Annotated in this window: 45 protein-coding genes; 12 read left to right on the top strand and 33 right to left on the bottom strand. The window is 72.2% G+C overall.

Going from position 1 to position 47755, the window contains the following annotated elements:
- Positions 1–28: 28 nt before the first annotated feature.
- Positions 29–1114: a phosphate ABC transporter substrate-binding protein PstS gene (locus MLY01S_RS05570; RefSeq protein ID WP_067190098.1), complete on the bottom strand. Its 1086-nt coding sequence runs from the start codon at positions 1112–1114 to the stop codon at positions 29–31.
- 309 nt (positions 1115–1423) lie between these two features.
- Here MLY01S_RS05570 and MLY01S_RS05565 point away from each other — a divergent pair, with 309 nt between their 5' ends.
- Positions 1424–2593, top strand: a complete 1170-nt coding sequence (locus MLY01S_RS05565; protein WP_067190097.1) for an FUSC family protein — start codon at positions 1424–1426, stop codon at positions 2591–2593.
- Between the two features lie 32 nt (positions 2594–2625).
- Entirely contained in the window at positions 2626–4023 is a 1398-nt protein-coding gene (gene radA / locus MLY01S_RS05560; protein ID WP_067190095.1) for a DNA repair protein RadA, read from the top strand.
- A gap of 99 nt (positions 4024–4122) precedes the next feature.
- Here the strand turns inward: radA and MLY01S_RS05555 are convergent, their stop codons facing one another.
- Complete coding sequence (locus MLY01S_RS05555; protein WP_067190093.1) at positions 4123–4947, bottom strand: hypothetical protein; 825 nt, start codon at positions 4945–4947, stop codon at positions 4123–4125.
- A gap of 43 nt (positions 4948–4990) precedes the next feature.
- On the opposite strand from MLY01S_RS05555, the gene MLY01S_RS05550 reads away from it, so the two are divergent.
- Positions 4991–5914 carry an iron-sulfur binding domain-containing protein gene (locus tag MLY01S_RS05550; protein ID WP_088478858.1) on the top strand — a complete coding sequence of 308 codons (924 nt, stop codon included), beginning with the start codon at positions 4991–4993 and terminating at the stop codon, positions 5912–5914.
- Between the two features lie 19 nt (positions 5915–5933).
- On the opposite strand, the gene MLY01S_RS05545 is transcribed toward MLY01S_RS05550, so the two are convergent.
- The 7 genes from MLY01S_RS05545 to lysS form a co-directional block, all read right to left on the bottom strand.
- Positions 5934–6446, bottom strand: coding sequence for an amino-acid N-acetyltransferase (locus tag MLY01S_RS05545; RefSeq protein ID WP_067190089.1), 513 nt, complete (start codon positions 6444–6446; stop codon positions 5934–5936).
- Between the two features lie 246 nt (positions 6447–6692).
- Positions 6693–6881 (bottom strand): Rv0909 family putative TA system antitoxin, encoded by a 189-nt coding sequence (locus tag MLY01S_RS05540; RefSeq protein ID WP_067190087.1) that lies wholly within the window; start codon positions 6879–6881, stop codon positions 6693–6695.
- A gap of 278 nt (positions 6882–7159) precedes the next feature.
- On the bottom strand, positions 7160–7360 hold the full coding sequence (locus MLY01S_RS05535) for a CsbD family protein (protein WP_067190085.1): 201 nt from the start codon (positions 7358–7360) through the stop codon (positions 7160–7162).
- A gap of 186 nt (positions 7361–7546) precedes the next feature.
- Entirely contained in the window at positions 7547–10075 is a 2529-nt protein-coding gene (locus tag MLY01S_RS05530; RefSeq protein WP_067190083.1) for an ATP-dependent Clp protease ATP-binding subunit, read from the bottom strand.
- Positions 10076–10246: 171 nt separating this feature from the next.
- Complete coding sequence (locus tag MLY01S_RS05525; protein WP_371327620.1) at positions 10247–10561, bottom strand: histone-like nucleoid-structuring protein Lsr2; 315 nt, start codon at positions 10559–10561, stop codon at positions 10247–10249.
- A gap of 334 nt (positions 10562–10895) precedes the next feature.
- A complete protein-coding gene (locus tag MLY01S_RS12945; RefSeq protein ID WP_245232097.1) occupies positions 10896–11231 on the bottom strand; it encodes a hypothetical protein in 336 nt (111 codons plus the stop codon).
- A 6-nt stretch (positions 11232–11237) separates the two neighbouring features.
- The gene (lysS, locus tag MLY01S_RS05515) at positions 11238–12758 is read right to left on the bottom strand and encodes a lysine--tRNA ligase (RefSeq protein ID WP_067190082.1); all 1521 of its coding nucleotides are present in this window, start codon (positions 12756–12758) and stop codon (positions 11238–11240) included.
- Between the two features lie 97 nt (positions 12759–12855).
- Between lysS and MLY01S_RS05510 the strand changes: the two genes are divergently transcribed.
- Complete coding sequence (locus MLY01S_RS05510) at positions 12856–13887, top strand: thioesterase domain-containing protein (protein WP_135103277.1); 1032 nt, start codon at positions 12856–12858, stop codon at positions 13885–13887.
- Here the strand turns inward: MLY01S_RS05510 and MLY01S_RS05505 are convergent.
- Positions 13853–14821: an alpha/beta fold hydrolase gene (locus MLY01S_RS05505; RefSeq protein WP_067190078.1), complete on the bottom strand. Its 969-nt coding sequence runs from the start codon at positions 14819–14821 to the stop codon at positions 13853–13855. The genes MLY01S_RS05510 and MLY01S_RS05505 overlap by 35 nt on opposite strands.
- Positions 14821–15807 (bottom strand): 2-hydroxyacid dehydrogenase, encoded by a 987-nt coding sequence (locus MLY01S_RS05500; protein ID WP_067190076.1) that lies wholly within the window; start codon positions 15805–15807, stop codon positions 14821–14823. The genes MLY01S_RS05505 and MLY01S_RS05500 overlap by 1 nt, the downstream gene beginning before the upstream one ends.
- Before the next feature lie 238 nt (positions 15808–16045).
- Between MLY01S_RS05500 and MLY01S_RS05495 the strand changes: the two genes are divergently transcribed.
- Positions 16046–17857 (top strand): DHA2 family efflux MFS transporter permease subunit, encoded by a 1812-nt coding sequence (locus MLY01S_RS05495; RefSeq protein WP_082739752.1) that lies wholly within the window; start codon positions 16046–16048, stop codon positions 17855–17857.
- Positions 17854–18348, top strand: a complete 495-nt coding sequence (locus MLY01S_RS05490) for a MarR family winged helix-turn-helix transcriptional regulator (protein ID WP_067190074.1) — start codon at positions 17854–17856, stop codon at positions 18346–18348. Before MLY01S_RS05495 ends, MLY01S_RS05490 begins: the two co-directional genes overlap by 4 nt.
- Before the next feature lie 163 nt (positions 18349–18511).
- On the opposite strand, the gene MLY01S_RS05485 is transcribed toward MLY01S_RS05490, so the two are convergent.
- The 4 genes from MLY01S_RS05485 to panC all read right to left on the bottom strand — a co-directional run bounded on the left by MLY01S_RS05485 (position 18512) and on the right by panC (position 23677).
- A complete protein-coding gene (locus tag MLY01S_RS05485) occupies positions 18512–20629 on the bottom strand; it encodes a M13 family metallopeptidase (RefSeq protein WP_067190072.1) in 2118 nt (705 codons plus the stop codon).
- Positions 20630–20853: 224 nt separating this feature from the next.
- Positions 20854–21327 carry an SRPBCC family protein gene (locus MLY01S_RS05480; RefSeq protein WP_067190070.1) on the bottom strand — a complete coding sequence of 158 codons (474 nt, stop codon included), beginning with the start codon at positions 21325–21327 and terminating at the stop codon, positions 20854–20856.
- Between the two features lie 442 nt (positions 21328–21769).
- Positions 21770–22537: a DNA-3-methyladenine glycosylase gene (locus MLY01S_RS05475; RefSeq protein WP_082739749.1), complete on the bottom strand. Its 768-nt coding sequence runs from the start codon at positions 22535–22537 to the stop codon at positions 21770–21772.
- A 108-nt stretch (positions 22538–22645) separates the two neighbouring features.
- Positions 22646–23677: a pantoate--beta-alanine ligase gene (gene panC / locus MLY01S_RS05470; RefSeq protein ID WP_067190069.1), complete on the bottom strand. Its 1032-nt coding sequence runs from the start codon at positions 23675–23677 to the stop codon at positions 22646–22648.
- 264 nt (positions 23678–23941) lie between these two features.
- On the opposite strand from panC, the gene MLY01S_RS05465 reads away from it, so the two are divergent.
- Together MLY01S_RS05465 and MLY01S_RS05460 are read left to right on the top strand one after the other, a co-directional pair.
- Positions 23942–24550, top strand: a complete 609-nt coding sequence (locus MLY01S_RS05465) for a LemA family protein (protein ID WP_067190067.1) — start codon at positions 23942–23944, stop codon at positions 24548–24550.
- The gene (locus MLY01S_RS05460) at positions 24547–25746 is read left to right on the top strand and encodes a DUF3137 domain-containing protein (protein WP_067190065.1); all 1200 of its coding nucleotides are present in this window, start codon (positions 24547–24549) and stop codon (positions 25744–25746) included. The genes MLY01S_RS05465 and MLY01S_RS05460 overlap by 4 nt, the downstream gene beginning before the upstream one ends.
- Positions 25747–25914: 168 nt before the next feature.
- Here the strand turns inward: MLY01S_RS05460 and MLY01S_RS05455 are convergent, their stop codons facing one another.
- Positions 25915–28035 (bottom strand): S9 family peptidase, encoded by a 2121-nt coding sequence (locus MLY01S_RS05455; protein ID WP_067190063.1) that lies wholly within the window; start codon positions 28033–28035, stop codon positions 25915–25917.
- An 80-nt stretch (positions 28036–28115) separates the two neighbouring features.
- Entirely contained in the window at positions 28116–28562 is a 447-nt protein-coding gene (locus MLY01S_RS05450; RefSeq protein WP_209279935.1) for a type II toxin-antitoxin system PemK/MazF family toxin, read from the bottom strand.
- A 14-nt stretch (positions 28563–28576) separates the two neighbouring features.
- Here MLY01S_RS05450 and MLY01S_RS05445 point away from each other — a divergent pair, with 14 nt between their 5' ends.
- Positions 28577–29056: a low molecular weight protein-tyrosine-phosphatase gene (locus MLY01S_RS05445; protein ID WP_067190061.1), complete on the top strand. Its 480-nt coding sequence runs from the start codon at positions 28577–28579 to the stop codon at positions 29054–29056.
- 25 nt (positions 29057–29081) lie between these two features.
- On the opposite strand, the gene MLY01S_RS05440 is transcribed toward MLY01S_RS05445, so the two are convergent.
- Entirely contained in the window at positions 29082–29771 is a 690-nt protein-coding gene (locus tag MLY01S_RS05440; RefSeq protein WP_135103276.1) for a hypothetical protein, read from the bottom strand.
- 157 nt (positions 29772–29928) lie between these two features.
- Positions 29929–30378 (bottom strand): DUF3806 domain-containing protein, encoded by a 450-nt coding sequence (locus MLY01S_RS05435; protein ID WP_067190108.1) that lies wholly within the window; start codon positions 30376–30378, stop codon positions 29929–29931.
- 130 nt (positions 30379–30508) lie between these two features.
- Between MLY01S_RS05435 and MLY01S_RS05430 the strand changes: the two genes are divergently transcribed.
- The gene (locus tag MLY01S_RS05430; RefSeq protein WP_167635496.1) at positions 30509–31009 is read left to right on the top strand and encodes a DUF3592 domain-containing protein; all 501 of its coding nucleotides are present in this window, start codon (positions 30509–30511) and stop codon (positions 31007–31009) included.
- A 2-nt stretch (positions 31010–31011) separates the two neighbouring features.
- Positions 31012–31896, top strand: coding sequence for a fructosamine kinase family protein (locus MLY01S_RS05425; protein WP_067190055.1), 885 nt, complete (start codon positions 31012–31014; stop codon positions 31894–31896).
- 157 nt (positions 31897–32053) lie between these two features.
- Here the strand turns inward: MLY01S_RS05425 and MLY01S_RS05420 are convergent, their stop codons facing one another.
- From MLY01S_RS05420 to ftsH, 10 genes are all read right to left on the bottom strand, one after another.
- Complete coding sequence (locus tag MLY01S_RS05420) at positions 32054–33052, bottom strand: Rossmann-like and DUF2520 domain-containing protein (RefSeq protein ID WP_082739747.1); 999 nt, start codon at positions 33050–33052, stop codon at positions 32054–32056.
- Complete coding sequence (locus MLY01S_RS05415) at positions 33049–34950, bottom strand: PH domain-containing protein (protein ID WP_135103274.1); 1902 nt, start codon at positions 34948–34950, stop codon at positions 33049–33051. Before MLY01S_RS05415 ends, MLY01S_RS05420 begins: the two co-directional genes overlap by 4 nt.
- 14 nt (positions 34951–34964) lie before the next feature.
- Positions 34965–35426, bottom strand: coding sequence for a PH domain-containing protein (locus MLY01S_RS05410; protein ID WP_245232096.1), 462 nt, complete (start codon positions 35424–35426; stop codon positions 34965–34967).
- A gap of 19 nt (positions 35427–35445) precedes the next feature.
- A complete protein-coding gene (locus MLY01S_RS05405) occupies positions 35446–35988 on the bottom strand; it encodes a DUF3180 domain-containing protein (protein ID WP_067190106.1) in 543 nt (180 codons plus the stop codon).
- Positions 35985–36737, bottom strand: coding sequence for a 2-amino-4-hydroxy-6-hydroxymethyldihydropteridine diphosphokinase (gene folK, locus MLY01S_RS05400; RefSeq protein ID WP_082739746.1), 753 nt, complete (start codon positions 36735–36737; stop codon positions 35985–35987). Before folK ends, MLY01S_RS05405 begins: the two co-directional genes overlap by 4 nt.
- Complete coding sequence (folB, locus tag MLY01S_RS05395) at positions 36737–37219, bottom strand: dihydroneopterin aldolase (protein WP_082739745.1); 483 nt, start codon at positions 37217–37219, stop codon at positions 36737–36739. Before folB ends, folK begins: the two co-directional genes overlap by 1 nt.
- Positions 37219–38103 carry a dihydropteroate synthase gene (gene folP, locus MLY01S_RS05390; protein ID WP_067190049.1) on the bottom strand — a complete coding sequence of 295 codons (885 nt, stop codon included), beginning with the start codon at positions 38101–38103 and terminating at the stop codon, positions 37219–37221. Before folP ends, folB begins: the two co-directional genes overlap by 1 nt.
- Positions 38104–38190: 87 nt before the next feature.
- Positions 38191–39150, bottom strand: coding sequence for a PhzF family phenazine biosynthesis protein (locus MLY01S_RS05385; protein ID WP_067190047.1), 960 nt, complete (start codon positions 39148–39150; stop codon positions 38191–38193).
- On the bottom strand, positions 39150–39752 hold the full coding sequence (gene folE, locus MLY01S_RS05380; protein WP_067190102.1) for a GTP cyclohydrolase I FolE: 603 nt from the start codon (positions 39750–39752) through the stop codon (positions 39150–39152). Before folE ends, MLY01S_RS05385 begins: the two co-directional genes overlap by 1 nt.
- A gap of 433 nt (positions 39753–40185) precedes the next feature.
- Positions 40186–42261: an ATP-dependent zinc metalloprotease FtsH gene (gene ftsH, locus MLY01S_RS05375; protein ID WP_067190100.1), complete on the bottom strand. Its 2076-nt coding sequence runs from the start codon at positions 42259–42261 to the stop codon at positions 40186–40188.
- A 546-nt stretch (positions 42262–42807) separates the two neighbouring features.
- On the opposite strand from ftsH, the gene MLY01S_RS05370 reads away from it, so the two are divergent.
- On the top strand, positions 42808–43872 hold the full coding sequence (locus MLY01S_RS05370; RefSeq protein WP_067190045.1) for a type IV toxin-antitoxin system AbiEi family antitoxin domain-containing protein: 1065 nt from the start codon (positions 42808–42810) through the stop codon (positions 43870–43872).
- A 383-nt stretch (positions 43873–44255) separates the two neighbouring features.
- On the opposite strand, the gene hpt is transcribed toward MLY01S_RS05370, so the two are convergent.
- From hpt to MLY01S_RS05350, 4 genes are all read right to left on the bottom strand, one after another.
- Positions 44256–44807, bottom strand: coding sequence for a hypoxanthine phosphoribosyltransferase (hpt, locus tag MLY01S_RS05365; RefSeq protein ID WP_067190043.1), 552 nt, complete (start codon positions 44805–44807; stop codon positions 44256–44258).
- Positions 44808–44898: 91 nt separating this feature from the next.
- Positions 44899–46176: a tRNA lysidine(34) synthetase TilS gene (gene tilS / locus MLY01S_RS05360; RefSeq protein WP_245232095.1), complete on the bottom strand. Its 1278-nt coding sequence runs from the start codon at positions 46174–46176 to the stop codon at positions 44899–44901.
- Positions 46173–47462 (bottom strand): Rv3626c family coenzyme F420 biosynthesis-associated protein, encoded by a 1290-nt coding sequence (locus tag MLY01S_RS05355; RefSeq protein WP_067190041.1) that lies wholly within the window; start codon positions 47460–47462, stop codon positions 46173–46175. Before MLY01S_RS05355 ends, tilS begins: the two co-directional genes overlap by 4 nt.
- A 66-nt stretch (positions 47463–47528) precedes the next feature.
- Positions 47529–47755, bottom strand: a 227-nt coding sequence (locus MLY01S_RS05350) for a D-alanyl-D-alanine carboxypeptidase (RefSeq protein WP_174520638.1), incomplete at its 5' end; no start/stop codon positions are given.

Raw genomic sequence — 47755 nt, 5'->3', positions numbered from 1 at the left:
CAGCGCGGAGTGGATCAGGCCAGGCGGGTCAGCCCTGGGCGGCGATCGCGTCGATGCGCTCCTGGGCGGCCTTGCGGGTCTCCTCGGAGATCGGGGCGTTGCCCGCGGACTCCTCGGAGGCCTTCTGGCCGTCCTCGGAGATCACGTAGGAGGCGAAGGCCTTGACCTGGTCGGCGGTCTCCTGGTCCTGGTACTCGTTGCAGTAGATGTGGTAGGAGACGAGGACGATCGGGTAGACGCCCTCCTCACCGGTGGCGCGGTCGAGCTCGATGGAGCCGTCCTCGTTGGCCTCGGACTTGTCCACGGTGGCGGCGGCGGCCTCGGAGGAGTACTCGACGTACTCCTCGCCGACCTTCACCTTCACGGTCTCCATGTCGCCGGTGGCCGAGGCGTCGGCGTAGGTGATCGCACCGTCGGTGCTGGAGGCCAGGCCCACGACGCCCTTGGTGCCCTGAGCGGACTCGGCCTGGATCTCGGACGGCCAGGTCTCGATCTCGTCGTACTTCCAGGCGTCGCCGGCGGCCTCGGTGAGGTAGGCGGTGAAGTTCTCGGTGGTGCCCGAGTCGTCCGAGCGGTGGACGACGGTGATGTCCTTCTCCGGCAGCTCGACACCCTCGTTCTGGTCGGCGATGGCCGGGTCGTTCCACTTGGTGATCTCACCGGCGAAGATCTTGGCGATGGTCTCGGCGTCCATCTGGACACCCTCGACGCCCTCGAGGTTGTAGGCCACGGCGATCGGGGAGATGTAGGCCGGCACATGGAAGGCGCCCTTCTCGCCGCAGACCTCGGTGGCGTCCTCGTCCTCGCCCATGGCGGCGTCAGAGCCGGCGAAGGAGTACTGGCCGGACAGGAAGCCCTCACGACCGTTGCCGGAGCCCACCGGGTCGTACTTCACGGACAGCTCGGGGGCGACGTCGGAGACGCCGGCGGTCCAGGCGCCCATGGCGGCCTCCTGCGACGAGGCGCCGCCGCCGGTCAGGGTGCCCGAGACCTGCGAGGTCTCATCGTTGTTGCCGTTGTCGGAGTCGCCGTTGTCAGCGGAGGAGCAGGCGGTCAGGGCCAGGGCGGCAACGGACAGGAGGGCCGCGGCGCGGCCTGCACGAAGAGCCTTCATCGGGAAGTGCCCCTTTCGAGAGGTCGGATGACAGTGGTGGCGGGAGCCGGTGTCAGCAACGTGGATCGCCTGGGGCGTCCACCCCCGGCTTACGCCGTACGACGAAGCTACGGGCGGTCTGTGAACCGTCGGTCCATCCCGGTTGAATGGACGGTGAACGAGGGCAGACGCTTCGTCACCTTCCTGTGACCTCGTGCACACCGGAGGCTCGGCGGCGTCGACGTCGCGCCCAGGCGATCTGTCAGGGACGGGACTGTCGTCACGCCGCCCTCCCTCTCCTCGGCAGACGGCACGGATAGGCTGGCGGGCATGGAACACCGCCACTCCACCGCCACCGGCACCCTGCCGCAGGTGGAGGAGCTCGGCCTCGGCGAGCGGCTGCGGCGCTTCGTCCGACGCCGCGCCCGCGCCGGCTGGATGCGCACCCGCTCCTCGGCCGGCCATGCGGCCCTGACCACGATCGCCGCCGTGGCGGCCTACTGGTTCGCCGAGGCCGTGCTCGGCCACGAGGGGCCGCTGTTCGCCGCGACCGCCACACTGGTGGGCCTCGGCTGGGGCCGCGAGCCCAAGCTGCGCCGCGTGCTCGAGGTCTCCGTCGGCTGCACGCTCGGCATCCTGATCGGTGACGCCCTCATGCTCGGGCTCGGCCGCGGGATGTGGCAGGCCGCGATCGTGCTGTTCGTGTCCATCATGGCGGCCCGGTTCCTGGACTCCGGGCCGATCTTCACCACGCAGATGTCCCTCCAGGCCGTCCTGGTCGTGCTGCTCCCGGCACCCGCGGACGGCCCATTCTCCCGCAGCCTGGACGCAGTCGTGGGCGCCTGCTGCGCCCTGATCGTCACGTTCCTCAGGCCGCACCGCACGCAGAGGTCCACCGCGAAGCGACTGCAGGCCCTGTACGACCCCATGGTCTCGATCCTGCGGGACCTGTCCACGGCACTGCGCACGCAGGAGTCCAGCACGGCATGGATGGCGCTGATCACCGGGCGCGGCACACAGTCCGTGCTGGACGAGCTGCGCCGCGAAGTGCAGATGGCGCGCGAGGTCACCACCTACTCCCCGCTCGAACGGCGGCAGAAGGGCTTCGTGACGGTCGTCGCCTACGCGGTGGACCGCTCCGACCTGGCGATCCGCTCCCTGCGCATCGTGGCCCGGCGCGTGGTCAGCCTGATCGACTCCGGCTCACTCACGGACGAGGCGGCCGAGGCGCTGAGCAGCTGGTTCGACGAGGCCGCGGACGCCGTCCAGATCCTGAACCGGTGCTTCGACGAGCCCACGCCCGCCGGCCGCCGCCAGGGCCGGCTCGACGCCCGCGAGGCGCTCGGCGCCGCGGCCTCCCGGCTGCACCCGACGCACCTCGGCGGCGGCTCGCTGCACGGCGAGGCCCTCGTGATGCTGCTGCGGCCCATGATGGTCGACCTCCTCGAGGCCACCGGCGCGGACCACGAGGAGGCCGTGGGCTACCTGCCGGGCGTCTGATCGCGTCCGGGTCCGCCCCTAGAGTGGCGTCCATGGCGAGCTCGAAGTCCTCCTCCCGCAGGCCCCCCGGATACCAGTGCACCGAATGCGGCTGGACCACGGTGAAATGGGTCGGCCGCTGCGGCCGGTGTCAGGCCTGGGGAACCGTGGAGGAGGCCGGGATGACGGCCACCGCGGGCACAACGAAGGCCTCCACGGTGGCCGAGGCGGCCCCGCGCATCGCGGACGTGGACGCCACCCTCGCCTCCTTCCGCAGCACCGGCGTGCGCGAGCTGGACCGCGTGCTCGGCGGCGGGCTCGTCCCGGGAGCCGTGATCCTGCTGGCCGGGGAGCCGGGCATCGGCAAGTCGACCCTGCTCCTGGACGTGGCCGCCCAGACCGCCCGCGGCACGGACGGCACACCGCGTCCGGTCCTGTACCTGACGGGTGAGGAGTCCGCCGCGCAGGTCCGCTCGCGCGGCGACCGCATCGGCGCGTTGGCGGACACCCTCCACCTGGCCGCGGAGACGGACCTGGGCCGGGCCCTCGGACAGATCGAACGGATCCAGCCGTCCCTGGTGATCGTGGACTCCGTCCAGACCCTGCAGTCGGCGGAGGTGGACGGCATCGCCGGCGGCGTGACCCAGGTGCGCGAAGTCGCCGCCTCACTGATCCGCACGGCGAAGGACAAGGGCATCACCACGGTGCTGGTGGGCCATGTGACGAAGGAGGGCACCATTGCCGGCCCGCGCCTGCTCGAGCACCTCGTGGACGTGGTCTGCCAGTTCGAGGGCGACCGCCACTCCCGGCTGCGCCTGGTGCGCGCCGTGAAGAACCGCTTCGGCCCCACGGACGAGGTCGGCTGCTTCGACCTGCGCGAGGACGGCATCGAATCCCTGGACGACCCCTCCGGCCTGTTCCTCTCCGGCACCGCGGAGCCCGTGGAGGGCACCTGCGTGACCGTGACACTGGAGGGGCGCCGCCCGCTCGTGGCGGAGGTGCAGTCCCTGCTCACCCCGTCCGCCGGCGGCAGTCCGCGGCGGACCGTCTCCGGTGTGGACTCGGCGCGCGTGAACATGCTCCTGGCCGTGCTGCAGCGCCGCGCCCGCTTCGCCCTGGCCCAGGACGACTGCTACGTCGCCACCGTCGGCGGCGTGCGCCTGTCCGAGCCGGCCTCGGACCTGGCGGTCGCGGTGGCGGTGGCCTCGGCGAAGCTCAGTGCCCCTGTGCCGACCGGCATGATCGCCGTCGGCGAGCTCGGCCTGGCCGGCGAGGTCCGCCCGGTGCCCGGCATCGGCCGACGCGTGCGAGAGGCCGCGCGTCTGGGGTTCACCCGCGCGATCGTCCCCCGCTCCCCCGAGCCGCTCGGCGAGGTCCCGAAGGGCTTCACCGTCGCGCAGGTGGGGTCGCTGTCCGAGGCGCTGAACACCATCCCCACATGGACCCGCTGAGGCGACCCGACGGACGGGCGAGGCCGCCGGCGGACGGTGGGCGGCCGTCGTCGTGGAGGGGACGGGGGAAGACGAGGCCGGACAGGCCGCCGTCGCTGCTCAGCCCTGGCCGTCGGGCTTGTCGTCGGTGAGGCGGAAGGCGACCGGCTGGGAGGAGTGGTCGCCCAGCGTCACGGTGAGGCGGTAGGAGCCGGGATCCACGAGCTCACCGCGCTCGGTGCAGTCCTTCTCGGAGTTGCGGCGGTTCCATTCGAACAGTGCGGTCTGCTCGTCGTGCGGGACGAGCACCATGTCCTGGTCCTGCGGGTCGGCCTGGCAGATCTCGGTGGAGAACACGTCGTCCCCCTCGGCCGTGGTGACCTCGAAGACCTGCTCGGTGGTGCCCACGTTGAGGGTGCACGGCTCCTGGGACAGGTTCATCACCTTCAGTGCCAGCTCGGGACGCTCGCCGCGGTCGTAGACGGTCTTGTCCGTGCCCGCCGTGACCTGGATGGCAGATCCCCGGCACGGCGGCTCGAGCGCCTCCGGAGCGGTGGAGGACGGCGAGGGGCTCGGCTCCTCCGAGGGCTTGTCACCGGCGTCGTCGGAGGGCTTGCCGGACGGGCTCTCGGTCGGTTCGGCGGAGCCGCTGCCGCCGGCATCGTCCGAGGCGGATCCGGACGGGGAGGGGCCGGAGGACGGCTCCTCGGAGGGGCCGGGACTCGCCGAGGGTGTCGGGGTCGCGCTGACGGCGGCCGGCCCCGGGTCGGACTCCCCGGTGATGTCCTGCACCAGGCGCGAGATCAGGCCGCCCAGGGCGATGCCCGCCAGCACCAGGAGCACCACCACGGCAAGGGCCACGACGCCGAACACGATCCGGCGGCGCCGGAACATGGCGGCACGCTGCCGGGCGCGCTCGGACTCGGTGGGGGGAAGGCCGTCCATGCCCACCAGGGTAGGGCTGGAGCCCGCCGCTACAGTGGACGCCATGCCCGAGGTCGCCGAACTCACGCCTGCCGCCCAGGATCGCCTCCACACGGCGGTCCTGGACTGGTTCGACGTCCACGCGCGGGACCTGCCCTGGCGCAGCGCCGACTGCTCGCCGTGGGGCGTGATGGTCTCCGAGATCATGCTCCAGCAGACCCCGGTGGTCCGGGTGCTGCCGCGCTGGCGGGACTGGATGCAGCGCTGGCCGTGTCCCGCCGACCTCGCGGAGGCCTCCACGGCCGAGGTGCTCACTGCCTGGGACCGGCTCGGCTACCCTCGCCGGGCGTTGCGCCTGCAGCAGGCGGCCGCGGCGATGGTGGACCGGCACGGCGGTAAGGTGCCGGCGGACCCTGCCGCCCTGCGCGCCCTGCCGGGGGTCGGCGAGTACACCGCGGCGGCCGTGGCGAGCTTCGCCTTCGGCATCCCCGAGACCGTCGTGGACACCAACGTGCGCCGGGTTCTCACCCGCGCGGTCCGCGGGCAGGGGTTGCCGCCGAAGACCCTGACCCGCGCGGAGATGCGCGACGCACACGCGCTGATGCCGGCGGACCGCACGCGGGCCAACCGCTGGAACGCCGCCGTGATGGAGCTCGGGGCGCTGGTCTGCACGGCCCGATCGCCGCGCTGCGACGACTGCCCTCTGCTCGAGCAGTGCGCCTGGGTGTCCGCCGGACGGCCGGAGCCGGAGCACACCCCGCGCGGGCAGGACTGGGCGGGAACGGACCGCCAGCTGCGCGGCGCCGTCATGGCCGCGGTCCGGGAGGCCGGCCGCGTGGAGGTCGGCGCCGTGCGCCAGGCCGTGGCCGGAACGCGGCGCCTGGGCACACACGTGCCGGACGAGGCGCAGTGGACCCGTTGCCTGGCCGGCCTTCTCGACGACGGCCTCCTCCTCGAACGCGACGGCGCCTACTCGTTCCCCGACTGACGGCCGCCCCTGCGGGGCGTCAGAGGGTGCGGATCATGCGGGTGTTGCCGAGGGTGTTCGGCTTGACCCGGGCGAGGTCCAGGAACTCGGCGACGCCCTCATCCTGGGAGCGCAGCAGCTCGGCGTACACCTCAGGGTCCACGGCGGACTGGTCCTCCATGACGTCGAAGCCGTGGGCGGAGAAGAAGTCCACCTCGAAGGTCAGGCAGAACACCTGGGAGACGCCGACGGCGCGGGCACGCTCCAGCAGCTCCTCCAACAGGGCGTGGCCCACTCCCCCGCCGCGGGCACGGTCCGCGACGGCCAGGGTGCGGACCTCCGCGAGGTGCTCCCACATGACGTGCAGGGCGCCGAAGCCGACGAGCTCTCCGGCCTCGTCCTCCGCCACCACGAACTCCTGGATGGCCTCGTAGTAGGCCACCGTCTCCTTCTGCAGCAGGACGCGGTTGTCCGCGTGGGGGCGGACGATGTCCTGGATGGCCGGGACGTCGGTGGTGCGGGCGGGACGCAGGGCGACCGGGAGCTTCGGCATCCGCCCAGTGTAGGACCGGCACCGTGCCCGGCGTCCACGGCGTGTGCCGCACCGAACCAGTGTGTGCTGCACCGAGCCAGAAGAAATGGTCACTTCACCGGGTCTTGAACCGGCCGAATCCTCTGGTTCGGCGCGAGGGGCCGGGCATGCCGGACATGACGAAGGCCCCCGCGACACCATCCCTCGAGGGGAGGCTGCGGGGGCCTTCGGACGACCGGTTCAGGGCCGGTCAGGACCCGGGCAGAGTCACTTCTGCTCGTTGTCCTTGTTCTCGCCGCCGTTCAGGAACTTGTCCTGAGCGCCGTCGATGCCCTTGTTCACGGTGTCCTTGTGCTCGCCGAGCTTGTCGCCGTGCTGCTCCTGAGCCTGGTCGACAGCGTCGTTGATCTTGTCAGAGTGCTCGTTGGCAAGGTTGCCGAGATCGCCGATGCCCATGGTTTGGACCTCCTTGGAGTGGGGGACATTTCCTCCGCTCCGGATCCCGTGGACCGAAGTCCTCGATCTCCGTGGCGACCGGTCGGCCGCCTGAGCGGTTGCCCCCACCGTAAGCAGATCCACAGACGCGGCGCCACCCTCGGGGCCGCCTATTGCCTGGGAACATCCTGGGCATTCTGGTACCCGATGTACCGCCTTTTCCTCACGGCGGAGCAGGGACGATGCTCCCGGCGCCGCCCCTGCCTCGCGTCTGCCCAGGTCGGCCTGGGTCTGCCGCCTCAGTCCTTCGTGAAGGCGTTCTTCACGCCGTCGGCGGCACCCTTGAGCTTGTCGCCGGCGTTCTGGACGGCATCCTTGGCTCCGGCGGCGGCAGACTCGGTGCGGCCCTCGGCCTTCATGCGGTCGTTGCCGGTGGCCTCGCCGAGGCCGGACTTGGCGTCGCCCTTGATCTTGTCGAACGTGTTCTCCATGTCAGCCATGGTGTCTCCTCTCATCCGGGCCGCCCGCCTCTCGGGCGGCCGCCCCGCCGGACCGTTGCTCCCGGCTCCGTCCGGGCGGGGCCGTCCGGCGGGGGACGGTGTTGCCTGCGAGTCAACGCGCCGCGGGGGCGAGGGTCAAGCCCCCGCCCCCGCGTGCTGCATCGACCGCCGGACAGCGGCGCGGCGTCACTCGGACACGCCGGCCTCCAGCTCCTGCATCTGGGAACCCTCGACCTCGCTGCGGCCGCCGGAGAACGTGAACGTCAGCTCGCGGCCCTCGCCCTCGCCCGTGGTGTCCACGGTGATGAGGGAGCCGGCCGGGATCTCGCCGAAGAGGATGCGCTCGGAGAGCTGGTCCTCCACCAGGTTCTGGATGGTGCGGCGCAGCGGACGGGCGCCCATGGCCGGGTCGTAACCCCGGTCCGCGAGCAGCTCCTTGGCGTCCTGGGTGAGCTCGATGGACAGGTCCTGCTCCGCCAGGCGCTTGCCGAGGCGGGCGATGAACAGGTCCACGATCTCCACGATCTCGGACTTCTGCAGCTGCGGGAAGACGATCACGTCGTCCACGCGGTTCAGGAACTCCGGGCGGAAGTGCTGGCGCAGCTCCTCCCGCACCTTGCCCTTCATGCGCTCATAGCCGGTGGCCGTGTCCGTGGCGGACTGGAAGCCGGTCATGACGCCCTTGGAGATGTCCCGGGTTCCGAGGTTCGTGGTCATGATGATCACGGTGTTCTTGAAGTCCACCACACGGCCCTGCGAGTCGGTCAGGCGACCGTCCTCGAGGATCTGCAGCAGCGAGTTGAACAGGTCCGCATGGGCCTTCTCCACCTCGTCGAACAGCACCACGGAGAACGGACGGCGGCGGACCTTCTCGGTGAGCTGGCCGCCCTCCTCGTACCCGACGTAGCCGGGAGGCGCGCCGAACAGGCGGGACACCGTGTGCTTCTCCTGGAACTCGGACATGTCCAGGGTGATCAGGGCGTCCTCCTCGCCGAAGAGGAACTCGGCGAGGGACTTGGCCAGCTCGGTCTTTCCGACGCCGGTGGGGCCGGCGAAGATGAACGAGCCGGACGGGCGGTTCGGGTCCTTCAGGCCGGCACGGGTGCGGCGGATGGCGCGGGACAGGGACTTGATGGCCTCGTCCTGGCCGATGACGCGGCGGTGGAGCTCGGCCTCCATGTTCTTGAGGCGGTCGGTCTCCTCCTCGGTCAGCTTGAAGACCGGGATGCCGGTGGACTTGGACAGCACCTCGGCGATGAGGTCCTCGTCCACGGTGGCGACGTCGGAGGCCTGACCGGTCCGCCAGGCCTGTTCCTTCTGCTTCTGCTCGTCCACGAGCTGCTGCTCCTGGTCGCGCAGGCGCGCGGCACCCTCGAAGTCCTGGCCGTCGATCGCGGCCTCCTTCTCGGAGCGCACCTCGGCGATGCGGCCCTCGTAGGCCTTGATCTCCGGCGGCACGGTCATGCGGCGGATGCGCAGGCGGGCGCCGGCCTCGTCGATCAGGTCGATGGCCTTGTCCGGCAGGAAGCGGTCCGAGATGTAGCGGGCGGACATCGAGGCGGCGGCCTTGAGGGCGTCGTCCGTGATGGACACCTTGTGGTGCGCCTCGTAGCGGTCGCGCAGGCCGCGGAGGATCTTGGTGGCGTCCTCGACGGACGGCTCGTTGACCTGGATCGGCTGGAAGCGACGCTCGAGCGCGGCGTCCTTCTCGATGTGCTTGCGGTACTCGTCCAGTGTGGTGGCGCCGATGGTCTGCAGCTCGCCGCGGGCCAGCATCGGCTTGAGGATGCTGGCGGCGTCGATCGCGCCCTCGGCGGCACCGGCGCCGACGAGGGTATGGATCTCGTCGATGAACAGGATGATGTCCCCGCGCGTGCGGATCTCCTTGAGGACCTTCTTCAGGCGTTCCTCGAAGTCGCCGCGGTAGCGCGAGCCGGCCACGAGCGAGCCGAGGTCCAGCGAGTACAGCTGCTTGTCCTTCAGCGTCTCCGGCACGTCGCCACGGTCGATGGCCTGGGCCAGACCCTCCACCACCGCGGTCTTGCCGACGCCGGGCTCACCGATGAGGACCGGGTTGTTCTTGGAGCGGCGCGAGAGCACCTGCATGACGCGCTCCATCTCCTCGGCACGGCCGATGACCGGGTCCAGCTTGCCGTCGTGGGCGGCGGCGGTGAGGTTGCGGCCGAACTGGTCCAGCACCACGGAGCCCGCGTTCTGCCCCTCGGACTGCCCGCCCGGGGCGACGCCGGCGGTCTCCTTGCCACCCTGGCCGGAGCCCTGGTAGCCGGAAAGCAGCTGGATGACGGTCTGACGGACGCGGTTCAGGTCCGCGCCGAGCTTCACGAGCACCTGGGCAGCGACGCCCTCGCCCTCGCGGATCAGGCCGAGCAGGATGTGCTCGGTCCCGATGTAGTTGTGGCCGAGCTGCAGCGCCTCGCGCAGGGACAGCTCGAGCACCTTCTTGGCACGCGGCGTGAAGGGGATGTGGCCGGGCGGGTTCTGCTGCCCCTGACCGATGTCCTCCTGCACCTTCTCGCGGACCGCGCCGAGGGAGATGTCCATCGACTCCAGGGCCTTGGCTGCGACGCCCTCACCCTCGTGGATCAGGCCGAGCAGGATGTGCTCGGTCCCGATGTAGCTGTGGTTGAGCATCCGCGCCTCTTCCTGCGCGAGCACCACCACCCGCCGCGCGCGGTCGGTGAACCTTTCGAACATGGACACACTCCTTGGCTCTTGCCTTGGCTTTCGATTGGTCCCGAGCCTACGCACGCAGACAGGGCGACGGGCGGCTGTTCGCCACAGGGTGAAGCGATCAGCCGCCCGTCGTCACGGACCCCGTCGGGGCCGATCCACGGGGCCCCGGCTCCTGGAGCCGGGCTCCGCAGGTCACCTGCGCTTGGCGTTGCGGTAGGCCTCCACGACGTCGCGGTGCAGGCGGCCGCGGGAGGAGACCTCATAGCCGTTGTCCGCGGCCCACTTGCGGATCTCCGCGGCCTCGGCCTTCGGGGACGGCGGCGCCACGGCGCGGCCCTTCTTCATGTAGGGCTTGAGGAAGTTGCGCAGCTCGCGGGCGTTGTCCTCGGACAGGTCCACCTCGTAGTGGCGCCCGTCGAGCGCGAACTTCACGGTCTCGGCGGCCTCCGAGCCGTCCAGATCGTCCACCAAGACGACTTCGACCTTCTGTGCCATGTGCTTGCCCATCTCCCTCATTCGTCTGCAGCGACCGGGATTTCACCCTGGCAAGCCGATTCACCCAAGGGAAAAGGCTGCGCTGGAAGGTTCTCCGGCCACCTGGCTCTCTGTGTCCGCTTCCACGGTAGCCGATCTATGCCTTTCCTGCGGATGAACATTTCTCCTGCAGGCGTCGTCTGTCAGCAGAATCCCAGGTACGGGGAAACCTGCCTCCGCAGGGTCATTCCCCTGCAGCGGATACTCGCTGCAGGAAAGGGTGTCCGCCGGACGGAACCGCGCCCTCAGGCGCGCGGCGCACCCGTTGTGCTGGTCGCAGTAGCGTCCATTGGCTGGCACCGCGCCCTCAGGCGCGCGGCGCACCCTCCTCCGGGGCGCGCCCCTCGCCGGCCCCCTCGGCGGGCGCCTCGGCGTCGGTCTCCAGGCGACCCTCGCCGACCTCCGCGGCGTCGGCCTCCACACGCCCCTCGGCGGGCGCCTCATCCGCGCGCCGCCGGCGCGCCCATTCCCGGGCTTCGGCCTCCTCGGCCGCCGCGCGCGCGTCCACGCCCGAGCGCCTCCGGCCCTCCGCCTCACGCTCACCGGTGTCCGCGCGGAGCAGGGAGCGCATGATGAGCCAGAACAGCAGCGCCAGGCCCACGGATGGGGCCAGCACCGAGAAGTAGTCCCAGAACGTCGCCATGGCCGATCAGGCCTCCGGCTTCAGCAACGGGAAGAGGATGGTCTCGCGGATCCCCACGCCGGTGAACAGCATGACCAGGCGGTCGATGCCGAGGCCGAGGCCGCCCATCGGCGGGGCGCCGTACTCGAGCGCACGGAGGAAGTCCTCGTCGAGCTGCATGGCCTCGTCGTCGCCGGCGGCGGCGGCGCGGGACTGGGCGGTCAGGCGCTCGCGCTGGATGACCGGGTCGATCAGCTCGGAGAACGCGGTGCCGCGCTCCGTGCCGCCGATGACCAGGTCCCAGGCCTCGATGACGCCCGGCTCCTCCCGGTGCGGCCGGGCCAACGGCTGGGCGGCCGGCGGGTAGTTGTACACGAAGGTCGGGTTGATCAGCGTCGGCTCAACGATCTCGCCGAACAGCTCGATGACCAGCTTCTCGGCGCCCCACTGCGGGTCCACCGGCACCTCGTGCCGTTCGGCGATCTCCCGCAGCACCGCCACGTCGGTCTCAGGGGTGATCTCCTGGCCCACGGCCTCGGACAGGCCGGGGTAGACGGCCACCCATGCCCACTCGCCGTCGAGGTCGATGGTGCCCTTCTCGGTCTGGATCTGCCGGCCGGCGCCCACGGCTTCCGCGGCGGCGAGGATCATCTGCTTCATGCGGTCGGCCATGACGTGCATGTCCGCCCAGGCCTCGTAGCACTCGAGGGTGGTGAACTCGGGCGAGTGGGTGGAGTCCACGCCCTCGTTGCGGAAGACACGGCCGATCTCGTAGACGCGGTCGATCCCGCCCACCACGGCGCGCTTGAGGTAGAGCTCGGTCGCGATGCGCAGCGTCATGTCCTGGTCGAACGCGTTGAGGTGCGTCTGGAACGGGCGGGCCTGGGCGCCGCCGTGGACGAGCTGCAGGATCGGGGTCTCGACCTCCACGTAGTCGTGGCCTTCCAGGGTGCGCCGGATCGCGGAGACCACCTTGGCGCGGGTGTAGACCATCTCACGGGCGGCGTCGCGCACGATCAGGTCCGCGTAGCGCTGGCGGACGCGGGTCTCCTCGTTGAGCTCCGCATGCAGCACCGGCAGCGGGCGCAGCGCCTTGGAGGCCATCTGCCAGGAGTCGGCCATGATGGACAGCTCGCCGCGGCGGGAGACGATGACCTTGCCGGTCACGGACACGTGGTCGCCGAGGTCAACGGCCTTCTTCCACCCGGCCAGGGACTCCTCGCCCACGTTGGCCAGGGACAGCATGACCTGCAGGCGCACGCCGACGCCATCGGGGCCGCCCTCCTGGAGGGTGGCGAAGCACAGCTTTCCGGTGTTGCGCTGGAACACGATGCGGCCGGCGACCGACACCTCCGGGCCGTCCTCCCAGCCCGGCTCGTGCTTGCCGTCGAACTCCTCGCGGACCGCGGCGAGCGAGTGGGTGCGCTTCACCTCGACCGGGAACGCCTCTGTGCCCTCGGCGAGCAGGGCGTTGCGCTTGGCGGCGCGCACGGCCTGCTGGTCGTGGTGGTCGACTGCGGTCTGAGCGGGGGTGTTCTGCGTGGTCACAATTCCCCAGTCTAGAGGCGTGGCCAGGCGGTTCCACGACCCCGGCCAGTGGGGCCCGCCACGTGGGACGGGCTCCGGGCGACGGTAGCGTGCAGGCATGCCCGCACGCCGTTCTCCCCGTCGCACGCTGGAGCGCCTCGTGACCCTCGACGGCGGCACGCGCCTGCGTCTGCGCACCCACCTGCCGCCGGGGTGGGCCGAGGGCGCGACGACGGCCGCCTCCCCCGCCTCCCGGCCCACCGGGGCGGGCGGCGGGGCGGGCAGGTCGCCCGCGGGAGCCAGCGCCGCGCCGACAGTCGCGGGTGCGGCGACAGGCGGCGCCGAGGCGAGTGCCGTCGTCGTGATGGTGCACGGGACGCTGGTGACGGACGCGGCCTACGCGGCCACGGCACGGGCGCTGGCGAAGCGCCTGCGGGCCCCGGTGGCCACCTACGCGCGGCGGGGCCGGTCCGGGTCCTCGCCGCAGCCGGAGCAGGACCTGCTGGCCGCCGAGGTGGCCGACCTGCGCGCGGTCATGGCGCTGACCGGGGCGCGGTCGGTGCTGGGGCACTCGTTCGGCGGGTCGGTGGCGCTGCTCGCCGCCGCGGAGCACGCCGCGGCCGGGGGCCGGCCGTGGTCCGTGGTCACCTGGGATGCGGCGCTGAACCTGGACGGGATGCTGGCCGGGCTGTGGCGCCCCGGGATGGCCGAGGCCGTGGCGGACGCCCGCTGGGGCACCGCATGGGCGCATCTGGTGCGGGACCTGGGCACGGCCGGGCCGCTGTCCCGGCTGCCGGTGACGGTGCTGCGCGGAATGATCGGCGCGGCGTCCTTCACCCGGCCCGGGAAGGGGATGCTGCGGCTGCTGCCGGCGTCGTCGGCGGAGATGCGGGCGGCCGTGGCCGAGCCCGTGGACGCGCAGGCACTGGCGCGGAACCTCGCGGACACTCGGGTGACCCTGGTGACGGGAGGCCGCTCCCCCGGGTTCTTCGCGGACACCGCGCGCGTGCTGACGCAGGCCGCCCACCGGGCCGGGGCGCCGCAGCGCACGGCGGCCATGGCCTGGCGCGTGATGCCGGCCCGCCTGCATGACGGGCCCATCACGCCTGAGCCGTTCATGCTGCGGACGCTGGCGTCCGCCCTGCGCTGACCGACGGGCCGGCAGTGAAGTGCTCGGCGAGATCGGAGAGCACGGCCTCCACGGCGAACGGGATGGCGCCGTGCATGCAGCGCGGGGAGCGTTCGAAGGTGGTGGTCGGCATGGCTGCGTGCAACCGGCGGACGACCTCCTGGAAGTACTGCGGGGACAGGTCGCCGCACATCAGGTGCACCGGGGCGGTGATGGCGGCGAAGTCCTCGGGGCGGTCGTCCTCGTGCATCGCCGCGATGAGCTCACGGGACAGGGTCGGCAGCATGCGGCGGGCCATCTTCCCCAGCGGGGTGGCCACGAGGCCGGCGAAGGTGAAGGTGAGGAACCACTCCGGCACCTGGGACAGCACGGCGGAGGATTGAAGGCCACGCTGGAGGATCGCCAGGCCGCGGGCGGTCTTCCCGTCCTCCACGGCCTGTTCCAGGCGGGACAGCCAGCGGGCGGTCCGGGGGCCGTCCAGGTTCACGCAGGGGTCGTACAGAGCGGTGCGGTCCGGGACCAGTTCGGCAGGGAACAGCCCCCCGGCCTGCTGCAGCGCGTTGAGCACCACGGAGCCGCCGAGCGAGTGGCCGATCAGCTGGCGGGCGCCGGTGTGCTCCAGGACGGCGGCGAGGTCCGCCACCTCGGTGTCCATGGAGTAGTCCTCCGGCTGCGGGGCCGAGTCGCCGCGGCCGCGGCGGTCGTAGACGTCCACGGCCCAGTCCTGCCCGGAGATCTCCCGCAGGCGGGCCCGCAGCACATGGGCGAAGGGACGGTAGTACCAGGCGCTGAGATGCGCGCCCACCACCACGACCACGCGGCGCTCCCCCGGGGCCGTCTCGTCGCCGCAGGTCGTCATGGCCAGGGCGGCGCCGTCCGCGGCCGTCACCACGTCACGGGTACGGCGGGCTGTGCGCAGCGCGCGGACCAGGCGGCGGGCACGGGTCAGGAGCATCACGCGGGGTTCACGCAGGCCGGGATGTCCCCGCCGGTCGCCATGGCGATCGCGTTCCGGGCAGTGAGGACGGCCATCTCGTCCCGCGTGTTGCGCGTGGCCGAGCCCAGGTGCGGCAGGACCATGACGTTGTCCAGCTCGGCGAGGCCGGCGGCCATGGCCGGCTCGTCCTCGAACACGTCCAGGCCGGCACCGAACAGATGCCCGGAGCGCAGCGCCTCCACCAGGGCCGACTCGTCCACCACCGGGCCGCGGGCGGTGTTGATGAGCACCGAGCCGCGCTTCATGCGTGCGAGGACGTCCGCGTCCACGAGGTGGCGGGTGTCCTCGGTGAGCGGCACGTGCAGGGAGAGGATGTCCGCGCGCTCCACCATCTCCTCCCAACGGACCTGCTCCACACGGCCGGCCAGGTCACCGAGCTCCGCGGCGGACACCTCACGGTGGGCCGGCGGGCGCGGGGCGAAGACGACCTGCATGCCGAAGGCGAGGGCGCGCTCGGCCACCGCCCTGCCGATGCGGCCGAATCCGGCCAGGCCCAGGGTGGCGCCGGCGACGTCCTTGCCCACCAGCAGGTCCGGCGCCCAGCCGGTGAACTGCCCGGCGCGCATCATCCGCTCCCCCTCGTAGGCGCGGCGGGTGACGCCGAGGATCAGCAGCAGCGCGATGTCCGCGGTGGCCGCCGTGAGCACGTCCGGGGTATTGCCCACGCGGATGCCGGCGGCGGTGGCCGCGTCCACATCGATGTTGTTGTAGCCCACCGCGTAGTTGGCGATGCCCTTCAGCTGTGCCCTCTCGAGCGTGACGGCGTCGAACGTCTGGTCCAGCGCGCAGACGATCACGTCGTAGTCGCCGGAGGCGGCCAGCTCGGGCAGGGCGGCGTTCCCGCCGACGTCCTTGCCGTGCGTGACCTCACCGGCCTCGCGGAGCAGGGCCAGTCCGGACTCGGGCAGGTCGATCATCGTGAGGAAGCGAGCAGAATCGGTCATGCCCACCAGTATCCCCGGGACCGGCGCCGATGCCGCACTGCGAGGTGGGGCAGACCGCAGGCACAGACCATTGACGTTCGTCAATCATTGACTAAAATCAACCGTTGACATCACGCAATGACCTGACCGGAGTGCCCCGCCGCACGCACCGGCCCGCCGCAGCCTGAAGCACCTTCCCAGGGGTGCCGCTGCCGCCCGCCGCCGCCACGACGTCGCCTCCCTTCCCCGGAAGGACCGCATGTCCACCACGAACCCCGAGACCTCGTCCGTCTCGATCGTCGCCGCCGACCCGCAGGAACGGCACCGCAAGATCCTGCAGGCCCTGACCGGCCTGCTCCTGGGCATGTTCGTGTCGATGATCGCCAACACGGTGGTCTCCACGTCCCTGCCGGTGATCGTCCATGACCTCGGCGGAGACCAGGCCACCTACACGTGGGTGGTCACCGCGATGATGCTCGCCACCGCGATCGCCACCCCGATCTGGGGAAAGTTGGCGGACCTGTTCTCCCGCAAGCTGCTGTTCCAGATCGCCATCGTCGTGTTCGTCGCGGCCACCGCCGCGGCCGGCTTCGCGCAGGACCCGGCGTGGATGATCTCCTGCCGCGTCCTGCAGGGCCTGGGCGGCGGCGGTCTCATCGCCCTGTCCCAGGTGATCATGGCGGACATCATCAGCCCCCGTGAGCGCGGACGCTACATGGGGCTGTTCGGTGCCGTCATGGCCGTCGCCACCGTGGGCGGCCCGCTGCTCGGCGGCCTGATCACGGACACCCTGGGATGGAGGTGGAACTTCTTCGTCTCCGTGCCGTTCGCCCTCGCCGCCCTGGTGATGGTGGAGAAGAACCTCAAGCTCGAGCGCCTCTCCCCCCGGAAGGCCAACATCGACATCCTCGGCATCGCCCTGATGGCCGCCGCCACCACCCTCCTGCTGCTCTGGGTCACCCGTGCCGGCCAGGACTTCGAGTGGGTCTCGCCCACCAGCGCCTGGATGGTCGGCGGATCCCTGCTGGCCGCCGCGCTGTTCGTGGTGGTCGAGCGCAGCGTCTCCGAGCCGCTGATCCCGTTGCGCCTGTTCCGGAACCGCACATTCACCCTGGCCGTGGTGGCCTCGCTGTCGGTGGGCCTGGCCATGTTCGGCTCCGGCGTCTACCTGGCCCAGTACATGCAGCTCGCCCGCGGTGCCACCCCGTCCCAGGCCGGATTCATGACCCTGCCACTGATGGCCGCGTTCCTGATCTCCTCCACTCTGGCGGGCCGGCACATCACCAAGCACGGCAACTGGAAGCCGTTCCTGGTGGCGGGCTCCGTGTTCCTGACCATCGGCCTGGCACTGCTGGGCACCCTGCGCTACGACACGAACTTCGCCCTGGTCTGCGTCTACATGGCACTGGTGGGCCTGGGCATGGGCATCACCATGCAGAACCTCGTACTGGTGGTGCAGAACACCACGGATCCGCACGCCATGGGCGTGGCCACCTCGGGCGTGACCTTCTTCCGTACCCTCGGCGGCTCGGCCGGCGTGGCCGCGATGGGCGCCGCCGTAGCCACCACGGTGACGGACGGCATCCAGTCCCGCGCCGCCGAGGTCCAGGCCGCCCTCGCGGGCATGGGTCCCGAAGGGGCCAAGTGGGCCACGGACATGCAGGCCGGCCGCCTGCCCGCCGTGGCCTCCATGCCGCACGAGCTGCGCGTGATCTTCGAGGAGACCTACGCCCAGGCCATCTCGAACGCCTTCCTCTGGACCGTGCCGCTGGCCGTGCTGGGCATCGTGGCGGTGCTGCTGCTTCCGAACATCCCGCTGGGCCGTCGCAACGCCCAGGAGCAGCGTGCCGCCCAGCGTGCCCGCCGCAGCGCCCAGCAGGAGGCGGCGGCCGCCGCGGTGGGCCCGCACACCGGCTCCCTGCCGCAGATCCGTGACGAGCGCCCGGACGCCGGCGGACAGCCGGGCGTCTCCCGCGGCACGGACACAGCCTGGGGGGACACCGGCGTGCAACCGGACGCCCCCCGGGGTACCGGAACCGAGGCGACCCGCCGGACCGGAGGCGACCGATGAGCAGCACCCCGCTCCCCCTGGGCGCCGCCGCCGAGCACCCGGAGGAGTTCGAGGCCGCCATCCGCGACCTCGAGGGCTCCTTCGTCACGCTCGTCCGCCAGTACCGCCAGCTCGTGGCCCGGCACGCCGAGCAGCTCAGCCCCGGCATGTCCTCCGGTGCGATGAAGGCGTTCCTGACGATCGTCAACGCCGCCCCGCTGTCCCCGTCCGCCCTGGCCGAGACGATGCTCGCCGACCGTGCGCAGATCTCCCGCTTCGTCAAGGAGCTCGAATCCCTGGAGCTCATCACCCGGGAGGCCGATCCGAAGGACCGCCGTGCGGCCGTCCTGCGCCCCACCGAAGAGGGCCTGCGCCGCCTCCACGAGGTCCGCACCGGACCGGTCGGCGGCGGCATGCGCCGCGACCTCGCCGGCTGGGACCTGGAGGACGTCCGGCAGCTCGGCACCCTGCTGCACCGCTTCACCGAGGAGCGCGCCCGCCGCGCCGAGTGAGGCCTCCGGCGCCGCAGGCGCCCCTCCCCGCCGCGCACCCCGGGTGCCGCGGTGCGCCGAGGCCTCCGAGACCCCGAACCCACGACGACGGCCGCCCACCGTCCGACTGCACATGCAGTCGGCAGGTGAGCGGCCGTCGTCGTTGTTCCCCTGCGGGGTCGGGTCACCAGATGGAGACGCGCTCCTCCGGAGCCAGCCACATCGGGTCCTGCTCGGTGGTGCCGTAGGCGGCGTGGAAGGCGTCCAGGTTCTTCACCACCTGGTTGCAGCGGAACTCGTTCGGTGAATGCGGATCCGAGGCGATGCGCGTGACCATCGTCTCCGGACGCGTCAGCTGACGCCACACCGAGGCCCAGGAGGAGAAGAACTCACGGTCCTGCGCCGCAGTGTCCTCGTCCGCGGACTCAGACTGCTCCTCACGCCAGATCTCCAACGCCTGGTGCGCGATGCCCAAGCCGCCGAGATCGCCGATGTTCTCACCCAGAGTGAACTCGCCGTTGACGTGGTGGTCCGGGGCCTCCGCCGGGGACAGGGCGCTGTACTGGGCGACCAGCTTGGCGGTGCGGTCCGAGAACGCCTCCCGGTCCTCGTCCGTCCACCAGTTCTTCAGGGTGCCGGTGCCGTCGTAGCGGGAGCCCTGGTCGTCGAAGCCGTGGCCGATCTCGTGGCCGATCACCGCGCCGATGCCTCCCAGGTTCGCGGCCATGGAGCGCTCCGGGTCGAAGAACGGGGGCTGCAGGATGGCCGCCGGGAACACGATCGCGTTCTCCAGCGGCGAGTAGTAGGCGTTCACGGTCTGGGGAGTCATGTGCCACTCCTCCGGATCCGGGCCCTTCTCGATCTTCGCCAGGTCCCAGTCCCAGGCGAACTCATCCGCGCGGCGGGCGTTGCCGAGCAGGTCGTCCGCGTCCACCTCCAGAGTGGAGTAGTCGATCCACTTGGACGGGAATCCGACCATCGGGCGGAACATGGACAGCTTCTCCAACGCACGCTGGCGTGTGTCCTCCCCCATCCAGTCCAGGCGGGAGATGGAGCGCCGGTAGGCCTCGTTGAGGAGGCCGACCAGCCTGTCCATCTGGTCCTGATGGCCGGCCGGGTAGTGCTTGGCCACGTACAGCTGTGCCACGTCCTCGCCGGCGGCGGAGTTCACGAACGCCACGGCGCGCTTCCAGCGCGGGCGGACCTCCTCGGTGCCGGCCAGGCGGCGGCCGTAGAACGAGAAGTTCTCCTGCACGAACGCCTCAGGCAGGTACGCGGCGAAGGAACGAAGGACCTGCACCTCAAGCCAGTGCTTCCAGGTCTGCAGGTCCACGGCGTCCTCGCCGGCGAGCAGCGACTGGACGCCGGCGAGGAAGTCCGGCTGCCACACCACGACCTCGTCCGAGCGGGTGCCGGCGGCACCGATGCCCTCCAGCCAGGCCTGCGCCAGCGGGAACGTCTCGTCCAGCTGAGCGCGGGTGAGCAGGTTGTAGCGGGCCACGGCGTCGCGGGAGCGCACCACGTCCCAATGGTGCGAGGCGATCTTCGTCTCCAGGTCCACGACGCGGCCGGCGATCTCGGAGGCCTCCGCCTCGTCCGCACCGATGCCTGCCAGGGCGAGCATGCGGCCCAGGTGGGCGCGGTACTCGGAGACGATCTCCGCGTAGGAGTCCTCGCGGTAGTAGGACTCGTCCGGCAGGCCGAGGCCGCCCTGGAGCAGGTGGAGGAGCATGCGCTCGGGGTCGCCGGCGTCGTTCATGGCGCCGGTGTTGATCAGGCCGGAGACGCCGTGCCGCTGCAGGGCGCCGGAGAGGGTGAGCAGCTGCTCCGGGGTCTCCACGGTCTCGATGGCGGCGAGGTCTCCGGCGATCGGGGCCACGCCGCGGGCCTCCACGACCTCCTCGTCCATGAACGAGGTGTAGAGGGCGGCGATGCGGCGGCGCAGCGCGGTCCGGTCGGCGGAGGTGTCATCGGAAGAGGCGTCCGAGGCGGCGGCGTCCTCGGCGGAAGAGGTCTGCTCCGGGGCGTCCGCGGAGGCGGCGTCCAACACGGTGTCCGGGGAGGCGATGTCCGCAGAGGCCTCCACACGGGCGCGGGCGGCATCATGGCCGGTGCCGACGGCGCGCACAGCGTCCTCGCACAGGTGCCGGACCGCGAGCTCGGCGTTGTCCCGCAGCTCGAGGAACGCGCCGTAGGCGCCCTGGTCGGAGGGGATCTCATGGGAGGCCAGCCACTCGCCGTTGACGTGGCGGTAGAGGTCCTCGGTGGGGCTCGGGACGGCGTTCTCGGCAGGTGCGGTCACAGGTGGTGCTCCTTCGGATGCTGTGGACGGCGGGCAGGCATGCTCCCCCGAAGCCTAGTGGGTCAGGTCACACCTGCGCAGGGACGACGACGGCGGCGCACCCGGGGAGCACTGCATGCAGTGCCCGGGTGCGCCGCCGTCGTCGGGTCGGCTCAGAGGACTTTGCTGGGTGCGGAACTCCTCCGGCGGGCCGTCACTGCCCCGCCGACCATGCCTCGCTCAGGTCAGGAGACCGCGGCCGCGAGCTTGGAGACGGACTCCTCCATCTGCTCCTGGCTGATCAGCGGGAACAGGTTCTTCGCAAGGAGGTCCGGGTCGGTGACCTTGGACCAGTCGTAGGTCAGGGTCACCTCCGTGGAATCCTGGCCGGTGGCCTCGAGGGTCCAGATCCACTCCCATCCCGGCGGCTCGGTGCCGGCGGGTGCGGTGGCCCAGCCGACCATCTTGTTCTCGTCGTAGGCGACCACGTGGTTGTCGGTCCGGTACTCGCCGCCCATGTGCTCGCCCTGCATGTTCATGGTGAACACGTCGCCGACCTTCTGGATGCGCTGCGTCTTCTCGTCGTCCACGACGAAGCCGCTGGAGTCGAAGAGCTTGTGCTTCTCCGGCAAGGTCAGCACCTCGAAGATGTCCTTGGCCGGAGCGTCGATCGTGCGGGTCACGGACTGCTTCGTCTCGCCCTGGGGACTCTGATTCATGCTCATGCCTGCACCGTAGACACGCCCGCCCCCACACTGGCAAGGGCGCAGGAGCGACGCGCGTCCGCCGCGGCTTCCTGCGCGGCTCTTGATCTGCACTCGGATCTGCGCCTGCCCGCGCCTCGATCTGCCACTACCCGCGCCTGCCCGCGCCTCGATCTGCCACTGCCCGCGCCTGCCCGCGCCTCGATCTGATCCAGAGCCTGCCCGGCGTGCTCCCTTTCGGAACGAAGCCCCCGGGGCCAAGCGCCCTTCCCCTCCCCAGCGCTCGATTCGATCCGGAGCCTGCGCGGCACGCTCCATTTCGGAACGAAGCCCCCGGGGGCCAAGCGCCCTTCCCCTCCCAAGCGCTCGATCCGATCCGGAGCCTGCGCGGCACGCTCCGTTTCGGAACGAAGCCTCCGGGGCCTTGGACATCGCGGCCCGCGGCAGGCGGCCGCCCTCAGGCCGGCACGTTCCGGCCCGCACGGAAGCGGCTCACCGAGGCGTCGCCGGTGATCCAGTGCCGCCACGGGAACCGCGCCGATCCTCCCTCGCCGGAGACGCCCACCCGGGGCCCGGTCGACACGTGCGGTGGGGCCGAGCCGGCCGGCGGCGGAGCGAGGACGAACACGGCGGGTGCGAGGCCGTCGTCGGGACGCGGGATGCGGGGAACAGCAAGCCCGGGTGCTCCCCCGGGCGCAGGAGCATCGGCGAGTGTGATCGGCAGGTGCCCCATCTCCAGGGTGATGCCGAGGCCCTGGCCGAGGTTGCCGGGGCCGGAGAGCAGTCGGGCGCCGGTGTCCCGGCCCCGGCGGAGGACGGCGAGGTCATGACCGGCGACGACCTCAGCGGCGCGGACGAGGAGGCCGCCGGCCGCGTCGGGCTCGTGGACGACGAGGTTGAGACAACGGTGGATCCCATAATTCAGGTACACGTACGTCCGCTGCGGCGGCCCGAACAGCGCCGCGTTGCGCTCGGTGCGGCCACGGTAGGAGTGGGCGCCCGGGTCCTCGCCCCGGTCGCCGTAGGCCTCGAGCTCGGTGAGGCGGACGGTGACCGCCCCGTCGGCGGTGACGGCCGTGAGCAGGCAGCCGAGCAGGGCCGGCGCCGCCTGCCGCGGGTGGACGTGGAAGAGTGCGGCGAGGTCGTCGCAGGAGCGCGGGACGGGCGTCGAGACCGCGTCCGCCGGGTCCGCGCCCGGCAGGCCGCGGTGAGCTGGGGACGGCATCTTCATCCTTCCGGAGACGTGCGTGCGGACGCTGGACGAACCTCCACCCTGGCGGCGTGGACCGTCAGAATCCCAGCCGGGGCCGGCCTGCCACCAGGTGCCGACGCCTCAGTCCTGCGCCGCCGGCAGCACCATGTTGTCGATCAGCCGCACCGGCGGCACGTGCGCTGCCACGAGGGCGAGGGCGTCCCGGCGCAACGGCTGACACAGCAGCTCCGGGCCAAGCTCGGCGAAGGTGTCCCGGTCCACCACCACGAGGTGGTCCAACTCGACGCCCGGTTCGTCCTCGACCATCCGGCGAGCGGCTTGGACGTCGACGGGCTCGCCGGCCACCGCGGCGTCGGCCAGGCCGCGCAGGGCACGGCTGAGGACGAGCGCGTGCTCCAGGCCCGCGGCGTCCAGGCGGGTGTTGCGGCTGGACAGGGCAAGGCCCTCGGGGGAACGCACGATGGGCACGGCACGGACGTCGACGTCGATGTCCAGATCCGTGGCGAGGCGGCGCAGGACGGTGAGCTGCTGCGCGTCCTTCTGACCGAAGTAGCTGCGCAGGACCGGCACCGCCGGGCGGGCGATGTTCCACAGCTTCGCCACGACGGTGGCCACGCCGTCGAAGTGCCCCGGGCGGGAGTCGCCCTCGAGGACCTCCCCCATGCGGCCGGCCGAGACGGTGACGATCGGCGCGTCCGGGTAGCCCGGATACATCTGCTGCACGTCCGGGGCGAACACGACGTCGGCCCCCGCCGCCGCCAACAGGTCCAGGTCGGCGTCCAGGGTGCGCGGATAGTGCTCGAGGTCGGCCGGATCGCCGAACTGCAGCGGGTTCACGAAGATGCTGACCGCCACGACGTCGTTCTCGGCGCGGGCCCGCCGCACCAGGGCCGCGTGGCCGCCATGGAGGGCTCCCATCGTGGGGACCAGGCCGACGGTGACGGGCTCGGCGTCGGAGGCATCGTCGTCCGCGGCGCCGGCGACGAGCTCACGGAGGGCAGAGCGCATCTCGGCGACCGTCCGGGTCAGACGAGGACGCGCAGGCACACCTCCGGCCTCGGCCATCTCAGGTGCCGGGAGGGCGTCCTCGAGGGTGAGGCCGGTGCCGGCGGGAACGGGACGCTGGTCGGGGACGCGATCATAGGGGGTCACCGTCCAAGTCTAGGTGTTGGGGGTCATGAGGTTCTCTAGGTGTTGACGGTCATGAGGATCTCGCCACGAGGCACGGGGCCGGCCGGCGGGCGGCGCGCCGGGCGGTCACGGCCCCTGACCCGATGCCTTCTGTCCCCCACGTGCTACGGTGGCCGGCACCCGCGCCCGCACCCGGGCCCGCCCCCGCGCCCGCCGCGCAATGACTCCGACGCGTCCACGCGCCGCCGTCCCCGCGTCCACGCGCCGTCGTCCCGAGGAGGACCCGTGAACACCCCGCTCATCGTCACACTCGTCGTCGCCGCCGTGGTGGTGGTGCTCGCGGTGTGGGCCGTCTCCGTCTACAACGCGCTCGTCCGCCGCCGCAACGACTCGAACGAGGCCCTCAGCGGGATCGACGTCGCCCTGGAGACCCGCTATGACCAGGTGAGCCAGCAGGCCAAGGTGGTCGAAGGCGCCGTGGGCAAGGAGGTCCGCACCATCCTGGACGCGACGGCGCTGCGCACCGGCCGCAGCATCCGCGACCTGAGCGTCCCGGAGAAGGCCGAGCTCGACCAGACCCTCGGCGACGTCCAGCGGCGCATCATCAGCTCCCCCGGCAGCCTGGCCAGCTTCGAGGCCTACCCGGAGATGCGGTCGCTGGCGAACGTGGAGATCCTCCAGCGCACCGTCAACGAGACCGAGGAGCGCCTGCAGGCCGCCCGGCGCGCCTACAACGCGGCCGCCACGGAGTACAACACCGCCCGCGGGCAGTTCCCCACCGTGCTCATCGCCGGCCTGCTCGGCTTCCAGCCGCACACGCTGTTCACGCTCACCGATCCCGTCAAGCGCGGCCAGACGGACCTCGACGGCTTCCTCTCCGGGGGGCAGGCATGAGCGGCATCGAGGTCCCCCCGTTCGAGGAGGTCTGGTCCGGGCTCGACGCCGAGCGGACCCGGCAGGTGGGCGAGCAGGTCGACACGGCCCGCACCGATGTCCCCTGGTACTTCAAGGTGATGCTCGCCGGAGGACTCGCGGTCTTCGTCCTCGCACTGCTGCTGGGCCAGGTCCTCATCGCCCTGGGCGCCGCCGTCGTGTTCGCGATCCCGGCCTTCGTGGTCGTCCGCCGCCTGGCGAACGCGTCCCGCACCGTCAGCACCGACGTGACCGCCCCCGTGTTCGAGGCCATCGCGGCGGGGCTCACCCTCCCCCACGCCGCCCACGACGGCGCCGCCCTGCGCGCCGAGTACGAGCCGGAGGGCAGCGTCCCGCAGCCCCGCCTGCGCTCGGCCGGCTTCATCATGGACACCAGCGTCCTGCAGGAGGACGTCGTCACCGGGACCCTGGGCGAGACGGACTTCGTGCTGGCCGACCTGAAGTGGCAGCAGATGCGGCCGCCGGCCCCCGAGGCCGACCCCGAGAAGGAGGCGCGGGACCGCCGACGCATGGAACGCCTCCAGGACTCGGAGCGCCGGGGCACCCTGGACTCGCGACGCCGCCAGGACGAACTGTCCAGACTGGAGGCACGCTTCGAGCGCGGGGGCGACCTCAGCGCGCTGGTGCCCAAGTCCCTGCGCACCTCCGTCCAGGGCTGGGCGGAGCAGGTCACCACGGACACCGCGATGCTGGGCCCGTCCTTCGTGTTCTTCTCCGCGGACTTCCACAAGGACTTCACCTCCACCGTGTACCTGCTGCCCCGGAAGGACCACCAGGCGTTCCGCGGACTCAGCGAGGACACGGCCCGGGAGCGCGGAATCACCCCGCTGCGTCTGGAGGACGTGCGCATCACGCGCCAGTACGAGGGGTGGGCCTCGGACCAGGTCGAGGCGCGCTACCTCATCACCCCAGAGCTGATGGACACGCTCGACCGGCTGCGCGAACGCTTCGGCACCGAGCACATGGCCGTGTCCTTCACGGGAGGGCGCATGAACATCGGTGCGGCACTGGACACCAACCGGTTCGGCTTCGACCTGGCCCGGCAGCACGAGCGCACCATCGAGGACATGGGCCGGGACATCTACGAGGACCTCGTCCTGTTCCTCGGCCTCGTGGAGGACTTCCGCCTCAACACGCGCATCTGGTCCAAGGACTGAGCCGCGGGCCGACGCGCAGTCAGCGCACCGTCAGGCCGCGCTTGGAGCCCTTGCCGGCCGTGCTCGGCGGCGGCCTGGACGGTGCCCCTCCCCGGACACGACGACGGCCGCCCGCCTTCTGTAGGGAAGGCGGGCGGCCGGCGTCGGGCAGGGCCGTCAGGAGGGCCGTCAGGGGTTCAGGCCGAGCTCCTTGGGCAGGGGTGCGGCCTCCTCGCCGAGGACCTTCTCGGCGAGGAACGCCTGGACCACCTCGTACCAGACCTTCGCGTGCTGCGGGGTGAGGATCCAGTGGTTCTCCTGCGGGAAGTACAGGAACCGGTGCTCGGTGGAACCGTCCTCGCCCGCCGGCAGGCCGGACGTGGCGAGCAGCTCGTACCAGAGGCGCAGGCCCTCGCCGATCGGCACGCGGTAGTCCTTGTCCCCGTGGATCACGAGCATGGGGGTGACGATGTCCTGCACGAACCGGTGCGGGGAGTTCGCGGCCATCATCTCCGGGCTCATCTCACGGTCCCAGTAGAAGGAGGCGTCCGTCGTCGGGCCGAAGCCCTCCAGCGCCCAGAGGGAGGCGTGGGTGACGATCGCCTTGAAGCGGTCCGTGTGGCCGGCCACCCAGTTGGCCATGTAGCCGCCGAAGGAGCCGCCCATGGCGGCGGTGCGGGTGGCGTCGATGTCTGCCCGGGCCTCCACGGCGTCCGTGATGGCCATCAGGTCCGTGTAGGGCTCGGCGCCCCAGCGGCCCCAGCCGCGCTGCACGAAGTCGCGGCCGTAGCCGGTGGACAGCGCCGGGTCCGGCAGGAGCACCGCGTAGCCCTGGGCGACCATGAGCCACGGGTTCCAGCGCCAGGACCAGGCGTTCCAGGAGGACACCGGGCCGCCGTGGATCCACAGCAGCAGCGGGTGGCCGCCCTCGGGGGCCTTCCCGGCAGGCAGGGCGAGCCAGCCGCGGACGCGGGTGCCGTCCTCCGTGGTGGTCTCCACGTCCTCCAGCGTGCCGGGCACAGCCGGGCGCTCGGACGGGTTCTGCAGGCGCGTGGCCTCGCCGGTGGCGAGGTCCACGCGGGCCACCTCCGGTGGGAACAGGTAGGAGGAGCGCACACCGTACAGGGTGGTGCCGTCCGGGGAGATGACGACGTCGGACCACGCCTCGTCCTGGTGCGTCACCTGGGTGGCGGCGCCGGAGGGGACGTCGATGCGGAAGAGGGGGGCGCGGCCGTCCTGGTCCGCCACCGCGATGACCGCGGAGTCGTCCGGCAGCCAGCCGACCACGTGGGGCCAGCGGTCCCAGTCGTGGGCCAGCGGGGTGAGCTCCCCGGTGGCGGTGTCCATCAGGTACAGGTGCGGGTCCTGGGTGGACTGGGGGGTGGTGTGCGGGCCGACGACGACCACCGCGCGGGTCCCGTCATGGCTGATCGGCCCGGCGTGGGCGTCCTGGCCGGGCTCGTCCACGAGGGCGGTGACCTGGCCGGTGGCGGTGTCCACCCGGGCGATCCACTCCCTCATGTCCGCCTTCGCGCCGGCGCGGGACGCCGTGACCAGCGCGAACGAGCCGTCCGGGGCCACCTGGGCGGAGACGCCGAAGCCGTGGGAGCGGTCGAAGCCGGTGAGGTGGCGCAGATGGTGTTCGCCCTCCTCCGGGATGCCGCCGGCGTCCTCGATCTGCTCGGCGCGGGGGTGATCGGCGGAGGCGTCGTCCTGGTCGGCCGGGGCGTCCGGGTCCGGGCCGTCGGCGAGCACGAACAGCTCGGGCGTGGCCGGGCCGAGGTCGTGGTCCCAGTAGCGGACCGGGTAGCCGGTGTGGAGGATGGCGTCCACGCCGGCGTCCTTGCGGGCCTTCGCCAGCTCGGCATGCTCGGCCTCGGTGGCGGCGCCGCGCAGGCGCGGGGCGCCGAGCACCACGGTGTCCGCCGCGGAGGCGCAGGAGACGGAGGAGACGCCACCGGGGCGGGTCAGCACCACGCGGGCCTCGCCGCCCTGGGCCGGCAGCGCCCAGAGCGCAGAGGACTTCTCCTCCTCTCCCGGGGCAGGGCGGCTGGAGGTGAAGTACAGGGTGCCGTCCGCCGCGAACTCGGCACCGGCCTCGCCCTCCACGGAGCGGGTCAGGCGGTGCGCCGGCCGCTCGCCCGACGGGTCCACCTCCCACAGGGCGGAGGCGTAGCCGGTGCCCTTGGCGTTCGGTGTGGCCAGCGTGGTGACCAGCCGGGTGCCGTCCGGGCTCAGGGTCAGGCCGGAGGTGCGCGGCAGCGCGATGAAGTCGGTCAGGTGGTGGAAGGACGTGCGCGGTTCACTCATGAGAACCGTTCTATCCGCGGGGTGTGATGCGGGTCAATCGGCTTCGCGGCGAACGGAACCGGTGGAGCGGGAGGTGCAGATCAGGGCAGGGCCAAGAAGTCTCGAAGCCAGACGTCCACCTCGCGCATCGTCGTGACGTCGACCCGCCCGAGCAGGGATCCCAGCCTGTCCCTCGTGATCATCCGAGGCTGCTCCGTCAGGACGAAGGTCGGCCGAGGCAGCTCCAGGTGGGGGCCCGTCAGGCGGACATGGTTGGGCCAGCCCCGGTCGGCGGTGGTGCAGGGAAGCACGATGGCCGGTGTGTCAGCTTTGGCCAGGAAGAGGTCGCTCGCCACGACCAACACCGGCCGCCGGCCGGCCTGTTCCCTCCCCAGGGTCGGGTTCACATCCGCCCACACCACGTCTCCGCGATGGAGCTCAACGGTCACCGTCGTGCCCCTCTGGCGCAGGAAGTGCGACGTCCCATTCCCGGAACTCCAGCCTTCCGCCCGCCCACGGACGCCCATGGCGCGGCTGTGCGAACGCATGGAAGGATCGAGGCATGCGCATCATCACCGTCTGCCTGGGCAACATCTGCCGCTCCCCCGCCGCCGAGGCCGTGCTGAAACGCGCCCTACAGCGCTCCGGCCTGGACTCCCAGGTCTCGGTGCGCTCGGCAGGGACAGCGGACTACCACGTGGGCGAGCAGCCCTACCCGCTGACCCTCGAGGTCGGCCGGGAATGGGGCTACACCTTCGACTCCGTGGGCGCGCAGCTCACTCGCGAGGACATCGACGACGCGGACCTGATCCTCGTCATGGACGAGTCGAACTATGACGACGTCCTGGCCCTGGCCGGACCCGGCGACGCGGAGGACAAGGTGCACCTGCTCGGCGAGTTCGCCTCCTCCGTGGACACCCAGGGCGTCCTGGAGGTCCCAGACCCCTGGCAGCGCCCGAAGCACGTGTTCGTGGACATGTACGAGCAGATCGAGGACTGCGTGGAGGGAGTCGTCGCGGCCATCAAGGCCGGAGACCTCTAGGACCTCCGCCGACGGCGAGACGTCATCACGCCTGCGCCGGCAGTGCCTCGGCGAGCGCCGTGACCAGCGCGTAGAGGGCCTCGCCGGTCCGGGAGGCCTCGTCCGGCCGCGGTGCCGGATGCACCCGCCAGGTCAGCGGGGTCCCCGGGACGTGGACCGCGTCCGCGATCACCCAGTCCTGAGACGTGCTGCCGTCGATGACAAGGAACTCGGTCTGCGCCTCCTCCACCCGGTGGCTGACATGCAGCTCCACATGCCACGGCGTGTCCGCGCCCGGCCCGTGCCAGGTGGCCGTCATGCGCACCACCTCGTCCCCTGCGGCCTGCTCACGATGGGCCAGCCACAGCCGAGCCTCCACGGGACGGTTCGGCGCAGTGTCCACGACGATGTTCCAGGCCCCGCCGAGGGCGCGCTGCACCGGCGCTGGCTGGTCCCCGTCCGGAAGGCCCCCGGCCAGACCGTTGGGGGCCACCACCGCGTCCCACGCGCCGACCTGTGCCACCCGTGCGCGCGGTGCCGCCACCGGCGGTGCGCTGACCTGCGCAGCCGGTGCCGCAGCACGCAGGACCTCGACGGCGGCGGCCAGGATCTGCCCGGCATCGGAACGCTCCGGCGCGGACAGCCAGACCACCTCACCGCCGCCGTCCGGCACCAACGCGGCACCGACGGAGCACAGGTCGCCGCACAGGCCCGACCGCAGCACCTCCACCCGCACCCCCGGGACGGGGTCGGGGCACCTCTGTGTGCTGAGGGCAAGGCCGAACGTCGGGCCCGGATCCTCAAGAACCAGACTCGGCGGCCCGTCCGGTCCACCGTGATCACAGCGCAGGACGACGACCCCGCCATCCGTGAGAATGCACACCGCCCCCACGTCAGCCCTGCCCCCGCACCTGACGCACCTGCCCGCCGAACCACTCGACGAACTGCGGGACCCACCCGGTGGCGCCTTCGTTCCAGTGGGTGCCCACAGTGGACTGCGGGAAGACCACCGCAGAGGAGAAGGGATCCCGCAGGCCGAGGTGCGTGCCGTCGTCGTCCCTCACGGTGACCCACTGCAGACCGTGCGCGGCGCCCAGGTGCTCGCCGAGCAGCACGGCCACCACGTCCAGCATCACGGAGGCGACCTCCGGCTCCAGCTCCCCGGCCTGCACGGCCGCGAGCTGCCGGTCCGCGTAGGCGCTGACCTGGTCCAGCTCGAGGTGGTCCACGCCCTCCTGACGGGCGAAGCCGAGGCGGTCCTGGACCCACTGCTCCTCCGCATCGGTGAGCGGGGCGACGGCGTCGGTGTGCGGGGCGTTCTTCTGCGCGGCATCCTCGGTCATGGACACCATTCCATCACGGCGGTCGTTCCCCCGGCCGGGCCCATGCGCTAGCGTCTCACCCGGACAGGGGTGGCCACAGGCCGCCGGACAGACGGACTCCCGGAAGGCGCGGGAGGCAGAGGAGGGAACCTTGCTCGGATTCGGGCCCGGAGGATTCAGCACGTTCCAGCTCATGTTCGCGGCGGTTCCGCTGTTCATGATCGCCATCGCCGGATGGGGGCTGGTCTCCGTCGCCCGGCGCCGCGCGGACGCGAACCGCATCGTCCGCGTCGGGCAGCGCGTGCAGGGCAAGGTGATCACCGCCTACGTGGGCCAGAGCGGCTCCGGGGACAACCGGCAGACCTACATCGTGGAGACCATCGAGTTCATGACCCTGGACGGCCGCACCGTACGCGCCTCCCCCACCTATTCGGACGTCGGACTCACCGACCGCGGCGGCATGTTCGTCACCGTCGTCTACGACCCGCAGGACCCCTCCCGCTTCCTCGCCCCCCAGGACGGCCAGGAGCTGCGGATGCGCGGCCATGGTGTGCAGATCGGCGTCCGGGTGTTCATCATCCTCTTCGCCCTGTTCTTCCTGGTGTCCTCACAGCTCATGTTCTTCAGCTTCACCTCCCTGCTGGACCGCTGAGCATGGCGGGCACCGGCTCCACGCACCGCGTCCGCCACGACGACGGCACGCTCGCCTTCCGCAAGACCGCCGCCCTCCCCGGGCTCCTCGCCTTCGAGGCCCGGGGCCTGCGCGCCCTGGCCGGTGCCGGCGCACGGGTGCCGGCCGTGCTGCGGGCCGAGGACGACCTGCTCGAGATCGAGTGGATCGAGGACACCGGGCGGGCCACCCCGCAGACGGAGGAGGCGTTCGGCCGGGAGCTGGCCGCCCTGCACCGGGACTCCCGGCCGCCGGAGGCAGGTGCCGACTGGTTCGGCGCGGTGGACGGACACCCGCACCGACCCGCCGGATCCGACCGCGGGCAGGTGCGGGCCTGGCTCGGGGCCGCCCCGATCGACCTGGCCCCGTGCGACACCTGGGCGGAGTCCTGGGTGGTCCGACGCATCGTGCCGCTGGCCGAGCAGGCCGTGGACGCAGGCAGCGCCCCCGAGCGCGTCCGAGAACTGGCGGCCGCGCTGGCGGAGCTGACGGCCGGCTTCGGACCCGACTCCCCGAACACGCACCCGGGTGCGGCGGTGCTGGGAGGGGCGGAGCCGTCGTCGTTGGTCCACGGTGACCTGTGGGCCGGGAACCGGCTGATCGACGCCGCCGGGCGCAGCTGGCTGATCGACCCGTGCGCGCATCGCGGACACCGCGAGGTGGACCTGGCCATGATGGACCTGTTCGGCGGTTTCGGGCCCGGGGCGTGGGAGGCGTACGAGGAGGCCTTCCCACTCGCCGACGGGTGGCAGGAGAGGGTGCTCGCCTATCAGGCGGTGCCCCTGCTGGTGCACGCCGTGCTGTTCGGCGGCGGGTACGGGCGGCAGGCCGAGGCGGCGCTGGAGCACGCCGTGCGGCTGGGAGGCTGAGGCGCCGGCCAGGGCGGAATGAGTTCCTCCTCCCCTTCCACCAACTGGTGAGGACTCACCCCCTCGGGGCCCGAAAGCAGGGCGGGAGAGGGTGAGTCCTCACCAGTAAGCGGGGGGACCAGAAAGCGGGGGACCAGAAAGCGGGGGCGTGGAGGGGTCAGAGCCCGCCGGTCTCGCCGCCGGTCTCGCTGCCGGTCTCGCTGCCTGTCTCGCCGCCGGTCTCGCCCGACTCCTCCGCGCCGTCCAGGGCGGCGCGGATCCGCCCCGCCGCATCCGGGCGCAGGGCGCCGCGGTCCTCGGCGCGGTCTGCGGTCGCGCGGGCCATGGCCTCCCAGGCGTGGAGGATGTCCGCGGGCATGCCCTCGGCCACCAGATGCTCCAGGGTCTCGCGGTGACCACGCACCGTCTCCACGTCCCCGCGGGCCACCGGGCCGGTCAGCGCAGCGTCCCCGTTGGACAGGGCGTTCTCCAGGGAGGCCGAGAGCAGGGGCCGCAGCAGGCGCTCGGTGTCCGTGACACCGATCTCCGCCAGCAGCTGCGCCGACTGTGCGGTCAAGGTCACCAGATGGTTCGAGCCGTGGGAGAGGGCCAGGTGATAGGCCGGCCGGTCCGCCTCCTTGATCACCACCGGCTCACCGCCCATCTCCACGGTGAGCGCCTGCGCCACCGGCAGCACCACCGGGTCCGCGGTGACGCCGAAGACGCAGTCCTTGAGCCGGTCCAGATCCAGGGACAGCCCGGTGAAGGTCATGGCCGGGTGGATGGCCAGCGGGATCGCACCGACCGCCCGGACGGACGTCATCACGCCCACGCCGTAGCGGCCGGAGGTGTGCACCAGCAGGTGCCCGGCCTGCACGTGGCCGGCCTGCACGAGACCGTCCACGAGCTCGCCGAGCACGTCGTCCGGGACGGCGAACAGCACCATCTCGGAACGGCGCAGGATCTCCGGGATCTCCAGGACCGGCACGTCCGGCAGCAGCGCCTCGGCCCGGGTCTTCGAGGCCTCGGACACCGCGTGCACGCCGGTCACCGTGTGCCCGGCGCTGCGCAGGGCCGCGCCCAGCACGGCACCCACCTTCCCCGCGCCGATCACGCCGACGCCCAGGCGTCCCGGACGCTGGGCGGGGTCGATCGCGGTGTCCAGTCCGCCGGTCACGGTGTCTCCGTCGTGGGGGTCGGGCCCGCCTCCACGCTCGGCACCCGGCCGGGGGCCTGCGCGGCCGGCGCGGGCGCCGCAGCACCGGCCCCCGCAGGCTGCAGCTGCCGCTCGAAGCGCTTGAGCTCCTCGGGGGTCATCCACTGGTCGCGGTCCTTGAGGCGGCGGGCCACGGCGGCGATCTGCGACTCGTGCTGGAACAGCTTCTCGGCCGCCGCACGGTCCTGCGCCTTCACGGTGACCTGCTTGCCTCCGGCAAGGTGGACGGTCACGTCGGCCACGCGCAGACGGCGCTGTACGGGTCCGGCATCGATCCGCAGGTCCTGGATGCGCTCGTGCTCGGCCACCTCGAGGCGGCGGGCGAACCGTCCGCCGCGCACCAGCAGCAGCCGGGAGGTGGTGAGGAAGCCGGTGCGGCGCCACGTGAACCACGTGAACCAGGCCCGCGCCCGGTGCGGTATGTGGGTGAACCCGCCGTCGGTGAGGTCGCCGTGCATGGCCACGTGCATCAACTCCGCCGGACTCAGCTCTGCGGCCTCGCCCTCGGCCACGCCGGGCTCCGGGGACACGATGGTCAGCACGCGCAGCACGTCCTCCCACGGGCCCACCGGCAGCACGAGCGAGCGTTCGGAGTCCACACCGGTGCCGTAGCCGGCCACCTGCACCCGCACCTGGTACCAGCCCAGCGGCCGCCAGAACAGCGACTGCCGGATGGTCACGCCCTGCACACGCCCGGGCGGAACGGTCTGGGAGTTCGTCTCCGTCAGGCCGTAGCGCAGCTTCAGCCCGTCCCGCGAGTGGCGGACGGTGAAGCCCCAGCCCTTGTTCAGACCGGACCAGGTGCTGGTGACGATCGCGAACAGCAGCGGGACCGCGAAGCCCGCCGCGCCGAGCCCGATGATGGACCACCGCGTCTCCCCGTCGCCCAGCCATGCCTCGGGCATGAGGCCGACGAACAGTCCCGCGGCCCCCAGGAACCCGGCGAAGCCGATGAGGGTGGCCAGCGGGCCCGAATCGGACAGCATCACCGAGCCGACCAGCCGTCCCGGCGGGACCTTGAGCATGAGCACACCCTCGTCCCGGTCGCGCAGCATCGGCTGTCCGGCCGGGGCCACCGTGTCCGGCGAGCCGGAAGCGGCGGGTGCAGTGTCGTCGTCGGGAAGGGGGCCGGGGGCGGACGCGCCCTCTGCGGGCAGGCCGTCTGCCGGCTGCGCCTGCTCGGCCCGGTAGTCGGCGACGCCCGAGGCGTGGTCGAGGATCTCGCGGCGGACCTGCTCGGCGCGGTCCTTCTTCAGAAAGGACAGCTCCAGGGCGGTGTCCCCGCCGTCGGCGGCCTCGACCTTTACCGCCGCCAGCCCGAACAGGCGCGGGATCAGGGGGTGCTGCAGGTCCACGGCCTGCAGGCGGTCATAGCGCATCTGCCGGTTCTTCCGGAACAGCCAGCCTTCGCGCAGCTGGACCTCCGTGCCCGTGAGGCGGAAGCGCCTGAACCACCAGGACAGGAAGAAGACCACGCCGAGCAGCAGGATCACGCCGGTGGCGATGCCGATGGCCGGCAAAAAGTCCATGATCGAGTCCGGCCCGGAGCCGCCCGAACCGGAGTCCCCGCCGCGGCGGCCGGCGCCGAAGACGCTGTCCACCCACTCCTCCACGAACTCACGGCCGACGATGAACAGCATCACCGCCAGGAAGGTCCAGCTCTTCACCCACGGGGTCAGCGGGTGCATGCGGGTCCAGCCCTCGGCGTCCGTGGGACGCCCGGTGTCCGTCACCGAGGCGTCGGCGGCGTCTGTGGGCCGCTCGGTGTCCGTCGCGGGGGCGTCATCGGCGGGGAGGTCCTGTCCCTGGGGCTGGGGTCCGGGCAGGTCGCGGCGGTCGTCGTCCTGAGGCGTCGGCATGCGGTCCTCCGGGATCACAGGCCTGCCAGCCTTGCCTGGCCGCGCTGCATGAGCACCTCGCGCAGCCGCTCGGACTCGGCCTTGGACAGCCCGGTCATCTCCAGGTCCGCGCCGGCGGTCTTCAGGGTCACCGTCTGCACGCCGAAGCGGCGCTGGATCGGCCCCTCCTCCACGTCCACGTACTGCAGGCGCCCGTAGGGCACGGCCTTCACGGAGCGGAACATCAGTCCCTCCCGCCAGAGGATGTCGTCCTCCCGCTCGGCATAGCCCCGGGCACGCACCTGGCGGGGGATCAGGGCGAGGTCGATCAGACCCCACAGCAGCATCGCGCCGGGCAGACCCCAGGCGAACCAGTCCCAGAGGCCCGCCCAGACGCCGGTGAGCTTGAGGATCAACGGGACGGCGGTGACGCCCACGAAGAACAGCGTGCCCACCACGCCGGTCACCAGCTGGGCCGGGATCTCCCGCTCGGACACGGGCGTGAATTCGACGCCCTCAAGCTCCATGGCGCGCACTGGCGTATCCCTCCTCCGTCTCGGGTGGACGGCGGACGCCCCGCCCGCCGGACTGCCCATCTTGCCCGAGGCCGCCCTCGGGATCCGAATCGTCGCCGCGGATGCGGCACCAGGACTCCACCAGCAGGCCGATCACCACCATCACGGCACCGGCCACCACCATGAGGATCGCGTCCAGGAGCACGCCGCGGGCGGCGACCGCCCTGGTCAGCACCTGCACCAGCACCCCGGCGTGCCAGCCGCCGAACAGGGCGCCGGCGAACGCCCCCGCCTGGGCCAGCACCAGGATGCGGGCGGCGGCGAGCGGGTCCATGCGCTCGGCGGGCTTCCGGCCCCGGTCCCGGCGGATGCGCAGGCCGAAGCCGAGGCTGATCAGGGCCACCACCAGCAGGGTGATCAGGGCCGGAGGGCCCAGCACCGGGGTCAGCCGGCCGGCGCCCTGGGAGAGCAGCGCGACCGTCCAGCCCAGCAGGCCGGCCAGCAGCGCCATCCCGGGCAGCCACCAGGTGCGCAGCGTGATCATGTGCGGTCCCTCCACGTCGAGTCGATGCGCTCTCCGGGAGCAGTCTCCTCCTGCCGTGAGGTCCCGCGCGAGGCCGGCGACGCACCCGGGGAGAGGCGGCCGCCGTCGGGAAGGGAGGGCTTCGGGCGGGCGGGCCCGCCGTCCAGGTGGACGCGCTCCGGCGGCATGCGGCGGACCGTGTCCGCGCCCTCGGCGCGCGCGGCGAGCTCGGCCACCGGCACCCCGGCGAGCGCGGCGTCCGGGTCCAGCCAGAGCCACGGCAGCAGCACGAAGGCGCGCTCGGCGGCGCGCGGATGCGGCAGGGTCAGGTCCGGGTGGTCGCTGGTGAGGTCCCCATAGGCGACGATGTCCACGTCCAGGGTGCGGGCGCCCCAGCGGACGGTCCGGCGGCGGTGGTGCTCCTGCTCCAGCAGGTGCGCGATGCCCAGCACCTCCCACGGCGAGCGCGTGGTCCGCGCGGTGACCACCTGGTTCCGGTAGTCCGGCTGTCCGGGCGGGCCGCCGACCGGCTTCGTGAGCGCACGCGGGGACGCCTGCACGTCCGTGAACCCGGGCATCACCGTCAGGGCGGCCACGGCCGCGTCCATCGTCTGGTCCGCCTCCCCCAGGTTGGCGCCCAGCGCCAGCACGACGACGGCCGGCCGGCTCGGCCTGTCCCCCAGGGTCTTCGTGGGGGCCGGGCCCTGTGCCGGGTGGGTCCAGTCCCGCGGGACGGGCTCGCCCGGGGCGGGGGTGGCGGTGTCCGACATCAGCGGGAGGCCTCGAGGTCGGCGCGGTCGCGGACGACCGTCACCTGGACGTCGTGGAACTCGTGCGGCAGCGGGGCCTGCGGCTTGTGCACGGTGACCTCCACGGTCCCCGCCAGCGGCTGGGTCTGCAGGATCGTGCCGGCGATGCGGTCCGCCAGCGTCTCGATGAGGTCGAAGGGCTCGCCCATGATGAACCCGGCCACCAGGTCCCCGACCTCGGCGTAGTTCACGGTCTTCGTCAGGTCGTCCGTGGCGGCGGCCTCGGCGACGTCCACGTGCATGACCACGTCCACCGCGAACGGCTGGCCCTCGCGCTTCTCCGCCTCGAAGACCCCGTGGTGGCCGACGGCGGAGATGCCCATGAGGCGGATGACGTCTCGGCGGGCCGGACGGACCGGGCGGACGCTCTCAGCGCCGGTGTGCTCGGAACGGACGCCGCGGCCGGCGGTCGGGCCGGAGGCGCTCTGGTGGCGGGCGAACATCAGACGGTCTCCTTGCCTCGCCAGGCGGCGGCGGCGCGGACGGCGTCCGCGGTCGGGGGGACGTCGTGCACCCGGACCGCCCACGCACCGTAATGCGCGGACAGGGCGGACACGGCGGCCGTGGCGGCGTCGCGCTGCGTCGGGGACGGTGAGGCGCCGTCGTCGTGGGTGTGCCCGGGCTGGCCCTGAAGGAGGGTGCCCAGGAAGCGCTTGCGGGAGGCGGCCACCAGCACGGGGTGGCCGAGGGGGGTGAGCCGGTCGAGGCCGCGCAGCAGCTCCCAGTTCTGCTCCCCGGCCTTGGCGAAGCCCAGGCCCGGGTCCAGGATCAGCTGCTCCGGGGCGACGCCGGCGTCGTAGAAGCGCTGGCGGACCTCGATCAGCTCGGCGATCACGTCCTCCACCACGTCCCCGTAGTCCGCGAGGGCGTCCATGGTGGTGGGGGTGCCGCGGTTGTGCATGAGGATGTACGGCGCGCCGGTGGCGGCGATGAGCGCGGGCATGTCCGGCTCGTGGTTCAGCCCGGAGACGTCGTTGACGATCACGTCCCCCAGGGCCAGCGCGGCGCGCGCGGTGGCGGTGTGCCTGGTGTCCACCGAGAGGACCGCTCCCTCGGCGAGCAGCTGCTCGATCACCGGGAGGATGCGCTCCTGCTCCTGCTCCTCGGTGACGAACGCGGCGCCGGGCCGTGTGGACTCGCCACCGACGTCCACGATGTCCGCCCCGGCGGCGAGCAGCGCGCGGCCGTGCTCGATCGCGGCCGGGACGGAGGCGTGGAGGCCTCCGTCCGAGAAGGAGTCCGGGGTGACGTTGAGGACGCCCATGACGAGCGTGCGGTCAGCCGGCAGTCGGCGCAGAAGGGCGGGCGTCTGGTCCTCGGCGGTCATGGGTTCATTGTGTCAGAGCGGGCACGGGCGCCGGCAGACGTGGCCGGGCGTCGGCAGACGTGGCCGGGCGTCGGGGCCATGCCGCGCTCACGCCAGGATCTGCCCGTGCACGCCCACGGTGACGTCGCCGCCGATCCAGAGGTCCCCGGCCTCGTCCGCGCTCACCCGCACGCGCCCGTCCCTCCCGACGGCGGCACCCTGCCCCGCCTCGAACGGCACCGTCAGCCGGTGGCCGCCGTCCGGCGCGTCCGCGCCAGTGAGCCAGCAGGCCAGGCCGGCGTTCAGGCTGCCGGTCACGGGGTCCTCCCGCACACCCGAGTCCGCGAGCAGGGCACGGACCTCGAGGGCGACGGCGGCGGTCCGTGCGTCGGTCAGTGCGCACAGTCCGACCTTCACCGCCGAGCCATCCGCCGACGGCCGTGGGCGGACCCCACGCAGGGTCTCCACGTCCCGCAGCAGCAGGGACAGCCAGCCGGGGCCGTTGTCCGTCCAGCGAGCGGCGACCACATCCTCCACGCCCAGGCCGGCCACGTGCAGGGCCGCCTCCAGTTCGGCCCCATCAGGCTCCGTGTCCCGCGTGAGGGCGGGCGCACGGAAGGCCAGGCGCAGCGGCGACCCCGCACCACCGGTGAGGCAGCCCTCGGAGGCGACGGGGCCGTCGTCGGGACGCAGGTGCGGGCCGGACTCGATCCGGACCTCCACGAGGCCGGCGGCGCACTCCTGCACCACGACCCCGGGCGTGCGCGGACGGCCGCCGGCCAGCAGCCAGGCCGCGGCGGTCCCGAGCGTGGGGTGCCCGGCGAACGGCAGCTCGCCGGTGGGGGTGAGGATGCGGACGCGGTAGTCGGCGGCCGGGTCCGTGGGCGGCAGGACCACGGTGGTCTCGGACAGGTTCGTCCAGGACGCGACCGCCGCCATCCGCTCCTCGGACAGGCCCTCGCCGTCCATCACCACCGCCAGCGGGTTGCCCGCGAACGGCCCGGCGCCGAACACGTCCACCTGGGTGAACGGTCGGGGCCGGACGCGGCAGTCGTGGGAGGCGGACATCAGCCGTTGAGGATCAGGCTCATCGCCTCGGCCCGGGTGGAGGGGTCGCGCAGCTGGCCGCGGACCGCCGAGGTGACGGTCTTCGCGCCGGGCTTGCGGACCCCGCGCATGGACATGCACATGTGCTCGGCCTGGATCACCACGATCGCCCCGCGCGGGTGCAGATGCTCCACGAGCGCCTCCACGATCTGTGTGGTCAGCCGCTCCTGGACCTGAGGGCGGCGTGCGTAGAGCTCCACCAGCCGGGCCAGCTTGGACAGGCCGGTCACCCGGCCCTGCGCGGACGGGATGTACCCGATGTGCGCGGTGCCGTGGAACGGGACGAGGTGGTGCTCGCAGGTCGAGTAGAACGGGATGTCCTTCACCAGCACGAGCTCGTCGTGCGCGATGTCGAACGTCGTGCCCAGCACCTGGTCCGCGGACTGGTGCAGGCCCGCGAAGAACTCCGCGTAGGCCTTCGCCACGCGCTTCGGGGTGTCCTGCAGTCCCTCGCGGTCCGGGTCCTCCCCGATCGCCTCGAGGATCTCGCGGACGGCCCGCTCGATGCGCGGCCGGTCCACGGTGGTCTGCTGCGGGTCGAAGGTGCCCGGCACCCCCGTCACGACGTCGGCTCCGTCACCCCGGCCGGCCGCCTCCCCCTGCGGGGCGTTCCGATGGGGATCCTGGGCGCCCCGGTGGGGATCCTGGGCGCCCCGGTGGGAATCCTCGGCGTCCCGGTGGGGATCGGGGGAGGTGCCGTGCGCGGCGGGGGTGCCGTGTCCGGCGGGGGTGCCGTGCGCGGCGGAGGTGCCGGCGCCGTCGTCGGGACGCTGCGCCTGCGGCGCCGAGGAGACGAGCACGGGATCCGTGTCCGCCGACGTCACCACCGACTCCTGCGCCGACGGGTCCGAGACCGCAGGCGACGCGCCGCCGTCCATCCAGTCCTCCGGCCAGGCGTCACGGCCGGGCTGGTTGCTGCCGGGCTGGTCGCGGCCGGCGTGGTCGCGGCCGGGGTGGTTGCTGCCGGCGTGGTCGCGGCCGGGCTGGTCATGGTGGTCAGTGGATCGGGTCATGGCCGGCTCCGGGCAGGTCGGGGCCGCCGTCACCGGGCGCCGAGCCCCGGTCCGGTCCGGCCGTGGTGGGCGGGGCGTCCGGCGCGTGGCCGGGAACGGTGGTCGACTCCACGCCGATCGGCTCCTGCTCGCCGTCGCCGAGGCGCGAACGGCGCTCCTGCGGGGACAGCACCGGGGGCAGGTCCTGCTGCGGGCGGTCGTCCGCGGCAAGCCAGACCGGGCGAGGCTCGCGCTTGCGCACGTCCTTGAAGATCTCCGCGACCTCCTCCTGGTTCAGCGTCTCCCGCTCGAGGAGCTCGTAGGCCAGGCGGTCCAGGACGTCTCGATTCTGAGTGAGCACCCAGTGGGCCTCCGCGTGCGCCTGGTCCATCAGCTGACGGACCTCGGCGTCCACGAGGTAGGCGAGCTCCTCCGAGTAGCCGCGGCCGGAGCCTGGGCTGCCGTGGCCGAACGCCTCCGAGTTCTCGCCGCCCAGCTTCACAGCGCCCACCTTGGAGGACATGCCGTACTGGGTGACCATCTTCTGCGCCGTCTCGGTGGCCTTCTGGATGTCGTTCGCGGCGCCGGTGGAGGGATCGTGGAAGACGATCTCCTCGGCCACCCGGCCGCCCATGGCGTAGGCCAGCTGGTCCAGCAGCTCGTTGCGGGTGATGGAGTACTTGTCGTTCTCCGGGACCACCATCGTGTAGCCGAGCGCCCGGCCACGGGGCAGGATCGTGATCTTCGTGACCGGCGCCGAATGGCGCAGGCCCGCGGCCACCAGGGCGTGGCCGCCCTCGTGGTAGGCGGTGACCTTGCGCTCGTGCTCGTTCATCAGGCGCGTGCGCTTCTGCGGGCCGGCCATCACCCGGTCCACGGCCTCGTCGAAGGCGGTGGCGTCGATGACGTTGTTGTTCGAACGGGCCGTGAGGAGAGCGGCCTCGTTGATGACGTTCGCCAGGTCTGCACCGGTGAAGCCCGGGGTGCGCTTGGCGATGGTGCGCAGGTCCACGTCCAGGGCGATCGGCTTGCCGGTGGCGTGCACCTCCAGGATCTTCGCGCGGCCGTCCAGGTCCGGGGCCTCCACCGGGATCTGCCGGTCGAAGCGGCCCGGACGCAGCAGGGCCGGGTCCAGGACGTCCGGCCGGTTGGTGGCCGCGATCATGATGACGTTGGTGGAGGCGTCGAAGCCGTCCATCTCCACGAGCATCTGGTTCAGGGTCTGCTCGCGCTCGTCATTGCCGCCGCCGATGCCCGCGCCGCGGGAACGGCCGACCGCGTCGATCTCGTCCACGAAGATGATCGCCGGAGCGTTCTGCTTCGCCTGCTCGAACAGGTCACGGACACGCGAGGCGCCCACGCCCACGAACATTTCCACGAAGTCCGAGCCGGAGATGGAGTAGAACGGCACGTTCGCCTCGCCGGCGACGGCCTTGGCGAGCAGGGTCTTGCCGGTGCCGGGAGGGCCGTACAACAGGACGCCCTTCGGGATCTTCGCACCCACGGCATGGAAGCGCTGCGGCTGGGTCAGGAACTCCTTGATCTCGTGGAGCTCCTCGACGGCCTCGTCCGCGCCGGCGACGTCCTTGAACAGCACGTCCGGGTTGTCCTTGTTGATCAGCTTCGCCCGGGACTTGCCGAACTGCATGACCTTGGAGTTGCCGCCGCCCATGCGGCCCATGAGGAACCAGAACAGGCCCAGGATGATGATGAACGGCAGGACCAGGCCGAGCATGGACAGGAACCAGTTCGAGCGCTCCGGCTCGTCCTGGTAGCCGTCCAGGGAGGACTCGTCGATCGCCGCGACGACGTTCTCGGCGCGCGCCTCCGAGTAGTAGAAGTAGACCTCCTTGCCGAAGTCCTTCCCCTCCTGCTTGTAGTTCTCGCGGAGGGTGAGGTCCACGCGCTGGTCGCCGTCGGAGATGAGGGCCTCGGCAGCCTTGTTCTCCTTCAGGAGCGTCATGCCGACGTTCGTGTCCACCGCCTCGCGCTGCGGCTGCATCACGGAGGGGATCACGAAGCCCAGCACCACCAGAGCGAGCAGGATCCAGAAGAAGGGTCCCTGGAGGAACTTCTTCAGACCCGAAGGCCTGTCCTTCGAGCCGGCGTTCTTGTCCGCCACGTGGCCACGCTCCTGTCCTGAAACACGGCCTGCCGGCCGGGTGCACTGGTCCGGGGGCCTACGTTACCGGCCGGGGCCGACGGGATGCTGGCGGGCGGCGGAGAGTTCGCCGCAGGTGGACAGCGGCCGAGGTGGGGGCGGCGTGGGGTCGTGTGGGCGGGGTCGTGTGGGCGGGGGCGCGGGGGCAGTCTGGCGGTCGACGGCGGCCAGCTCAGCGGGCGAGGCGTGGGCGAGGGCGTGAGCGCGGGGCAGTCTGGCGTCGTCGTCACCGTCGTGGCGGCGTCACCACCCTTCGCTGTGTGCCACGGGTCGGAATGCCCCTGCTCAGCAGCGCGAGTTCCGACGCAGGGGATACAGACGGCACGTAACGCTCCTCTCCGGCAGCCCGTCACCCACGTCGTCGTCACCGACGCCGGAAGGAGAATCGCTACCGCCGGCGAGCGGTTATCCACAGATTCCCCGCGGACACCCCACAGCTCCCACGCCTCATCCACGCTGGTGTCGATGAGACACCCCGCCCCGTTCCCCTCCTCCCTGCGCTCCCGCGCCTTCACCCTCAGGGATGCAGAGAAAGCCGGTGTCAGCAAGGAGCGCCTCCGACGCCGGGACGTTCAGCGGATCGGCCGGGGCGTCTACCGCTGGATCGGCCTCGAGGGCGACGGACCCACACCGCCCGGCTCCGCACAGACGGAGAACCCCCCGTCCGGACAGTCCACCACCGGCGTGGACGGCGGCTCACGCCTGTCCGACGAACAGCCCTACACCTGGACCCGTCATCTGGACATGGAGGAGATGAGGCGCCTGGATCACCTCCTCCACCTGCGTGAGAGCGTGGTCCTCTCCCATGTCACCGCCGCCCGGGTCCAGGGACTGTGGCTGCCGGCACGGGTCATGGACGACCCGCGTCTCCATCTCACACGCGACCCGCGCGCCGGCGTCCCCCGCGCCCGGGGGTTCGCAACCCACCGCAGTCGCATCGGTGCCGAGGAACTCGTCGTGAGCCAGCTTCTGGGACGGGAGTGGCAGGTCACCGATCCGACTCGGACGTGGCTGGACATGGCCGCGCTGCTGGAGCGCAACGAGCTCATCGCCTTCGGCGACCACCTGGCCCGACGCGCCGTGCGCTTCGACGGAGGCGACGGTGGAGTCTTCTTCCTGTCTCGCCTCACGGCGGCCGTGGAAGGCCGGGCCGGCCGCCGCCACCGGCGGTTGCTCCGCGAGTGCGCCGCGCAGATCCGCATCGGAGCAGACTCCCCGAAGGAGACGGAGCTGCGGCTCGCGCTCGTGGACGCCGGCCTTCCAGACCCGGATCTGCAGATCACCGTCGTCGACCGGGAGTTCCATCCGAAGTACCCGGCCAGTGCGGATCTCGGATACCGCAGGCAGCTGATCGCCATCCACTACGACGGCAAACACCACGGCAGAGAGCGGCAGCTGAACAAGGACGTGCTGCGCAACGCCGCCTTCGAGCGCCACGGCTACCGGAACATCGTCGTCACTGCACGGGATGCGGACAACGCCTATGCGCGGGTGATCCGTGAGGTCAGGCGTCTCTGGCCGAGTCCGTGAGCGCAGACGGACGGAGAACGGCTCGGCTCGTCCCTGTCCGCCGTGGAGCCATCATGTCGATGACCTGCTGACTGTGTGCCCCGGGTCGACCTGCTGACTGTGTGCCACGGGTCGACCTGCTGTCTGTGTGCCACGGGTCGGAATCGCCGCAGATTCGACCGCTTTTCCGACGCAGCCGATACAGACTCGGAGTAGATGTCCGCGAGACGTGGAGTAGATCACTCCCGCCCCGGCCGGCACCCTCTGCCCGGCCAGCGCACCGCCGCCCCGGCCGGCACCCTCGGCCCGGCCAGTGCCCCCAACCAGACCCCCGGCCCGGCCAGTGCCCCCAACCAGACCCTCTGCCCGGCCAGCGCACCGCCGCCCCGGCCGGCACCCCAGGCTCAGGAGTACACGTGCGGGGCGAGGGTGCCCACGAAGTCCAGGTTGCGGTACTTCTCGGCGTAGTCGAGCCCGTAGCCGACCACGAACTCGTTCGGGATGTCCTTGCCCACGTACTTCACGTCGATCTCGACCTTCATGGCGTCCGGCTTGCGGAGCAGCGTGCAGATCTCCACCGAGTTCGGGTTGCGGGACTCGAGGTTGGTCTTCAGCCAGGACAGCGTGAGGCCGGAGTCGATGATGTCCTCGACGATCAGCACGTCGCGGCCCATCAGGTCCGTGTCCAGGTCCTTGACGATCCGCACGACGCCGGAGGACTTGGTGCCGGAGCCATAGGAGGAGACGGCCATGAAGTCCAGCTCCACGTGGGACTTCAGCGCGCGGGTGAGGTCGGCGACCACCATGACGGCTCCCTTGAGGACCGCCACGATCAGCAGGTCCTTGCCCTTGTAGTCCTCGTCGATGCGGGCGGCGAGGGACTCGATGGTCTCCTGCACCTCCTCCTTGGTCATGAGAACGTGAAGAAGGTCGTCCCGGACGTCGTTGGCATCCATGCTGAGCCGCTCCTGTAGGGGTGTGTGGTGACAGGTGGGAGGCGTCCGGTCGGGGCGGCCCGGGTGGCGGGCGGGCCTGCGGCGGACGCGTTCAGTCGACCGCGGGGTCGGGGTGGAACTCCAGTCTTGCACATGTGCGCGCGCCCGCGCCCGGGCGCTCTCCGCCTCCGGCGGCTTCCCGACGACGGCGCCTCACCCGGGTGCCCCCGCCCAGTTGCACGGGGCCCGCCGAGGTGCCGCCGCGGCGCGCCTGCGTGACGAGGGCGTCCACCGCCAGGAGGCGTTCGCGGGTGGTGGGCTCGGCCCCGGTCAGGGTGGCGGCGCGGGCGTAGATCCGGTGCCGGACGGCGGCGGGGAGGGCGGCCAGGCCGTCCAGGTCGAGCGCGAGCGGGCGAGGCGACGCGGTGACGGCCGTGTCCTCCACGTCCCGCCGCAGTCGGGCCAGCTCCCGGCCGGCCCAGGCCTCGAGGGCGGCGGCGTCCTCGGCCGCGATGGCCGCGGAGCGGACGAGCCCGGCGCGCACTCCGGCGCCGAGGCCACGCTCCTCGTCCTCGAGCAGCGGCAGCAGGTGCTCACGCACCCTCACCCGGCGGATGTCGAGCTCGGCGTTCATGGGATCGGTCCACCAGGTCGCGCCCGCCCAGGCGCAGATCGCCTCGGTGTCGGCGCGGGTCAGCCCGAGCAGCGGACGCACCAGCTCCACGCGCCCATCGTCGGATCCGCCCGTCGTGCCCGCCCCCTCTGCGCCGCCGGCCTGCGTCGGCGGGAGCAGCCGGCGCCGGGCCGGCATCCCGGCCAGGGAACGGGTGCCGGAGCCCCGGGCGAGGGCGAGGAGGACCTGTTCGGCCTGGTCGTCGGCGGTGTGGGCGGTGACCACCAGCCCTGCCCCGGTCCGGCGCGCGGCCTCGGCCAGCGCCGTCATCCGTGCCGCACGGGCGGCGGCCTCGGGGCCGTCGCCGTCGTCCTCGACGCGGACCGTCTCCACGCAGGTCGGTTCCATCCCCAGGCGACGGCACACCTGGGCGGCCGCCGCAGCGACCGCGGCGGATCCCGGCTGCAGCCCGTGGTCCACCACCGCAGCCCCGATCCTGAGTCCGGCGCCCTCCCGCGTGCCGATCAGGACGGCGGCCAGCACGGCGAGCGCGAGCGAGTCCGCCCCGCCTGAGACGGCCAGGAGGGCCGGCCGCTGACCTTGAAGGACACCCTTCAGCGCGGCGACCCCGCGGTGCACGGCGTCCGGCCAGCGGGTCGGCGGCGGCCACGCACCCAGCGCCGGCGGCTCGGCGCCGCGCCCGGCAGCGCCTCCGTCACCGACCGGCACCCCGGCGGTCCGCCGGTCCACCTCGCCCCCGCCGTCCATCGCGTTCATGCCTCGCGGCGCATGCGGGCGACCCACAGGTCCGGCGCGTGGATCTCGGCCTCGGTGGGCAGCAGCGCGGGGTCGTCCCAGACCACGTTGAACCCGTCCATGCCGAGTTCGGCGACCGCTGCGTCCACGAACCTCTGCCCGTCCGCGTACTGCCGCATCTTGGCGTCCATACCGATCAGCCGGCGCACGAACCTCTCCAGCGGGCTGCGCCGGTCGCCGCGCGCGTTGAACCGGCGGCGGATGGTCTTCACGGTCTCCACCACCTCGGCGTCCACCGCGTCCATGACCACGTTGGCGTGCCCCTCGAGCAGGGACATCACGGCGGTCAGGTGGGACAGGCGAGCCCGGTCCTCGTCGTCCTGCAGGGCCCCCAGCAGCCCGCCCGGCCCCTCGGCACCGCCCGGCCCCTCGGCACCGCCCGGCCCCTCGGCACCGCCCTTCCCGACGGCGGCTCCCGCCCCCGTCTGCAGGGTCACCGCGGCCTCCCCCTCGGCGGTGACCGCGGGATCGGCCGAGACGGCCGGGCGGCCGGTGGGGCCGTCGTCGTTGCTCCTGCCGGGCAGCGCGGCGGCGAACGCTGCGCAGAGGCGCTCGGGCAGGGAGTCCGACTTGTCGAACAGGGCGGAGGTGAGCTCCGTGGTCTTCTCCTGCAGGTGCGTGGCCAGCCAGTCGGCGGCGGCGAACTGCACGCGGTGGGTCTGCTCGTGCAGGCACACCCAGAGCCGGAAGTCCTCGGGGACCACGTTGATCTCGGCGCGCACGGCGGCCACGTTCGGGGCCACCAGCATGAGGCGTCCGCCGTTGCCGGAGAGGGCGGCGAAGGGGTCGTACTGGCCGAGCACCTTGGAGCCGAGGAACGCGAGGATCGCGCCGAGCTCGGCGCCGGTGGCAGCGGTGGCGACCGGGGTGGTGGAGACGGCGTACTCCTGCGGGCGGGTGGCGGCGAGGTGCGCGAAGGTCGGGGCGAGCAGCGCCTTGAAGGACCGGGTGTTCGCCGTCGCCCAGGTGGCGCGGTCCACGATCAGCACCTGGGAGTCCCGCAGGTCGCGGGCGGCCTCGAGGCCGGTGAGCCGGTGGACGTGCTCCACGGAGGCGTCCGCGGCGCGGCGCAGTCCCTCGGCCTCGGCCTTCGCCTGCCGCGCGGAGAGCCGGGGGCCCGGTGGGACGAGGGCCCCGGCGGTGCGGGCGGCCACGGCCCAGTCGATGGGATCGCGGCGGACGGCGTCGGCGGAGGGGCCGGGGGCGTCGGAGCCGGCCGGGGCGGTGGCGGCGGTGGAATCGGTCATGCGCCCAGTCCACCACACGGCCCCGGTCTCAGGACGCCCTCGGGTCCCCTGTGCAGGGGGCTTCGCTCAGAGCTGGGCGAGCGCGACCACGGCCCGGTCGGTGGCGGCGCGGGCCTCGCCGACCTGGGAGTCGATGCCGGAGAGGACCACGGAGAAGACGAGCACCCGCCCCCGGGGGGTCACCACGCGCCCGGTGAGGGACACGGACTCGAGCAGGGTGCCGGTCTTGGCGGCGGCCACGTCCTCCGCCGCGGTGCCCACCAGCCGTTCGGAGAGCGTCGAGTCGCTGCCGG

Origin of the sequence: Micrococcus lylae NBRC 15355, from assembly GCF_001570885.1 — a bacterium.
GTDB classification, from domain to species: Bacteria; Actinomycetota; Actinomycetes; order Actinomycetales; family Micrococcaceae; genus Micrococcus; species Micrococcus lylae.
Note: the sequence above shows the minus strand (reverse complement) of the source record. Positions and strands in the feature narration are given on the sequence as shown.

Excerpts from the sequence above, each read along its gene's own strand:
- MLY01S_RS05385 (WP_067190047.1), bottom strand. The coding sequence starts at position 39,150 with ATGTCCGCCTCCCACGACTGCCGCGTCCGGCCCCGACCGTTCACCCAG.
- MLY01S_RS05535 (WP_067190085.1), bottom strand. The coding sequence starts at position 7,360 with ATGGCTGACATGGAGAACACGTTCGACAAGATCAAGGGCGACGCCAAG.
- MLY01S_RS05415 (WP_135103274.1), bottom strand. The coding sequence starts at position 34,950 with ATGCCGACGCCTCAGGACGACGACCGCCGCGACCTGCCCGGACCCCAG.
- hpt (WP_067190043.1), bottom strand. The coding sequence starts at position 44,807 with ATGGATGCCAACGACGTCCGGGACGACCTTCTTCACGTTCTCATGACC.
- folK (WP_082739746.1), bottom strand. The coding sequence starts at position 36,737 with ATGTCGGACACCGCCACCCCCGCCCCGGGCGAGCCCGTCCCGCGGGAC.
- MLY01S_RS05455 (WP_067190063.1), bottom strand. The coding sequence starts at position 28,035 with ATGAGTGAACCGCGCACGTCCTTCCACCACCTGACCGACTTCATCGCG.
- MLY01S_RS05475 (WP_082739749.1), bottom strand. The coding sequence starts at position 22,537 with ATGCCGTCCCCAGCTCACCGCGGCCTGCCGGGCGCGGACCCGGCGGAC.
- MLY01S_RS05425 (WP_067190055.1), top strand. The coding sequence starts at position 31,012 with ATGGCGGGCACCGGCTCCACGCACCGCGTCCGCCACGACGACGGCACG.
- MLY01S_RS05435 (WP_067190108.1), bottom strand. The coding sequence starts at position 30,378 with ATGACCGAGGATGCCGCGCAGAAGAACGCCCCGCACACCGACGCCGTC.
- MLY01S_RS05510 (WP_135103277.1), top strand. The coding sequence starts at position 12,856 with ATGCCCGCACGCCGTTCTCCCCGTCGCACGCTGGAGCGCCTCGTGACC.
- MLY01S_RS05495 (WP_082739752.1), top strand. The coding sequence starts at position 16,046 with ATGTCCACCACGAACCCCGAGACCTCGTCCGTCTCGATCGTCGCCGCC.
- MLY01S_RS05555 (WP_067190093.1), bottom strand. The coding sequence starts at position 4,947 with ATGGACGGCCTTCCCCCCACCGAGTCCGAGCGCGCCCGGCAGCGTGCC.
- folP (WP_067190049.1), bottom strand. The coding sequence starts at position 38,103 with ATGACCGCCGAGGACCAGACGCCCGCCCTTCTGCGCCGACTGCCGGCT.
- folB (WP_082739745.1), bottom strand. The coding sequence starts at position 37,219 with ATGTTCGCCCGCCACCAGAGCGCCTCCGGCCCGACCGCCGGCCGCGGC.
- MLY01S_RS05550 (WP_088478858.1), top strand. The coding sequence starts at position 4,991 with ATGCCCGAGGTCGCCGAACTCACGCCTGCCGCCCAGGATCGCCTCCAC.
- MLY01S_RS12945 (WP_245232097.1), bottom strand. The coding sequence starts at position 11,231 with ATGGCGACGTTCTGGGACTACTTCTCGGTGCTGGCCCCATCCGTGGGC.
- MLY01S_RS05445 (WP_067190061.1), top strand. The coding sequence starts at position 28,577 with ATGCGCATCATCACCGTCTGCCTGGGCAACATCTGCCGCTCCCCCGCC.
- MLY01S_RS05565 (WP_067190097.1), top strand. The coding sequence starts at position 1,424 with ATGGAACACCGCCACTCCACCGCCACCGGCACCCTGCCGCAGGTGGAG.
- MLY01S_RS05545 (WP_067190089.1), bottom strand. The coding sequence starts at position 6,446 with ATGCCGAAGCTCCCGGTCGCCCTGCGTCCCGCCCGCACCACCGACGTC.
- MLY01S_RS05540 (WP_067190087.1), bottom strand. The coding sequence starts at position 6,881 with ATGGGCATCGGCGATCTCGGCAACCTTGCCAACGAGCACTCTGACAAG.
- MLY01S_RS05490 (WP_067190074.1), top strand. The coding sequence starts at position 17,854 with ATGAGCAGCACCCCGCTCCCCCTGGGCGCCGCCGCCGAGCACCCGGAG.
- MLY01S_RS05460 (WP_067190065.1), top strand. The coding sequence starts at position 24,547 with ATGAGCGGCATCGAGGTCCCCCCGTTCGAGGAGGTCTGGTCCGGGCTC.
- MLY01S_RS05505 (WP_067190078.1), bottom strand. The coding sequence starts at position 14,821 with ATGCTCCTGACCCGTGCCCGCCGCCTGGTCCGCGCGCTGCGCACAGCC.
- MLY01S_RS05525 (WP_371327620.1), bottom strand. The coding sequence starts at position 10,561 with ATGGGCAAGCACATGGCACAGAAGGTCGAAGTCGTCTTGGTGGACGAT.
- MLY01S_RS05355 (WP_067190041.1), bottom strand. The coding sequence starts at position 47,462 with ATGACCGATTCCACCGCCGCCACCGCCCCGGCCGGCTCCGACGCCCCC.
- MLY01S_RS05570 (WP_067190098.1), bottom strand. The coding sequence starts at position 1,114 with ATGAAGGCTCTTCGTGCAGGCCGCGCCGCGGCCCTCCTGTCCGTTGCC.
- MLY01S_RS05480 (WP_067190070.1), bottom strand. The coding sequence starts at position 21,327 with ATGAATCAGAGTCCCCAGGGCGAGACGAAGCAGTCCGTGACCCGCACG.
- MLY01S_RS05405 (WP_067190106.1), bottom strand. The coding sequence starts at position 35,988 with ATGATCACGCTGCGCACCTGGTGGCTGCCCGGGATGGCGCTGCTGGCC.
- MLY01S_RS05500 (WP_067190076.1), bottom strand. The coding sequence starts at position 15,807 with ATGACCGATTCTGCTCGCTTCCTCACGATGATCGACCTGCCCGAGTCC.
- radA (WP_067190095.1), top strand. The coding sequence starts at position 2,626 with ATGGCGAGCTCGAAGTCCTCCTCCCGCAGGCCCCCCGGATACCAGTGC.
- MLY01S_RS05450 (WP_209279935.1), bottom strand. The coding sequence starts at position 28,562 with ATGCGTTCGCACAGCCGCGCCATGGGCGTCCGTGGGCGGGCGGAAGGC.
- tilS (WP_245232095.1), bottom strand. The coding sequence starts at position 46,176 with ATGAACGCGATGGACGGCGGGGGCGAGGTGGACCGGCGGACCGCCGGG.
- MLY01S_RS05370 (WP_067190045.1), top strand. The coding sequence starts at position 42,808 with ATGAGACACCCCGCCCCGTTCCCCTCCTCCCTGCGCTCCCGCGCCTTC.
- MLY01S_RS05530 (WP_067190083.1), bottom strand. The coding sequence starts at position 10,075 with ATGTTCGAAAGGTTCACCGACCGCGCGCGGCGGGTGGTGGTGCTCGCG.